The sequence below is a fragment of the Baekduia sp. genome (assembly GCF_035318805.1).
Classification (GTDB): domain Bacteria; phylum Actinomycetota; class Thermoleophilia; order Solirubrobacterales; family Solirubrobacteraceae; genus Baekduia.
In genome coordinates this window covers 1-55,635 of the sequence record NZ_DATHDY010000025.1, presented here as the reverse complement: position 1 = coordinate 55,635, position 55,635 = coordinate 1, and the positions used below count along the sequence as shown (strand labels likewise).

The following is a 55,635-nucleotide window of genomic DNA, read 5'->3' as shown; positions in this document are numbered from 1 at the left end:
TTCACCGAGGCCCTGCTGCTGTCGACCCTCGGCGGCGCGGCGGGGATCGGGTTGGGCGCGCTCGTCACCGCCGGCTACGCCGGGGCGCAGGGCTGGCGGGCGATCGTGCCGGTGTGGGCGGCCGGCGGAGGGCTCGGCGCAGCACTGGCCATCGGGGCCGTCGCCGGGCTCTACCCGGCGCTGCGCGCGACCCGCCTCTCGCCGACCGAGGCGCTGCGGGCCACGTGACGGACGGCGTCCTAAAGTCCGTCGGCGATGTTCGACCGGGCGCGGGCGCGGGCGCCCTCCGTGGGCGCCGGCGGCCGGGGGCGCGAGGCGGGCGGTCCGGGTCGAGTTGGCCTTGACACGCAAGGGAAAGGCGACCCGCACGGGATCCGTGTCGTTCTGACCCCGATATAGGGGGTCAGAACAGCACGGATCATCGTTCACGCCCGAACGACCCGGCCCCGGGCGCCCGCGGAGGACCGGCGACGCCGGCGCCCGGTGCCAACCTCCTCGTCATTGCCAACGGACCACGTCGCGCGCCGCGACCAGCGCCCGCACGGGGCGCACCGAGGCCCGCGGGAACCGCCCGCGAGCCAGGCGCCGCACGATTCCGCAGGAAAGCTTGCGCCTTGTCCTAGTCGGCATCCGCGCCGACCGGATCGGTCACCAGGCGCAGGTGCTCGAGCGCCACGTCGCGCGCCCACTCGATGTGGGCCTTCATCCGGCGCTCGGACTCGGCGCCGTCGCGGGCCTTCAGCGCCTCGACGATCCCGAGGTGGTCCTTCCACGCCTGCGTGCGGTTCTCGGCCGAGTACGTCATGTAGGACTTGTAGATCAGCGGCACCGCCGAGACCTGGCGGATCATGGCCGTCAGCCGCTCGCTGCCGGCGGCCTCGACGATGATCCCGTGGAAGGCGAAGTTCTCGTCCACGAGCTTGGGGAGGTCCTTGTCCTCCTTCTGCAGCTTGCCGTACCGCTGGCAGCTGGCCTCCAGCGCGGCGAACTGGGGCGCGCCGAGGCGCTCGGCGGCGACGCCGGCCGCATGGCCTTCCAGGAGCGCCCGCAGCGAGTGCAGCTCGTGGAGGTCGCCGGGGCTGAAGCTCCGCACGGCCGCCGGGCGGTTGGGCGGCATGTCGACCAGGCCGTCGGAATGCAGGCGCAGGAGCGCCTCGCGGATCGGCGTGCGGCTGATGCCGAGCTGGCGCGCGAGGCTCTCCTCGCCGAGCACCTGGCCGGCGGAGAGCTCACCCGAGAGAATCGCCTGGCGCAGCAGCCGGGCCGCCGCCACGCTGGTCTTCTCGCCCAGGACGGTGGACTGATCGACGCTGAAGGACACGAGCGGGATCTTAGGGAGGCGGACATCTCGGAGGGCCGGTCTTGCACACCGTATACATGTATGCAACGCTCCCGGGGCCGATGTACGACGAGAAGACGGAACACACCTACGACCGCGCGGGGTTCGGCGCGCCCGTCCGCCGCGGTCAGCGGCCGGCCATCCTGGTCGTGGACCTGAGCCGCGGCTTCACCGAGCCGCAGTGGCCCACGGGCGCCGACCTCACCGACGTCGTCGCCGCCACGGCACGGCTCGTGGAGGCCGCCCGGCGCATCGCCGCCCCCGTGATCTACACCACGATCGCCTACGACCCCGCCGAGGCCGACGGGCACGCCTACGCGTGGCTGGACAAGGCCCCGGGCCTGCGCGTGCTGCGCTCGGGATCGGAGCTCGTCGACCTCGATCCACGCCTGCCGCGCGAGGACCGCGACCCGGTGATCGTCAAGAAGGGCGCGTCGGCGTTCTTCGGCACGCACCTGGCGGCCACGCTGACGAGCCTCGGCGCCGACACCGTCGTCGTCTGCGGCGCCACGACCAGCGGCTGCGTCCGCGCCAGCGTCGTCGACGCCGTGCAGTCCGGCTTCCCGGTGCTCGTGCCGCGCGAGTGCGTCGGCGACCGCGCGCAGGGCCCCCACGACGCCAACCTCTTCGACATCGACGCCAAGTACGGCGACGTCATCGACCTCGACGACGCCGTGCAGTACCTCGGCGGGCTCGCGCCCGCGGAGGTCGCGTCGTGAAGGTCGTCCTGCTGCCGGGCGACGGCATCGGGCCGGAGGTCGTCGCCGAGGCCGCGCGCGTCCTGCAGGCCGTCGTCCCCGACATCGAGCTTGCCGAGCACGCGATCGGCGCCGACGCCATCGAGCGCTTCGGCGACCCGCTGCCCGAGGCGACCCTCGAGGCCTGCCGCGCCTCGGACGCGATCCTCATGGGGGCCGTCGGCGCCGGCGACTACGCCTGGTCGGCGCGCAATCCCGAGGACGGCATGTTCGCGCTGCGCCGCGAGCTCGACGTGTACGCCAACCTGCGCCCGTCGGTCGCCGGCGGCATCGACCTGATGATCGTGCGCGAGCTCATCGGCGGCCTCTACTTCGGGGCCCGCGGCACGCGGCCCGACGGCACGGTGTTCGACACCTGCGAGTACCACCCCAAGCAGGTCGAGCGCGTGGTGCGCAAGGGCTTCGAGCTCGCGCGCGCCCGCTCCGGCCGGCTGACCTCGGTCGACAAGGCCAACGTGCTGGCGACGTCGCGCATGTGGCGCGGGATCGCCGAGGAGATGGCCGCCGAGTACCCCGACGTCGCGCTCGACCACCTGCTCGTCGACACGGCCGCGATGCGCCTGGTCCAGGACCCGGGCCAGTTCGACGTGATCGTCACCGAGAACACGTTCGGCGACATCCTGTCCGACATCGCCGCCGCGCTGACCGGCGGCCTGGGCGAGGCCGCATCGGCCTGCCTGGGCGACCAGGCGCCCGGCCTGTTCGAGCCGGTCCACGGGACCGCGCCCGACATCGCCGGCCGCGGGATCGCCAACCCCACGGCCACGATCCGGTCGGCCGCGCTGCTGCTCGAGCACGGGCTCCGGCAGCCCGCCGACGCGCAGCGGCTCAACGACGCGCTGGATCGCGTGGCCGCGCGCGGCGGCACGCCCGACCAGGGCGGCACCTGGACGAGCACCGAGGTGGGCGACGCGCTCGTCGCCGAGCTCGGGTCCACGGAGGAGGTGGGCGGTGTCGGTGCCTAGCGTCGGCGAGGACGCGCGGGCCGACCTCGCGGGGATCGACGCGCAGAGCACGTACGTGCAGCGCGACGGCGTGCGCCTGCACGTCCTCGACTACGGCGGCGATCGCCGGCCGCTGATCGTGCTGCCCGGCATCACGAGCCCGGCCGTGACCTGGGACTTCGTCGTGCGCGAGCTGCGCGACCTCGTGCGCCCAGTCGTGCTCGACTGCCGCGGCCGCGGCCTGTCGGACACCGGTCCGTCCTACGCCGTGGCCGAGTACGCCGCCGACGTCGAGGCGACCGTCGCGGCGCTGGGCCTCGACGCCCCGCTGCTGCTCGGGCACTCGATGGGCGCGCGGATCGCCAGCTACGCCGCGGCGAGCAGCAGCGTGCCGTTCGGCGCCTCGATCATCGTCGACCCGCCGCTCAGCGGCCCGGGCCGCGGCGGGTACCCGACGCCGCGCGCGGCGTTCCTGGAGCAGCTGCACGAGGGTCAGCGCGGCACCAACGCCGACGAGGTCCAGCGCTTCTACCCGCGCTGGCCGCGCCCCGAGCTCGAGGTGCGCGCCCGCTGGGTCGCCAGCTGCGACGAGCACGCGGTGCTCGAGAGCCTGCGCCTGTTCTCCGAGGTCGAGGACTTCTTCACCTGGTGGCCGGCCGTGCCGGCGCCGACCGCACTGATCTATGGCGGCGCGAGCCCCGTGGTCACCGCCGACGGGGTCCGGGAGGCCGCCGCGGCCAACCCCGCGGCCACCGTCCACGAAGTGCGGGGAGCCGGTCACATGGTTCCCTGGGACGAGCTCGACGCCTTCATGGCGGTCGTCCGTCCCCTGCTGGCAGCACACGTCTGAACGAGCAACGAGGAGAGAGAGTCACCCATGCGCGTCCCCACCTTCGTGGAAATGTGTCGTGACGAGCTAGCGCTCTGCGGCATCGTGGAAGGCAGCACGGTGGCCGTGCTGTCCCAGGGCCACCAGCGGTCCGACTACGTCGATTCGTTCCTCGCGGCGGCCGACCAGCTCGGCGCGACGGCGCTCAACGTGAACCTCCCGCACGTCGGCGGGAGCCTCGACGGCGACGTCGGCACCTGGGAGGTCGGCGAGACCCCGCTGGCTGGCAACCGTCCCGCGATCGAGGCGCTCAAGGGCGTCGACCTCGTGGTCGACACGATCTTCCTGCTCTTCTCCAAGGAGCAGCTCGAGATCCAGGCGTCGGGCACGCGCGTGCTGCTCTGCATCGAGCCGATCGAGCACATCCGCGCGATGGCGCCGTCGCAGCGGCTGCGCGAGCGGGTCGAGGCCGGAGCGGAGCTGCTGGGCAACGCCAAGGAGCTGCGCTTCACCAACGAGGCCGGCAGCGACATCACCTACAAGCTGGGCGCCTACCCGGTCATCACGCAGTACGGCTACACCGACACGCCGGGCCGCTGGGACCACTGGCCGTCGGGCTTCCTGTTCACCGGCGGCGCCGACGACGGCGTCGACGGCAAGGTCGTGATCGCCCCGGGCGACATCATCTTCCCGTTCAAGTCCTACGTGCAGACCCCGATCGAGCTGACGATCGAGCAGGGACGCATCGAGCACATCGGCGGAACGGTCGACGCCGACCTGCTGCGCGAGTACATGGCCTCGTTCAGGGACCCCGACGCCTACGGCATCGCCCACATCGGGTGGGGGATGCTCGAGACCGCCCAGTGGTCGATCCTCGCGACCGACCGGCGCGGCATGGGCATGCACGGCCGCTCGTTCTACGGCAACGTCCTGTTCTCCACCGGCCCCAACGGCGAGCTCGGCGGCCCGAACGAGACGCTCTGCCACGTGGACGTGCCGATGCGCAACTGCACGCTCTACCTCGACGACGAGCCGATCGTCGTGGACGGCGACGTCGTCGTCGAGTCCCTGAAGGCCGACGACCTCCCGGCGCGGGTCTGACCATGAGCCCGACCGACGCGGCACGGACGTTCCCGAGCCCCCACTCCGTCGAGACGCCGCCGGGCGCCGAGGGCTGGCAGGAGCTGTACCCGTACTACACGCTGCTCAGCGACGCCACCAAGGACGAGGAGGAGCGCGAGCTCTGGTTCTTCGACGGCATGCACAACCCGTCGGCGATCTACCCGTTCGACACCATCATGACCGAGAACTGGTGGGTTGCGTGCAACCAGCTCACCACCCGCGTCTGGCAGATCCCGCCCTCGTGGGGCATCGACCACCGCATCATCAACGGGTACCTGTACATCAGCCCCCGTGGCGTCTCGGACCCCCAGCAGATCGCCGAGCGCGCCGAGCACTTCGCGCGCCGCGCCGGCCACTACTACACCAACTGGGACGAGATCTACGACAACTGGATCGCGAAGGCCGAGGACTGCATCGGCCGCCTCAAGGCGATCGAGTTCACGCCGCTGCCCGACCGCGAGAAGGAGGAGCACGTCACGAGCCACCGCGGCCTGTACAGCTCCTACGACCTCCTCACGTCGTACGACCGCCTGATCGAGAACCTCTTCGAGATGGGCGCCTACCACTTCGAGATGCTCAACCTCGGCTACGGCGCCTATCTGACGTTCAAGGAGTTCTGCCAGCAGGCGTTCCCGGGCATCACCGACCAGACGGTCGCGCGCATGGTCGCGGGCATCGACATCCTGCTGTTCCGGCCCGACGACGAGGTCCGCAAGCTCGCGCGCCTGGCCGTCGAGCTCGGGCTCGCCGACCTCGTGCGCGACACCGCCGACGCCGACGCGCTGCTGGCCGCCATCGGCGCGGCCCCGCGTGGCGACGAGTGGCTGAAGGCCCTCGAGGAGGCCAAGGACCCGTGGTTCTGGTACTCGACCGGCGCCGGCTACACGCACACCGACCGCGCCTGGATCGACGACCTGCGCCTGCCGTTCACGGCCATGCGCGGCTACATCGACAAGCTCGAGGCCGGCGAGGACATCGCCCGCCCGCTGGAGCGCGTGCTCGAGGAGCGCACGCGCATCACGGCCGAGTACCGCGACCTGCTGGCCACCGACGGCGACCGCGAGGCGTTCGACGACCTGGTGCAGCTCGCCCGGACCGTCTACCCCTACGTCGAGAACCACAACTTCTACGTGGAGCACTGGCACCACTCGATCTTCTGGTCGAAGGTGCGCGAGCTCGGCGACGTGTTCGTCGCGCACGGCTTCCTCGCCGACCGCGAGGACATCTTCCTGCTGCATCGCAACGAGATCCACTCGGCGCTGTACGACCTGATCGTGGGCTGGGCCGCCGGCACCGGCGGGCGCGGGCCGCACTACTGGCCGCCGATCGTCGAGGGCCGCAGGGCCAAGTTGGAGGCGTTGCGCGGCTGGACCCCGCCGCCCGCGCTCGGCACGCCGCCGGAGGCGATCACCGAGCCGCTGACGATCATGCTCTGGGGCATCACGACCGAGAGCGTGCAGGAGTGGCTGGGCGCGTCGGACCCCGACGCGCTGGAGCTGCGCGGCGTCGCCGCGTCGCCGGGCAAGGCCCGCGGGCCCGCCCGGGTCGTGACCGATCCCGAGCAGCTGCACGACGTGCAGCGCGGCGACATCCTCGTCTGCCGGGTCACGGCGCCCAGCTGGGCGCCGGTGTTCTCGCGGCTGGGCGCCGCGGTCTCCGACGTGGGCGGCATCATGGCCCACACCGCGATCGTCTCGCGCGAGTACGGCCTGCCGGCGGTCGTCGGCACCGGCTACGGGACGCAGACCATCAAGACCGGGCAGATGATCGAGGTCGACGGCGACACCGGCATCGTCCGCATCCTGGAGGAGGGAGCGGTATGACCACGGCGCTGCGCACGGTCGTCTGGATCGACCGGCCCGAGGGTGCCGGTGCCGAGCTGCTGGGCGGCAAGCTGGGCAGCCTCGTGGAGATGACGGAGGCCGGTTTCGACGTGCCGCCGGCGTTCGGCATCACCACCGACGCGTTCACCGTGTTCGCCGAGAGCATCGACCTGCAGCGGATCGTCAAGGAGCGCTGCGCCGGCCTCGACCTCGACGACCTCCAGGCCGTCGAGCGCGTCAGCGCCGAGCTGGCGAAGGTCATCGAGGAGGCGGAGCTGCCGCGCCGGCTGGTGGCCGACATCACCGCGGCCTACGAGCAGCTCGAGCAGAAGACCGGCACGCCCGGCCTCCCGGTCGCCGTCCGCTCCAGCGGGGTCAGCGAGGACCTCGAGGGCGCGAGCTTCGCCGGGCAGTACGACACCTACCTCTGGGTCTGCGGCATCGACGACGTGCTGGCCAACGTGCGGCGGTGCTGGTCGGGCGTGTTCGGCCCGCAGGTGCTGACCTACCGCCCGCAGGACGGCGTGCCGGTGGTCGACGGCGAGACGCTGCCGGGCATGTGCGTCGGCGTGCAGCAGATGGTCCAGGCCCGCGCGGCCGGCGTCATGTTCACGCTGGATCCGCTGAACGGCGACCGCTCGAAGATCGTGCTCGAGGGCTGCTGGGGGCTCGGGGAGGGCGTCGTCAAGGGCGACGTCACGCCCGATCGCTTCCGCGTCGACAAGGTCACGCTCGAGCTGCTGGCCAGCGAGATCGGCGTCCAGGCGCAGGAGTACGGCTTCGACGAGGCGACCCGCGAGGTCGCCCTGCTGCCGGTCGAGCCACAGCGGGGCGAGCGCCCGTGCCTGAGCGACGAGGAGGTCGTCGCGATCGCCGAGCTCGGCAAGCGCATCGAGCGCCACCGCGGCGTGCCGATGGACATGGAGTGGGCCGTCGACCAGGACGGCCGGCTGCACCTGCTGCAGGCGCGCCCCGAGACCGTCTGGGCGGGCAAGCCGGTCCGCTCGGTCACCGGTGAGGCCGGCGGCGGAGCCGTCGACCGCGTCGTGGCGAAGTTCCTGAGCTTCGGAGGCGGGACGGGCCAGTGAAGGCCGCGCCGTTCGAGTACGTCAAGCCGGCCACCGTCGACGAGGCGCTGCTGGCGCTCGACGAGCACCTGGGCATGGCGCGGGTGCTGGCCGGCGGGCAGAGCCTCGTGCCGATGCTCGGCATGCGGCTGATGCGGCCGTCGGCGCTGGTGGACATCAACGGCCTGGGCGAGGAGCTCGGGCAGATCGAGGCGCGCGGCGCCGAGACGGTCATCGGCGCGCTCGTGCGCTACGCCGACATCGAGACCTCGCCGGTCGTCTCCGAGCGCCTGCCCCTGCTGCGCCACGTCGTGCGGTTCATCGGCGACCGCCAGGTGCGCAACCGCGGCACGATCGGCGGGGCGCTGGCGCAGGCCGACCCCACCGGCGAGATGGCCCTCGCCTGCCTGGTGCTCGACGCGACGATCGTCGCCTGCACGCTGGAGGGCGAGCGCGACATCCCGGCGGCCGAGTTCTTCGCCGGGTCCTACGCGAGCGTGCTGGAGGCCGAGGAGCTGCTGGTCGCCGTCCGCTTCCCGCCGGCGCCCGACCACTGCCGCTTCTTCGAGCGCGGCCGCAAGCACAACGACTTCGCCGTCCTCAGCGTCGCGGCCGCCGGCAGCGTCGGCGAGGACGGCGCGTGGACCGGCGTGCGGCTCGCGCTCGGCGGCGTCAACGACCGCCCGATGCTGGCCGCGGCCGCCGCGGCGGCGCTCGAAGGCCGCCGCTGGGACGACGACGTCATCGACCACGCGGCCGCGCTGGCCATGGAGGTCGTCGACGCGCCCGACGACGTGCGCGCCGGCGCCGCCTACCGAGAGCACCTCGTGCCGATCCACGTCCGGCGGGTCCTGCGCGAGCTCGCCCACCGGGAGCGGCGATGAGCGAGCACCTCGACATCACCGTCACGGTCAACGGCGAGGCCGTCGAGCAGCGCGTCGAGGCGCGCATGCACGCGGCCGACTTCCTGCGCCAGACGCTCGGCCTCACCGGCACGCACGTCGGCTGCGAGCAGGGCGTGTGCGGCATGTGCACCATCTTGGTCGACGGGCAGGCGGTCAAGGGCTGCCTGATGCTCGCGCCGCAGCTGCACGGCTGCGACGTGCGGACCGTCGAGTCGCTGGCCGTCGACGACCGGCTGTCGCCGCTGCAGCAGGCGCTCAAGGACGACCACGCGCTGCAATGCGGCTTCTGCACGCCGGGCTTCCTGATGACCGCCACCGCGCTGGCCCGCCAGAACCGCCGGCTCAGCCGCGAGGAGATCCGCGAGGAGCTCGCCGGCGTGCTGTGCCGCTGCACCGGCTACGACCACATCGTGGACGCCGTCGAGCGCCACCTCGCCGAGAACGCGGAGGCGCACGTCGATGGCTGAGGCCAGCCCGAAGGAGCGCGAGGCCGCCGAGCCCGCCGTCAGGGACGGCGGCATCGGCGCGTGGGTCCCCCGCAAGGAGGACGACCGCCTGCTGCGCGGCGACGGCCGGTTCACCGACGACGTCGACCTGCCGCACACGCTGCACATGGCGGTGCTGCGCTGCCCGTTCCCGCATGCCCGCATCGGCGCCGTGGACGTCTCCGACGCCGAGCGGCTTCCGGGCGTCCGCCAGATCCTCGTGGGCGGCGACATCGCGCGGCTCACCCAGCCGATCACCGTGCTGCGCCCCGTGCCCGGCGTGCCGGACCTGCGCTTCTTCGCGCTGGCCCAGGACGTCGCGGCCTTCGAGGGCCAGCCGGTCGTCAGCGTCGTGGCGAGCAGCCGCGCCGTGGCCGAGGACGCGCTGGACCTCATCGACGTGGACTTCGACCCGCTCCCCCACGTCAGCGACGTCGTCGACGCCGTCGAGCCGGACGCGATCGTGCTGCACCCCGACGTCCTGCCGTCCAACCTCGTCGCGGTCAACCCGCAGGGCAAGGGCGACCCCGACGCGAAGCTGGCCGAGGCCGACGTCGTCGTGAGCGACCGTTTCCGCATCAACCGCGTCACCGGCCTGCCGATGGAGGGCCGGGCGATCCTGGCGCAGTGGCGCCCGGGCGCGCGCGAGCTGACCGTCCACGCCTCGACCCAGGTGCCGCACCTCGTGCGCAAGCAGCTCGCCGAGTCGCTGCGCCTCGACGAGGGCGAGATCCGCGTCATCGCCGCAGACGTCGGCGGGGCGTTCGGCCTCAAGCTCGGCGTCTACCCCGAGGACGTGCTCGCCTGCCTGCACGCGATGGCCCTGCGCCGACCGGTCAAGTGGGTCGAGGACCGCCTGGAGCACTTCCGCGCCACGACGCACGGCCGCGAGGCCGTGCACGACTTCACCATCGGCGCGATGGCCGACGGCACGATCACCGCGATGCGCGACATCTACACGACCGACCTCGGGGCCTACAACTCGCCCTTCGGCTCCGCGCAGCTGTCCAGCGTGGTCTTCACCGGCCCCTACGACGTGCCCGACGGGTTCGTCGAGCGGCGCGTCGTGCTCACCAACAAGACGCCGATCGGCGCCTACCGCGGCTACGGCCAGCCGGAGGTCAACTTCGCCCGCGAGCGGCTGATGGATCGCCTGGCCCGCCGGCTGGGCATCGACCCGCTTGCGCTGCGCCTGCAGAACATGATCGCGCCCGAGGACCTGCCCTACGCCAACGCGGGCGGCGCGATCTACGACAGCGGCGACTACCGCCAGGCGCTGCAGATGGCGGCCGACGCGATCGGCTACGAGGAGTTGCGCGCACGCGGCTCCGGACCGCGTGAGGACGGGCGCCTCGTCGGCGTCGGGCTCTCGTCGTTCGTCGAGCGCACCGGCTACGCCAGCTCCAAGTTCCTGGCCGGCCGCGGCTCGCAGTACGGCGCGCACGAGAGCGTCACCCTGCGGGCCAACCGGTCGGGCGGCATCGACCTCTACACGGGCGTGTCGACCTTCGGCCAGAGCAACGAGACGGCGTTCGCGCAGGTCTGCTGCGAAGTGCTGGGCATCGCCTTCGACGCCATCAAGGTCCACGCGGGCGACACGAGCTCCTCGCCGCTGAACACCGGCGCGTTCGCCTCGCGGACGATGATCGCCGCGGCCGGGGCGCTGGAGAAGGCGTCGCGCGAGCTCCGCGGCAAGGTCCTGCGGATCGCGGCCCACCTGCTCGAGGTGGCCGACCCCGAGGAGCTCGAGATCGCCGGCCACACGGCGCGCCACCGCCGCGACCCGGCCAGGGAGGTCCCGCTCGCGCGGGTCCACCTGGTCGCGATCACGGGGCAGGGCCTGCCGCCCGGCGAGGAGCCGGGGCTGGAGGTCACGGCGCACTTCGAGCCCGACGCCGCCGCCTACGCCTACGGCAGCGCGGCGGCCGTGGTGTCCGTCGATCCGGAGACCGGCGACTTCGACATCGAGCGCTTCGTCATGGTCCACGACTCCGGCCGCATCGTGAACCCGAAGGTCGTCGAGGGCCAGGTGCAGGGCGCGCTGGCCCAGGGGTTCGGCGCCGCGCTCACCGAGGAGCTGCGCTACGACCCCGAGACCGGCCAGCTCGTCAACGGGACGATGATGGACTACTTCGTCCCCACCGCCGCCGATCTCCCCGAGGTCGAGCTGCTGCACACGGAGGTGCTTTCGCCGGTCACCCCGTTCGGCGTCCGCGGCGTGGGCGAGAGCGGCACGATCCCGCCCGGCGCGACCGTCGCCAACGCGATCTGCGACGCCCTCGCCGACCTCGGCGTGGACCTCACGAGCCTGCCGCTCACCCCGGAGCGCGTCTGGCGCGCCGTCCATGAGGCACGCAACCCAAGGGAGACCGCATGAAGGTCCAGGAGTCCTTCGTCATCACCGCGTCGCGCGAGCGGCTCTGGGCGTTCCTCGAGCAGGTCGACCAGGTCGCCCAGTGCGTGCCGGGCGTCGACACGGTCGAGCAGATCGACGCCGACAACTCCAAGGTGCGGGTGACGCAGGCCGTCGGACCGATGACCGCGACGTTCGACATCAAGATGCGCGTCACCGAGCGCGAGCCACTGGAGCTGATGCGGTTCACGACGGTGGGCCGGGCGGTCAAGGGCGCCGTCGGCAACGTCCGCGCCACCAACACGGTGCGGCTGAGCGACGTCGCGGAGGGCACGCGCGTCGACGTCGAGGCGGACCTCGCGATGGGCGGCGTGCTGGGCTCGGTCGGCCAGAAGGTCGTGACCAAGCAGGTCGGCCAGGTCACCAGGGCCTTCGCGGCGGCGCTGGAGCGGTCGATCAAGGGCGAGGCGCCCCTGGCGGCCACCGCCGCGGTGGCGCCGGCCCGGGCGAGCCGCCGCGCGCGCAACGGCACCGCGCCGGCGCCGGAGGTCGGCGCCGCCGCTGCGCGTGCCGCCGCCGCGGCGCCCGCACCGCTCGACGGAGCCCCCGTCTCGGCCTGGCAGCGCCCGGAGATCCTCACGGCGCTGATCACCCTCCTGGCGGCCGTCCTGGGCTTCGCGGCCGGCCGCTCCACCCGACGCTGAGGCCGGGCCACGACCACTGACCTCTCGCGGCGCGCCGATCGCGCCGCCACTCCCCGACGAAGGACCCCAACATGAGCGTGAGCACCCCTCAGCGCGTGGGCCTGATCGTGCCCTCCTCCAACACGACGATCGAGACCGAGATCCCCGCCATGCTCTCGCGGGCGGGCCTGGAGCGCCCTCCGACGTTCCACTCGAGTCGCGCCGTGCTGCACAACGTCGACGCCGAGTCGCTGGAGCGCATGGTCGCCGACAGCGACCGCTGCGCGCGCGAGCTGTCGGACGCGCACGTCGACGTGCTGGTCTACGCGTGCCTGGTCGCGCTCATGGCCAGCGGGAAGCGCGCGCACGAGCGCGTCGAGGAGCACCTGGCCCGGGTGGCGGCCGAGAACGGCTCGCCCGCGCCGGTGCTGAGCAGCGCCGGCGCCCTGGTGCGCACGCTGCAGGGCCTCGGCGCCGAGCGCATCGCGATCATGACGCCGTACATGCCCGCGCTGACCGATCTCGTCGGCGCGTACCTGGCCGACTACGGCTTCGAGATCGCCGGCGCCGTGAGCCTCTCGGTGCCCAACAACCGCGACGTGGCGGCGCTCGACCCGCACGGCCTGCTCGGCCACGCCCGCACGCTCGACCTCGACGGCGTCGACGTCCTCGTCGCCTCGGCCTGCGTGCAGATGCCGTCGCTGGCGGTCCTCGACGACCTCGAGGGCGAGCTCGACCTGCCGGTGATCTCCGCCGCGACCGCCACGACCGCCGAGCTGCTCGACGTGCTCCACCTTCCCCGCGCCATCCCGGGCGCCGGCGGCCTGCTCATGACCGGCGAGTCCGGCACGGCCAACGCGGCCTGAGCGGGCGTCCGCGCGGCCGGCGCGGGCGTCGGTGGCGCTCAGCTCGGACGTGGCCGGGTGGGCGTGCGTGGATCGGGCGCAGCGCCAAGGCCGTCCGCGCCGGACGCCACGGGCGCCTGCGCCACCACGCCTCGCCGCCCCCAACGCAGAAAAGCCCCCGGCCTCGCGGCCAGGGGCCCTTCTCGCTTTCCGCGACCGGACGTCGGAGCGGCGGCGGGTGGTGCCGCCGCCGCCCCGAGCCGGCCTCAGTAGGTCGGTGGCAGGGTGGTCGTCGCCCCCGGGGTCACGGGGACCCGCCCCAGGGCCTCGGCCTCGTCGGCCTGGCGGGCGATGGCGTCGTCGTAGCCGTCGCTGCCGTAGTTGTCGACGTCCCAGAAGGTGGCGTCCAACCCGACGAGCTCCTCCTCCTCGGTGACCCGCAGCCCGGTCGTCTTCTCGAAGAACAGGCAGATCAGGAGGCACGGGATGCCGGCGATGGCCATGTCGACGGCGACGCCGGCCAGCTGCATCCACGGCGTGATCTCCGCGTGCCCGAGGGCGTAGTTGCCCTCCAGCCCGGGGTAGCCGCCGGTCTTCGTCCCCCAGGCGATGAAGCCCGTCGCGATCGCGCCGACCACTCCCGGCCCGAGGGCCAGCGGCACGACCTTCGGCTCGTCGATGCGCATCCGGCGCAGCAGCGCGGCGGTGGCCAGCGCGACGACCGGGCCGAAGAGCGACAGCAGGAGGACCTGCCAGGGCTTGCCGACGTCGAACAGCGTGCCGCAGATGACGGCGCCCGACAGCGGCCCGAGCAGCGCCCAGAGCGGCTCACGCCGGCGGTAGGCGATGATCGCGCCGCCGATGCCGCCGCCGATGAAGGCGGCGAAGATGTTCGTCAGCACGATGCCAAAGCCCGACTCGGTGAACGAGATGCCGTAGAAGCCCTGCTCGGGGATGATGAAGCCCGACGACAGCGCGATGAACGGCAGCGCGAACATGATGATCAGGACGCCGGCGGCCACGAGCCCGACGTTCTGGGCGGCGGGCGCCGTGCCGCTGGGGTGCGGATCGAAGGCGCCGAGCCGGGGCTTGAGCCGCCAGCTCAGGACCGCGACCCACGTCCCGGCGAAGATGTACAGCGGGAAGATCCCGTCGAAGTCGTGGGTGCCGTGGTTGGTCAGCGGCCCGACGGGGCCCCAGCAGAAGTACGCCACCAGCGGCGACAGCACGAGCCCGATGATCGCGGCCATCGTGTAGAGCGGCGCGGGCTTCATGCGCTCCATGGCGCCGGTGTGGATCAGCGCCAGGGTGCCCATGGAGAACGCGACGAAGAACACCAGGAAGATCTGCAGGACGTCGGCCTCCGGCAGGATCTTCGGGTCGATCTGACCGGCGAAGTGCGTCTGGAACTGGCCGCCGATCCACCAGTCCTTCAGCGCCTGCCCGAGCGGGTGTGGGATGCCGAAGGCCTGGTTGAACTGCCAATTCCAGATCCCGTATCCGACGACGAGCGTTCCACCGCCGGCGACCAGGGACGAGACCAGCTTCTGCACCCACGTGTCCAGCGTGTTCTTGCGACGTACCAGCCCGACGTCGATGAAGCCGAGGGCCAGGATGACCAGGACGACGCTGACCGCGCCGACCGAGTAGAGCAACGACAACAACAGGTTGTTGGTGGTCAGCTGCTCTTTGATGAACGGCATGAATCCTCCTCAGGAACGGACGATCCCGTCGCCGGAGGGCGACGGTGAAACTGCTTCTCCCCCTCGGCCGACCCTGTGCCGTGAGGTCTCCCGCACACCCGCATACTGTATACTTGGATGCAGGAGTCCGTCAACCGTGGCGCCTCGCGCGCCGGTGCTCTTGGGGGAGAGGAGAGAACCGCGGTGAACGTTTCAGCGAACCTCGTCGAGCTCTGCGTAATCGAGGGGCACCGCCGTTGAGCGGGCTGGTGGACGTCGAACCCGGGTGGCGCGCGCTGCCCGCGGGCCGCGAGCTCAGCCCCGAGCTCCTGCGGCTGCGCGAGGAGGCGTTCGCGTGGCTGGAGCCCTATTACGATCGCGTGCACCTCACGCGCGCGGCCGACTGGATGCTCGTCCTCGCGCCCGACGCGCCCGAGCACCTCGTGCTCGCCGCGCTGATGCACGACCTCGAGCGCTCGGTGCCCGGCGGGCCGAGCCTCGACAAGGCCAACACGTCCTGGGACGACCTCGCCTACAACACGGCCCACACGCACCGGTCGGCCGAGGTCGTCTCCGGCTGGCTGCGCGACCACGGTGCGCCGCCGTCCTTCGTGGACGGCGTGCAGCAGCCGATCCGCGAGCACGAGTTCGGCGGCTCGCCCGAGGGCGACCTCATGCAGGCGGCCGACTCGATCTCCTTCCTGGAGGCCAACGGCGACCTCGTCACCGGCTGGGCGCTGCGGGGCGAGTGCACGGTCCAGAAGTCCGAGGAGAAGCTCCGCTGGATGTACGAGCGCATCCGCCTGGAGCGCGCCCGCCGGTGGGCGCTGCCGTACATGGAGCGCTCGATCGACCAACTGCGCCGCGCCGCGGCAGGGGAGCAGCAGCGATGACCCAGATCGACGAGCCGAAGGTTCGGCACCGGCTTCGGGACCAAGACCATCAAGACGGGTCAGCTGGTGCGGGTCGACGGCAACCAGGGCACGGTCACGATCCGCGAGGACTGACCGCGGCCAGACCGTCGAGGAAGCGCAGGGCGGCGCGGGCGCTCTCCAGCCGCCAGGACAGCAGGATGCGGTCGAAGCCCTCGGCCGCGTCCATGCGCTCCTCGACGCGTCGCTCGATCGCGCCGTAGGCCTCGGCCTGCGCCGCGGCCAGCGGCGTCGCGTCGCGCCCGCGGCGGTCGAGGAACAGCAGCTTGAGCAGCAGGAGGTAGCGCGCGTCGCGCACGTGCTCGACCGGCTCGTCGAGCCACGCATCGACGCGGGCGCGCGCCGCGCCCGTGGCGCCGAAGACGGTCTTCGGCGGCCCGGTCGAGCTTCGGCGCGTGCCGAGGTCCTCGACGAGCCCGAGCTCCGTCAGGCGTCCCAGCGCGCGGTAGACCAGCGGGCGCGGGACCGACCAGACCCGGCCGACCGGGCCGTCGGGCCCCAGCGCCTGGGCGAGCCCGAAGCCGTGCGCGGGCTCCTCGTCGCAGAGGGCGAGGACCGCCCACTCACCGGGGCTCAGGTCGCCGGTCGCCCGGCTCATGCCGGGGCGGCGGCCAGCGGGCGGGCGTGGATCGTCCCGGTCGCCGCGGAGAGCCGCCCGCCGGCGCGGCCGTTGCGCAGGGCGACGAGCTCGCCCATGATCGAGATCGCCGTCTCGGCGTCGGTGGTGCCGCCCAGGTCGAGGCCCACCGGCGCGGCGATGCGGTCGATCTGCGCCTCGCTGAGCCCGCGATGGCGGAGGCGCTCGCGGCGCTCGGCGGTCGCGCCGCGGCTGCCCATCGCGCCGACGACGCCGGCGCCGGAGCGCAGCGCGAGCTCGAGCGCGACGTCGTCGATCTTGGGGTCGTGGGTGAGCGCCGCGACGGCGGTGGCGCGGTCCAGGCCCCCGAGCTCGACGACCGCCTCCTTCGGCCAGGCGACGACGATCCGCTCGGCGTCGGGGATCCGCTCGGGCGTCGCGAAGCGCGCGCGGGGATCGACGACGAACGGCCGCCAGCCCGCGACGCGCGCCAGCGCGCAGAGCGCCTGGGCGACCGGGACGGCGCCGAACAGGATGAGGCGCGGCGCGGGGGCGACGACATCGACGAACAGCCCGGCCCCGTCGTGGCTGCGCAGCTCGGAGCGCTCGTCCCACACCAGGTCCAGCGCGGCGGCGCGGGCGGCGGCGGCGAGCGCCGGCTCGTCTTCGAGGTTGCCCTCCACGGCGCCGTCGGGGAGGACGAGCAGCCGTCGGCCCTCCGCGGCGCGGGAGCGGTCCTCGTCGCTGACGACGGTCACGAGCGCGGCGCGCGCGTCGGCGCGGGCGAGCTGCGCGAAGCGCGCGGGGAGACCGGCCGGGTCGGCGTCCCAGGGGGCGACGTGCACGTCGATCAGCCCGCCGCAGGGCAGGCCCACGGCCCACGCCTCGTCGTCGGCGATGCCGAAGCGCGCGACCTGGGCGCCGGCGCCGGCGAGCACCTGCGTGGCGAGCTCGACGACCGAGCCCTCGACGCACCCGCCGGAGACCGCGCCGGCGATCTGGCCCCGCGCGTCGACCGCCATCTTGGCGCCGATGGGGCGGGGCGCGGAGCCGTGCGTGGCGATGACGGTCGCGACCGCGGCCGGGCGTGCTTGCAGCGACCATGCGTCGAGCTGGGCGAGGACGTCCTTCATACGCGGATGGTAGTCACAGTGTGACTACCGCGCAAGCCGCGCCAGGACGTTCAAGAGCGGCTGAGCGGGTCCGACGACCGGTCGCGTAGGGTCCCAGGCAGATGGCGCGTGACGACGTCCGCTCCCACCGCACGGCGGCGCGCTACGACCGCATCGGCGCGTCGTACGCGCGCACGCGCCACCCTGACCCGGCGCTGCGGGCGCTGATCGAGCGCGAGCTGGGCGACGCGCGCACGGTCGTCGACGTCGGGGCAGGGACCGGCTCCTACGAGCCCCGGGACCGCCACGTCGTCGCGATCGAGCCCAGCGACGTGATGGCCGCCCAGCGGCCGCGGGAGCTCGCGCCGGCGATCCGGGCCACCGCGGGCGACCTGCCGCTCCGCGACGGCAGCGTCGACGCGGCGCTCGCGGTGCTGACCGTCCACCACTGGGACCGCGAGCGCGAGCGCGGCGTGCGCGAGCTGCGGCGGGTGGCCCGCGGGCCGGTGGTCATCGTGACGTTCGACCCGGCGGTGAGCGCGCGCATGTGGCTGCCGGCCGACTACCTGCCGGAGGTCGCCGAGCAGGATCTGCGCGACTTCCCCTCCATGGAGCAGCTCGCCGCGTGGCTCGGGCCGGGGACGCGCGTCGAGCCGTTCCCGATCCCGCGCGCGACGCCCGACTGGACGTTCGGCTCGCTGTGGGCCCATCCCGAGCGCGTGCTCGACGAGCAGGTCATCGCCGGGACCTCCGGCTTCGCCCGGCTGCCGCCGCAGGCGCGCGACCGCGCCGTCGAGGCCGTGCGCCGCGACCTGCGCAGCGGCGCGTGGGACGAGCGCCACGGGCACCTGCGCGCCCTGGACGCCTACGACGCGGGGATGCGCGTGGTCGTCCACCACGCCGCAGCCGGCGCCGGCGGCGGCTGACCCCGGCTGACCCCGGCCGGCCTACCTCCGGCGCAGCGCCCCGTCGACCGCACGCCGCAGGAACGGCGCCAGCGTCGTCGCGAACACCGGCGTGAAGTGGTCGGCGTCCTTGAACACCAGCGCGCCGCCGACGACGGGAAGGCAGGCGCGCGCGTCGCAGAACAGCGGCGAGAAGTCCAGCAGCCGCACGCGCGGCGACCGCAGCCCGAGTGCGGCGGCGGCCTGCGCGTCGCGCTGCAGGCCGTACCGGCGGGGCACGGCGCACGCGGGCCCGGCCGGCCGGCCGGCGTCCATCGCCTCCTGCACGCACGCCTGCGTGGCGCGGCCCATCATCGGCGTGTCGCGGATCACCAGGATCCGCATGACCGTGGGAGGCAGCGCGCGCCATGCGGCGAGGTAGCCCTGCTGCTTGAGCGCGAAGGCCTTGTCGCCGCGGGCGCCCGCGACGCGTCCGCCGGCGTGGGCGGCCACCAGCACCGTGTGCACCTCGGGATGGCGGCCGAACCAGTCGACCACCTGGCGGTTCCACTGGGCGCAGTGCGAGCGCACCGGCGCGACGGCGTCGGGCGCGACCGTCGAGAACGGGCAGCCGGTGCGCGTGATCGAGAGGCCTTGCCAGCGACGCGCCTGCGCCACGACGTCCAGCGCCGGGCGCCAGTGCGACGCGTGGCTGTCGCCGAGCACCGCCACGGACGCGGCCGCGCGCGAGGGCGGCGTCCCGAACGCGCAGACCCGCAGGCGCTGGTCGCGCTCGATGACCCGGCAGGGCGCGTTGGGCAGGCCGCGCGCCTGGATCGGGGTGGGGACGACGCGCGTGCGCAGCGCCGGGTTGTCGCACGGGCGCCGCGGATCGCGCGCCGCGGCGCCGAAGCAGCGCGGGTGCTGCTGCAGCACGGCGCGGGTCGTCTGGGCGTCGCGGGCGACGCGCACGTCCACGTACGCCGAGCCGGCCAGCGTGACCCCGACCACCGCGGCGGTGGCGACTCCCGCGAGCGCGAGCGTCCGGCGCGGCGCGCGCCCCACCAGCACCGGCGTCCTGCGCACCGGATCCTCGACGAGCACCTTGGTCAGCCACGCGGCGCCGAGGGTCAGGGCCAGGATCGCCACCGCGGTCGCGTCGCCGACCGCGTGCCCGAGGGCGAACGGCGCGAGCACCAGCAGCGGCCAGTGCCACAGGTAGATCGAGTACGAGAGGTCGCCGAGCACCTGCAGCGGCCTGAGGCGCAGGAGCGGCGTCGGCGCCCACCGCGTGGCCGGCAGGCCCGCGGCCAGCACGGCCAGCGCGCCGCCGACCGGCAGCAGCGCCGCCGAGCCGGGAAACGGTGTCCGCTCCGTGAAGGCAAGCGCCGCCAGCACGACGGCGCCGATCCCGGCCCACGACAGCAGCGCCCGGAGGGCGGGTCGCGCGCCGCCGCGGCGGCCGGGCACCAGGGCGAGCAGGCCGCCGGCGCCGAACTCCCAGGCCCGCGTCGGCGTGGCGAAGTAGGCGACGGCCGGGTCGGTGGCGGTGAGCACGATGCCGCAGCCGAGGCTCAGCAGCGTGACGGCACCCAGCACGATCCCGACCGTTCGCCGCGCCGGCCGCACGCGCACCCCGCGGCGCGCCGCCACCACGCCCAGCAGCACCAGCAGCGGCCACACGACGTAGAACTGCTCCTCGGCCGACAGCGACCAGAAGTGCCGGACCGGGGACGGCCCGTCGCCGGCGGCGAAGTAGTCCACCGCCGTCGAGGCCAGATGCCAGTTCTGCACGTAGACCGTGCCGGCCCGCAGCTCGGCGAAAAACTGCGCCCACGCCGTCACCGGGACGAACGCGACGGTCGCCGCCGCGCAGGCGAGCACGACGACCAGTGCGGCCGGCAGCAGGCGCCGTGCGCGCCGTGCCCAGAACGCCGGCAGCGACACCGACCCCGAGCGCTCGGCCTCGCGCAGCAGCAGTCCGGTGATCAGGTAGCCCGAGATCACGAAGAACACGTCCACGCCGACGAACCCGCCCGGGACCGCCCCGGGCCACAGGTGGAAGAGGACGACGAGCATCACCGCCAGGGCTCGCAGCGCCTGGATCTCCTCGCGGCGGCGGTGGCGCGGCGTCGCCCGCGTCTGCGCGGGCTCAGGTGCGACCGACCGTGGCACGGCGAGCGTGGTCACGCCACCGGCGTACCCGTGCATACGCCCTACCGCACGGTGCTTGAGCCCGAGGCCGCTGCTGCCGAAGGACGTTCGTATGTGTCCTGCCGTTCGTACGTCCGTCTCGTCGCTGCTCGCAGCGCTCGTCGTCCTCGCGACGGCGGCCGGCGCCTCCGCGGCCGCGCCGTCGCGCGTCCTGGTACTCGGCGACTCGCTCGCCGTGGGCCTCGAGCCCTATCTCGGGACCATGCTGCAACCCAGCGAGGTCCTGTGGGACGCGCGTTCGGGCCGGACCACGCCGCAGGCGCTCCCGCTCCTGCGCGCGCGCCTGCGCGAGGAGACGCCGCGGACGGTCGTCCTCAGCCTCGGCACCAACGACGGCTCGGACCCGCGGCGCTTCGCCGACCGCATCCGCCGCGCGCTGGCGGCGATCCCGGCCGGCGTCTGCGTCGTGTGGGTCGACGTCAACCGCCCGCCGCGCAAGGGAAGCTACGTCGCGCTGAACCAGGTGCTGCGCGACGCCGCGCGCAAGGACCCGCGGATGGTCGTGGTCGACTGGGACCGCGCCGTGCTCACCGGACGCGTCACGCTGCCCGACGGGCTGCATCCAGATCCCGCGGGCTTCCGCCTCCGCAGCCGGCTCGTCGCCAACGCGGTCGCCCACGGCTGCCGCGCCCGGCCGTCTTAGATCAGGCCCGAACCCGGGCGCCCCGAGCGGGCGCCGCCGCGCGGGTCGCGGCGGCGCACCAGCGCTTCAGCGCAGCGCGCTGACGTACAGGTCGAGCAGCGCGCCCCAGCCGCCCGCGCCGTCGACCTGGGCGCGCATCGTCTCGCCGCCCTCGGCGTAGCGCTCGAAGCCCGAGTGCGTGAGCACCACCTCCGTGCTGTCCTCGCCCGTCGCGGTGAACCGCACCTCGACCTCGCTGGCGAGCGCCGGATCGGGCTCGAAGCCCCACTGCGGCGTGAGCAGCCACGCGAAGACCAGGCGCGACGGCGGCTCCCAGGCGAGCACGCGGCCCCAGTCGGTCTCGGTCCCGTCGTGGGCCCGCGCGTAGCAGCGGCCGTCGACGAACGGCTCGATCACGGCCTCGGCGGGCGTCGGTCCCACGTGGTGGGTGTCCTTGGGCCACCAACTCGCCATGCCGCTGGTGAAGACGTCGTAGGCGCGCGCGACGGGCGCCGCGACGGTGACGGTGCGCCGGACGACGGCGTCGGCGGTCTGCTCGGTCATGGGTGCTCCTCGGGGTGGGGGTCGTGTTCGGCGGCCTCCTTGAAGGCGGCCAGGGCCTGCGTCCAGAACCGGTCGAAGTACGCCTGCACCGCGGCGACACCGTCGGGGTCGACCGCGTAGAGGCGCCGCGTGCCGGATGCGCGATCGCGCACCAGGCCGGCGTCCTTGAGCACCCGGAGGTGCTGGGAGACGGCCGGCCGGCTGACCGGCAGCGTCGCGGCGATCTCCCCGACCGCGAGCGGCCCGTCGGCCAGCCGCTCGAAGACGGCCCGGCGGGTCGGGTCACCGAGGGCGGCGAGGGCTGCGGTTCCGTTCGGCATGGCTTACGGTAAGCGTAGCCTGACGGATCCTAGAGCGCAAGGGCCTAGCTAGGTCGCTTCGGCGACCGCGCGTCCCGCCGCGCGGCCCGAGAAGAGGCAGCCGCCCAGGAACGTCCCCTCCAGCGAGCGGTAGCCGTGCAGGCCGCCGCCGCCGAAGCCGGCGACCTCGCCTGCGGCGAAGAGGCCGGGCACCGGCTCGCCGCCGGCGCCGAGGACGCGGGAGGAAAGGTCGGTCTGCAGCCCGCCGAGGGACTTGCGCGTCAGGATCGAGAGCCGCACCGCGATCAGCGGGCCGGCCTTCGGGTCCAGCAGGCGGTGCGGCGCCGCGACGCGCGCCAGGCGGTCGGGCCAGTAGCGGCGCGCACCGCGCATCGCCGTGACCTGCAGGTCCTTGGTGTAGGGGTTGGCCATCTCACGGTCGCGCGCCAGCACCTCGCGCTCGACCTGCTCGAACGGCAGGTCGACGTCGGGCTCGAGCGCCTGCATCCGCGTCACGAGCTGCTCGAGCGAGCGCTCCACCACGAAGTCCGCGCCGTGGCGCAGGAACGCCTCGACCGGCGCGGGCGCGCCCGTGCCCAGCCGGGCCTTCAGGACCGACCTGATGGACTTGCTCGTGATGTCGGGGTTCTGCTCGGAGCCCGAGAGCGCGAACTCGCGCTCGACGATCTTCTGCGTCAGGACGAACCACGTGTGGTCGTGGCCGGTCGACATGATGTGGTCCAGCGTCCCGAGCGTGTCGAACCCTGGGAACCACGGGACGGGCAGGCGCCGCCCCCGCGCGTCGAGCCACAGCGGCGACGGGCCGGGCAGGATCCGGATGCCGTGCGCCGGCCAGATCGGATCCCAGTTGGAGATGCCCTCGACGTAGTGCCACATGCGATCGGGGTTGACGATCCGCCCGCCGGCCGCCGCGGCGACCTTCAGCATCCGGCCGTCCACGTGGGCGGGGACGCCCGAGATCATGCGCTTGGGGGCCGTCCCCAGCCGGGCCGGCCAGTTCGCGCGCACGAGGTCGTGGTCGCCGCCGATGCCGCCCGAGGTCACGATCACCGCGCCGGCGCTGAGCGCGAAGTCGCCGACGACCTCGCGCGACGACGCGGCGCCGCGCCGCACGTCGCTCGGGGCGAGGACCGAGCCGGTCACGCCGTCGATCGTGCCGCCGGTGACCGACAGCGCGTCGACCCGATGGCGGAACCGCAGCTCGACCAGCCCGCCCGCGACCGCCTCCTGCACGCGGCGCACGAAGGGGGCGAGCACGCCGGGCCCGGTCCCCCAGGTGACGTGGAAGCGGGGCACGGAGTTGCCGTGCCCGGTCGCGCCCGACCCGCCGCGCTCGGCCCAGCCCGGGTTCGGGAGGAAGCGGATGCCGCGCTCGTGCATCCACGCGCGCTTCTCGCCGGCGGCGAACTGCACGTAGGCCTCGGCCCAGCGCCGCGCCCAGTCGTCCTCGGGACGGTCGAACCCGGCCGCGCCCTGCCAGTCCTGCCAGGCGAGGTCGAACGAGTCGTGCACGCCGACGCGCCGCTGCTCGGGCGAGTCGACGAGGAAGATCCCGCCGAAGGACCAGAACGCCTGGCCGCCGAGCGAGGCGGCGGGCTCCTGGTCGAGGACGATGACCCTCCGGCCGGCGTCGAGGAGCTCGGCGGTCGCGACGAGGCCGGCCAGGCCGGCGCCGACGACGATCGCGTCAGCGGTCATTGCACGGCGGCTGCAAGAACATTGCGCCGCAAGTTAGCCGTTCGCGCGCGGCGGCGCGGCCCGCGATCAGATCTTGGCCGCCGCACGCCGGTTGACGGCCGGGATCACCTGCTCGCCGTAGCTGCCGAGCGTCGCGTCCTTGGCGTCGTGCTGGAGGTAGACGGCGAACTGGTCGACGCCGAGGTCGGCCAGCTCCTGCAGCCGCGCGACGTGGTCGGCCGGCGGTCCGACCAGGCAGAAGCGGTCGACGATGGAGTCGGGCACGAACGCCGTGTGCTCGTTGCCCGCGCGTCCGTGCGCGTTGTAGTCGTAGCCCTGGCGCTCGGCGATGTAGTCGGTCAGCGCCTTGGGGACGGCGGCGCCGTCGCCGCCGTAGCGCGCGACGATGTCGGCGACGTGGTTGCCGACCATCCCGCCGAACCAGCGGCACTGGTCGCGGCCGTGGGCCAGGCCCGCGTCGCTGCCGTCGGTGACGTAGGCGGGGGCGGCGACGCAGATCGTGATGGCGTCGGGGTCGCGGCCCGCCGCCTCGGCGGCGCGCCGGACCGCGGCGATCGACCACGCGGTGATGTCGGGGTCGGCGAGCTGCAGGATGAAGCCGTCGCCGACCTCGCCGGTCAGCGCCAGCGCCTTCGGGCCATAGGCCGCGACCCAGATCTCGAGGCGGCTGTCGGGGTTCCACGGCAGCCGCAGGGTCGTGCCCTTGTACTCCACCGCCTCGCCGTTGGCCAGCCCGCGGATCACGCCGATCGACTCGCGCAGCTCGGCGAGCTTGACCGGCTGGCCGTTGATGACGCGCACGGCCGAGTCGCCGCGCCCGATCCCGCAGACCGTGCGGTTGCCGTACATCTCGTTGAGCGTCGCGAACAGCGACGCCGTGACGGTCCAGTCGCGCGTGGCCGGGTTGGTGACCATCGGGCCGACGATCAGCTTGTGGGTCTCGGCCAGGATCCGGCTGTAGATGACGAACGGCTCTTCCCACAGCAGGTGCGAGTCGAACGTCCACGCGTGGCTGAACCCGTAGGCCTCGGCGCGCTTGGCGAGGTCGATCACCCGCGCGGCGGGCGGATCGGTCTGCAGGACGACGCCGAAGTCCATCATCGCGCCACCTCCTCGAGCTCGCCCGCGGCGACCATGGCGATGGTCTCGCCCACCGTCGCGCCGTAGGCCTCGATCGCGATGCGCAGGGCGTCCTCGGGCGAGTCCTCCACCTCGGTGTGGGAGATCGGCGGGTCGGACTGGGCGAAGAGCATGACCGTGGGGACCATGCGGCCGATCTCGGTCGCGTCGTGCAGCGGCCCGCTGGGGATCGGCGGCCCGTCGCCGCCGCCGGCGCCGGCGACGGCCGCTCGGGCGAGCTGCACCAGCCGGGGGTGAAACGGCGTCGGCGTGGCGCCGAAGACGCGCCGGAACGCGACCGTGCAGTGCAACTGCTGCGCCGCGGCCTCGCAGGCCGCCAGGCACTCGGCCAACATGGTGGCCAACGTGTCGGCGTCCAGGTGGCGCAGGTCGAGCATCATCTCCGACTCGCCGGCGATCGCCGTGATGACGGCCGGCTCGCTGCGGATGGAGCCGACGGTCGTCACGCCCTCGTGCCGGATGCCGACCTCGCGGATCTCCAGCGCGGCGGTCGCCGCGGCGGCCAGCGTGTCGCGGCGCAGGCGCATCGGCGTCGAGCCGGCGTGCGCGGACTGGCCGCTGAACTGGATGAGGTAGCGCTCGTCGCCGACCGTGCCGCTCACGGCGCTCGCGGGCCGGCCGCCGTCGAGCAGGACGGGGCCCTGCTCGATGTGCAGCTCGAGGTAGGCGCGGGCGCCGTCCAGCCGCGCGGTCGCGGCCGAGGCCGCGTCGAGGTCGATGCCGCACTCGGCCATCGCGTCCTGCAGGCGCGTTCCGCCGGCGTCGAGCAGGTCGCGCACGTCGTCGGGGTCGAGCGTCCCGGCGACCGCCGAGGAGCCGACGAGGCTGCGCCCGAAGCGCGCGCCCTCCTCGTCGGCCCAGTCGACGAGCCGCACCTCGACGGGCGGCGGCGCGCCGGCGGCGGCCAGCGTGCGGAGGACCTCCAGCGCGGTGGTGACGCCGAGGGCGCCGTCCAGCCACCCGCCCGACGGCACCGCGTCGATGTGCGAGCCGACGATCACGAAGCCGTCGCCCTCGCCGCTGCCCGGCAGCGCCGCCCAGAGGTTGCCGGCCTCGTCGCGGTCGACGACGACGCCTTGGCCGCCCAGGTCGGCCAGCTTCCCGGTCAGCCACTCGCGCGCGACCAGCCAGTCCGGCGACCACGCCAGCCGCCGCGCGCCCGCCGGCCCGCCGGTCAGCTCCGCCAGCTCGCGCAGATTGGCCAAGACTCGCTCGGCGTCGATGACCAGCGTCATGCGGTCACCGCCGCGCCGCGGGTGCCGAGCGTGCCGGTGCGGGCCACGAACCGCCCGTGCCCCGGAGCGGTGAGGATCTCCCCGCGGTCGTAGACCATCGTGCCGCGACTGAGCGTGTGGCGGACGCTGCCGCTCGCGGTCTCGCCCTCGTAGAGGTCGTAGTCGACGTTCATCAGCGACGTCGCCACGCCGTAGGGTCGCGGGGCGTTGGGGTCGAAGACCACGACGTCGGCGTCCTTGCCGGGCGCGATCGCGCCCTTGGACGTCAGCCCGAACCGGCGGGCGATCGTGGTCGACGTGCGGTCCACCAGCTCGCTCGGCGTGATCCGCCCCGCGACGACGCCCTCGTCCCACAGCTTGGCCAGGCGGTGCTGGATCGCCGGCAGGCCGTTGGGCACCAGGCTGAAGTCGTCCACTCCGCGCGCCTTCTGCTCGTCGCGGAACGGGCAGTGGTCGGTCGAGACGCTCTCGAGGATCCCGCGGCGCACGTAGTCCCAGAGCGGCTCGTGGTTGGACGCGTCGCGCAGCGGCGGCGAGCAGATGTAGCGGCAGCCCTCGACGCCCGGGCGGCGCAGGTCGTCGATCGTGTTGACGAGGTACTGCGTGCAGGTCTCGGCGCTGACGTCCACGCCGCGCTGCTGGGCGGCCTGGATCTCGGCGGCCGCGGCCGCGCAGGTGACGTGGACGACGAACAGCGACGCGCCCGTGTACTCGGCCAGGCGCGCGGCGCGCGAGGTCGCCTCGGCCTCCACGAACTCCGGCCGCGTGAGCGCGTGGTGGATCGCCGCGGTGTTGCCGGCCTGCAGCGCGCGGGTGACGAGGAGGTCGACGACGTCGCCGTTCTCGGCGTGGACCATCGTCAGCGCGCCGAGGTCCCGCGCGCGCTCCATGGTCGCCGCCATGGCGTCGTCGCGGGTCATCAGCTCGCCCTTGTAGGCCATGAACAGCTTGAAGCTGGAGACGCCGGCGTCGACGATCGCCGCCATGTCGTCGATCGTCGCCTCGTTGGCGTTGGTGATGGCCATGTGGAAGCCGTAGTCGACGTGCGCGGCGCCGGCCGCCCGGCCCTGCCAGTCCTCCAGCGCGGAGCGCAGCTGGTCGGGCTCGCGCTGGATGGCGAAGTCCACGAGGCACGTGACGCCGCCGGCGGCCGCGGCCTGCGTTCCGGTGTCGTAGTCGTCGGACGACCACATGCCCATGAACGGCATCGAGAGATGGGTGTGGTTGTCGACGAGCCCCGGCAGCAGCAGGCAGCCGGAGGCGTCGATCACCGTCGCGCCGGCCGGCGCGGCGACGCTGCCGACCGCGGCGATCTGCTCGCCGGCGATGAGCACGTCGGCGTCGTACTCGCCGTCGGCGCTGACGACTCGGCCCCCCTGCAGGAGCGTGGCGTGGTCTTCGGTCATGGGTGGGTCCTCCTGGTGGTGAGGTGCCGTGCGGTCCCAACGGCCGCACCCTGGATCCTCTGCCTCCGGGGTGTCCAGCGCAACTGCCGGGGTCGACACTCGTCCGGCGCCGGCGCCGTGCGAAGCCGCCGGAGCCCTAGGGCCAATACATCCTGCGCTCGTAGTCCTGCAGCATGCGCGTCGCCGAGAACCGCGGCGCGAGCGTCCGCAGCGACGCGCGCACGCGGCGCGTCCAGGCATCGCCGGCGTCGTAGAACTCGGGCACGATCTCCTGCTCGAGCAGGTGGTACAACATCGCCGCGTCGCGGGAGTCCTGGGCCTGGTGGTCGGCGTCGACGTCGCCGGGCAGCGCCCAGCCGTTGAAGCCGTCGTAGGCCTCCGCCCACCAGCCGTCGAGCACGCTGAGCTGCAGGCCGCCGTTGAGGACCGACTTCATGCCGCTCGTGCCGCTGGCCTCCAGCGGCGGGCGTGGCAGGTTGACCCAGACGTCGCAGCCCTGTACGAGGCGGGCGCCGAGGGCGAGGTCGTAGTCGGCGAGGAACACGACGCGCGACTGCGTGCCCTCGGCGCCGCGGAGGTCCAGCAGCTGCTGGATGAGCTGCTTGCCCGGCTCGTCCTTGGGGTGCGCCTTGCCGGCGACGACGAGTTGTACGGGTCGATCGCTGCGCAGGAGCGCCAGCGCCCTCTGCGCGTCGTGCACCATCAGCGCCAGGCGCTTGTAGGTGGCCACGCGGCGGGCGAAGCCGATCGTCAGCACGTCGGGGTCGAAGGCCTCGGCGCCGGCCTCGACGTAGTCCCGCTCCTCGCCGCGGCCGAGGCGATCGCGCGGGATCCGATCGCGGATCAGGTCCACCAGGGCCGAACGCTGCTCGCGGCGGACGGCGCGCAGCTCGTCGTCGCCGATGGCGTCGATGCCCGCCCAGGCCTCCGGATCGGCCGCGCGATCCTGCCAACCGGCGTCCAGGTGGCGGTCCAGCAGCCCGCGCATCGGCGCGCCGAGCCACGTCGGGACGTGCACGCCGTTGGTGACGTGGGTGATCGGCCCCTCGTCGACGGGGCGGTCGGGCCAGAGCTCGTGCCACATCTCGCGGGCGACCTCGCCGTGGCGGCGGCTCACCGCGTTGGTCGCGCGCGCGGTGCGCAGCGCCAGCTGGGTGATGCCGAACGGCTCGTGCTCGTCCTCGGGATGCGTGCGGCCGAGGGCCAGCACGGCGTCGAGGTCGAACCCGCGCGCTTCGACGAGCGGGCGCAGCAGCGCCGCGACCTGCGCTCCCGGGTACGCGTCGTTGCCGGCGGGCACCGGCGTGTGGGTGGTGAAGACCGTGCGCCGGCGCGCGTGCTCGACCGCCTCCTGGAGCGTGGCGCCGGGCGCGTCGAGCGCCGAGAACGCGGCGTGGCCCTCGTTGAGGTGGACGATCTCGGGGTCGACGTCCAGCGCCTCGAGCAGCCGGATGCCGCCGATCCCGAGCAGGGCGTACTGGTTGAGCCGCACCTCCGGCGCGCCGACGTAGAGCTGCGACGTCGTCCAGCGGGCGAACGCCGAGTTCTCCGGGCGCTCGGCGTCGAGCAGGAACAGCGGCACCCGACCGACGTCGACGCGCCAGACCTGGGCGACGATCGTCTCCTCGTGCGCAGGGACTGCGACGGTGACCGGCTCGCCGTCGTCGCCACGGACGAGCACGGCGGGGAGGCGCTCGGGATCGGTCTCCAGCCAGTACTCGCGCTGCCACCCCGACAGGTCGATGCGCTGGCGGAAGTAGCCCTGGCGGTAGAGCAGCCCGACGGCGACGAACGGCAGCGCGCGGTCCGACGCCTCCTTGACGAGGTCGCCGGCCAGCGCCCCGAGGCCGCCGGAGTAGACCGGCAGCGAGACGTGGATGCCGTATTCGGCGCAGAAGTAGGCGACCGGTCCGCCGTCGCGCGACGGCGGCGCCTCGCGGTGCTCGCGCAGGCGCTCCAGGACGGCGGCGGCGCGCCGGAGCAGGTCGGCGTCCTGCGCCGCGCGCTCCAGGCGCTCGTACGGCGACTCCTGCAGCAGCCGCACCGGGTTGGCGCCGCACGCCGTCCAGCGCTCGCGGTCGACGGCCTCGAAGACCGCCGGGCCGTCGGGATCCCAGCACCACGCGTAGTTGTAGGCGATGCGTGCGAGCACCTCCAGCTCGCCGGGCAGCCGGGCGGCCAACCCGGCGATCGCCCGCTCGATGTCGCGTGCTCCGGCGTCGTTCATGGTGGCCCCCTACCCAAGCACAGCAAGAGCACACATGCGGGGGATTCCGGCTCATCGCGTCGGCAGCGGCGAGTACGGCTCCAGCCGCATCGCGGCGCGGCCGGCGGCGCGGGCGTCGATCTCCACCGCGACCTCGACGTCGCCGGTGCGCACGGGGTCGTGGCGCCGCCGGCCCTCCTGCGCCGCCAGCCACGGCGACAGGTAGCGCCCGTCGATCTTGCGCGGCACGGACCAGAGCCGGAGCTCGGGAGGGGCGCCCGCGCCGTCGCCGCCGTGGATCGGATGCTCGAGGTACTGCGCGCCGGTCCCGGTGAGCAGGCGCCCGCGGAGCACGGGGCGAAACGGCTTCGGCGCGATCGGCGCGCCCGCGGCGGCCGCCAGGTGCTCGGCGATGGCGTCGGCCTGCTGGCAGGCGATGCCGCCCTGCTTGACCGGGAAGGTCGTGCCGTCACCCGCCGCGTAGACGTCCTCGACCCCGGTGACGCGTAGCTCGTCGTCGATCGGGATGAACCCGCAGCGGTCGGCCGGCAGCCCGGCGATCCAGGGACCGGCGATCGTCGGCAGCGCGACGATCCGCTCGGTGTCGATCGGCTCGCCGCCGGGCAGCAGCACGAGGCGGCCGTCGTCGCCGGCGCGGGCGTAGGTCTCGCCGCGGAAGTCGATGCCGGCCGTGGCCAGCAGCTCGGCGACCGCCGCGGACGGCTCGGGGCCGAAGAGCGCCAGCGGCGCCGTCTCGGGGGAGACGATCTGCAGCCGGACGCCGTCCATGCCCATGGAGCGCGCTTCGCGCGCGGTCATCAGCGCCAGCTCGTAGAGCGGCAGCGTCCACGTCGTGCCGGGCGGCACGACGAAGCTCACGGCGTGCGTCCAGCCCTCGTCGATGTCGGCGAGCAGGCCGTTGAACGAGACCGTGGACGTGTCGCCGGTGAACGTCAGCGCACGGCTGTAGGCCACCTTGTGCTGCGCGCCGACCGCGACGACGAGGGCGTCGTAGGCGACCGTGCCGCCACCGGCCAGCAGCAGGCTGCGGCGGTCGGGGTCGACGCGCTCGACCGCGTCGGCGACGAGCTCGGCGCCGACCTCGTCGGCGAGGGCGGCGAGCGAGTGGCGGCGGACGTGGTCGGCGGCGAACGGCTCGGCGGTGCGCAGCGGGCGCAACTCGAAGTCGGCGTTCGGCGCGACGATCGTGAGGCGGACGCGCCCGCCGGCCAGCGCGTGGAGCGCCAGCGCCAGCTCGACGCCGGCGACGCCGCCTCCGGCGATCACGACGTGGGTGCGGGCGGTGGGAAAGCGCATGGCCCCAAGCTACGGGCGGTCCGGCGCGCCGCCATCCGCCCACCGCCGCGCCTCGCTGCGGGGAACTACGCACGTCGCGGCGGTCTATGAACGTCTTTCAGAAAGAGCACGGTCTGAGCGGGGCGCCTCGCGGCGCCGCAGTCCCTGGCCGCGGATCGCCGGGCCACCAGCACGACTCACCGCGGCCAGGGCCTGCGGCATCCGCGAATGCGCGCCGCTCAGCCCGCACGCTGATTCTGAAAGACGTTCTATGCTCGCCACGCGACGCACGGGGCGTCACGCACATGGACGACGCGACCCTCACCCGCCTCATCGACGTCGGCCGGGGACTGCTCTCCGAGCTGGACCTCGACACGCTGCTGGCCCGCGTCCTGGACGTCGCCCGCGAGCTGACCGGGGCGCGCTACGCGGCGGTCGGCATCCTCGATCCCCAGCGCTCGGGCCTCGAGCGCTTCCTCACGAGCGGCATCGGCGCGCAGGAGCGCGCCACGATCGGCGACCTGCCACGCGGCCACGGCGTGCTCGGCGTGCTGATCGAGGACCCGCGACCGCTGCGCCTCGACGACGTCGGCTCGCATCCGCGCTCCTACGGCTTCCCGCTCAACCATCCGCCGATGGGCGGCTTCCTGGGCGTGCCGATCCTCATCCGCGGCGAGAGCTGGGGCAACCTCTACCTCACCGAGAAGGGCGACGGCGCCTTCACCGACGAGGACGAGGAGGCGATGATCGTGCTCGCCGACTGGGCGGCCATCGCGGTGACCAACGCGCGGCTCTACCAGGCGGCCACGGGCCGGCGCGACGAGCTGGAGCGGACGGTCCGGGCGCTGGAGACGACGACCGAGATCTCGAGCGCGATCGGCGGCGAGATCGAGCTGGAGCGCATCCTCGAGCTGCTGGTCAAGCGCGGGCGCGCGCTGGTCGCGGCGGGCACGCTGGTCGTCACGCTCGTCGTGGGCGACGAGCTGGAGGTCGTCGCGGCCGCGGGCGTCGTCGGCGACGCGCTGGTCGGCAGCCGCGTGGGCATCGGCGCCTCGGCGCTCGGCTTGGTGCTTCAGTCGCGGCGGCCCGAGCGCCTCACCGAGCTCAGCCGCGGCTCCGGCCGCCTGCTCGCCGCCGACGTGCACGCCGAGGCCGGGCTCATGGTCCCGCTGCTGCATCGCGGACGGGCGCTCGGCGTGCTCGCCGCGTTCGACCGCGTGCAGGAGGGCCCCGGGTTCTCGGCCGACGACGAACGGTTGCTGCAGGCCTTTGCCGCCAGCGCCGCCACCGCGGTCGCGACCGCGCAGACCGTCCAGTCGCATTCGACCGAGCGCTCGATCCGTGCGTCGGAGGCCGAGCGCACGCGGTGGGCGCGCGAGCTGCACGACGAGACGCTGCAGGAGCTCGGCGGCCTGCGGGTGCTGCTGTCGGCCGCGCGCCGCAGCGACGATCCGGGGCGCGTGGACGAGGCGCTGGAGCAGGCCGTGGGCCTCGTCACGCACGGGATCGCCACGCTGCGGGCGCTGATCACCGACCTGCGGCCGGCGGCCCTCGACGAGATCGGCACGCTCGGGGCGCTCACCGCGCTCGTCGACCGCGTGCGCGCCGCCAGCGGCCTGGTCGTCGAGCTGGAGGCCGATCTGGACTTCGAGTCCGGACGCACCGGGCAGCGGCACGTCCCCGAGCTGGAGGAGGCCGTCTACCGGCTCGTCCAGGAGGCGCTGACCAACGCGGTCAAGCACGCGGGCGCGACGCGCGTGGACGTCGTGGTGCGCGAGTCCGGCCAGGCGCTGCACATCACCGTGCGCGACGACGGCGGCGGCTTCGACCCCGACGGGCAGTCGCCGGGGTTCGGGCTCGTGGGCATGCGCGAGCGGATCGCCCTGGCCCAAGGCACGCTCGAGGTCCGCTCGGCACCGGGCGAAGGCACGGCCGTAGAGATCGAGCTGCCGATGCGCCGGCGGACGCCGGCGGCCGCGGCGTCGTCCTAGAGGGCGCCTGAAGGGTCTGCCGTCAGACCTACCGTGGTTGGGCCGGGGTGATGGTCGGTGGCGTGCTCGGGTCCGGTTCGAGCTGTTCGGCGTGGGCAGGCATGAGCGCTGCGCCGACGATGACGAGGCAGAACGCGGCGAAGCGCCCGCCGATCTGGAGCGGGCCGGAGCCGATCGGTTCGTGGAAGACGAGGATGCCGCCGATGATCGCGGCGAGGTTCGCAGCCACGGAGGTGAGGGCGATGACCTCGACGCCCGGCCCGAGCTGGAGGCTGCGCGCGGAGGCGTAGAACGCGATCGCTCCCGCGACGAGCGCGGTGCCCGCCCACGGGCTCAGCAGCCCATGCAGCGGGCCTTCGGCATGGGTGAGGTACTTGATGGCGACGTCGGAGACGCCGAACAGCGCGCCGGCGGCCAGACCCAGCAGCAGTCCTTCGGCGCGGTGCAGGACGCTGCGGTGCGCGGAGATCGCCAGGAGCGCGGCGCCGATCGCGAAGATCGCGCCCTCGACGGCGATGAGCGCCGCCAGGGAGGAGCGCTGCGGTCGCGCGGCCCCACCGCCGGTGAGTCCGATGACCGCCAGGCCCGCGGCGGTGATCACCACGCCGAACCACTGCCATCGCCCGAGGCGGAAGTCGAAGAAGCGCTCGGCGAGAACGGCGAGGAAGACCAGACCGCCGGACAGGACCGCCTGCACGACCGAGAGCGGCGCGAGCCCCAGCGCGCCGACATGCAGGATCCACGCCAGGATCGCGACCAGCCACCCGACCGCGAACCAGCGTGAGCGGAAGAGCGCGGCGGCGCTGCGCAGCGGGTGCCGGGCCTCGATGGGGTCGACGAGGACCGCGCCCCGGTACTTGAACAGGAAGGCCAAGTTGGTGGCCAGGGCGGAGGCGAGGGCGAGGAGCAGTCCCAGGATCATGAGAGCGCGCGGCCGGTCGGGATAAGCGCATATAGGGGTACGACGTTCCCCGCTAGGCGATGCGGGCGGCGAGCAGGCAGAGATCGTCGGTCAGCGTCCCGTAGGCGAACTCGGCGACGCGTGCGCGCAGGATGGCGATCGCCTCCTTCGGCGAGGGGCAGTGAAGGCCGCTGAGCGCGGAGCTGACGGCGTGCAGTCCGAACATCTCACCGTCGTGCCGTGCTTCGGTCAGCCCGTCGGTGTAGAGCAGCAGTCCCGCGCCGGCCGTCGACCGCCGCGAACCCTCGACGCATCCGGGGTCGGCGCGAACCCCGAGCGGCGTTCCGTGGCGGGGCGCGATCAGCTCTTGGCCGTCATCCAGCCACAGCGCCGGGGGATGTCCGGCGTAGGCCCAGCGCAGGCGCTCCTCGTGCGGGAGATACGTCACGCAGGCGGCGGTGACGAACTCGCTGCCGGTGCCGGCGCGCTCGATCAACGCAGTGTTCGCCCAGCTCAGCAGGCGGCAGGGATCGTCGGAGAAGGGTGCGGTCGCCGCGAACGCCGTCCGCACGAACGCGGCACGCCGCCCCGCCCGCAGCCCGTGGCCGACGACGTCGCCGACGACCAGCACCGTGGAGTTCTGCGGCCCCTCGGCCACCAGATAGAAGTCGCCGCTGACCTGCTCGGCGGCCGCGGGCAGGAAGGTCGCCGCAAGCTCCAACCCGGGACGCTGGGGCAACTCGGGCGGCGTGAGCGCATCCCGGATCGCACGCAGATCCTCCAGCTCGTGCTCCGCCGCCTCAAGGCGCCCACGCAGCGCACCGAGGTCTCCTTCGCGCACCGCGGCCTCCTCGCGAAGGCGCGCGATCAGCGTCTCCTGGCGCTGCTCCCGCGCACCCATGTCGCGGATATCGCGCTCGCGGGCATCAGCGTCGGAGTGCAACCTCCGCAGCTCTGCGTCGTCCTCGTCGGGCTCCTGGCTCATGACGCTCATGGCACGCTCAGACGAACGCCGCCGCGTGCCGCTCGCACATCCTCTCGCACCACGCGCCCGCCTGCCGTGCCGGTCTACGGATCGTCGAGCAGGCCGTGGTCCAGCGCGTAGCGGACGAGCTCGGCGCGGCTCGTGCGGCGTAGCTTCTGCTGGATGTGGGCGCGGTGCGACTCGACCGTGCGGACCGAGAGGTAGAGCTGCGCGCCGATGTCGCCGTTGGTGTGGCCGAGGGCGATGAGCCGCAGGACCTCGACCTCGCGCTCGGTGAGGTCGTCGGGCGGGCCGGCGGGCTCGGGCGGCGCCGCGGCGATCTGCGCCCCGAGGCGCGGGTTGAGGTACGCCTCGCCGGCGGCCGCGCGGCGGATCGCCTCGACCAGCTCGGTGTCGGCCGCCTCCTTGAGGACGTAGGCGGCGGCGCCGGCCGCCAGCGCGGCGCGCGCGAACTGGGGATCGTCCTGCATGGTGAGGATCACCACGCGGGTGTCCGGCGCGGCGGCGGCCAGCTCGGGAAGGGCGTCCAGGCTCGACGGCAGGGAGCCGGGCATGTTGAGGTCCAGGACGAGCACCGCCGGGCGATGGGCCGCGGTCTTGCGCACGGCGTCGTCGATCGTGCCCGCCTCCGCGACCACGTGCAGGTCGTCCTCGGCGTCGAGCACGAACCGCAGCCCGCTGCGGACGACCGCGTGGTCGTCGGCGAGGACGATGGTGATCGCGGCGGGCGCCATGCCGGTCGCATCCTACGGGCCGCACTGCGGACAACTACGCAGCACGTCGGCGGATCGCACCGGACGTGCGGAGCGCCGCTGAGCGGGAGGGTGCTGGTCAGAGGTCGCCGCCCGGCGACCGCGCCCCCCCGTCTCGTGACCTTCGGAGGTCCACCACGATGTCCCTGCCTCGCCCCTTCGCCATCGCCGGCGTCCTCGCCAGCATCGTCCTGATCGTCCTGGGGGCCGGCGCGATCGTCATCGGCGCCTCCGGCCATCGCGAGGTCGGGACCGACCTCAAGCGCGAGCAGATCGTCGGGTCGCCGGACATGACGCCGACCAAGATCCGCGCCGCGATCGCGGACGCCGGCCTCAAGGACATCCAGGGCGTTCCGACCTGCTCGGTCGCCGATCAGCCGATCGACAGCGGCTCGCGCGCCAAGTGCTTCGCGTCCTACATGCGCATCCATGCGCTCGAGGCCACCGGCGGCCAGACCTACGCCCAGATGGCGCAGTACCTCGACGCCTCCGGCAAGCCCACCGCGGAGAAGGCCGCCGCTGCGAAGGACCCGAAGACCGGCGCACCCGTCGCCAACGGCGCCCGCGCCGTGTGGGTCACCGAGACCGGCCTCAGCACCGCGTTGAACACGTCCTTCTTCGCGCAGCAGGTCGCGCTGTTCTCCATCGTCATGGGCCTCGCCCTCCTGCTCACCGGCATCGGGTTCCTGGTGCTGACCGGCACGCTGCTGCGCCGCACGGGCACCGCGGCGGTGGCCGAGCAGGCGCGCGTCGGGGACCTCGCGACCGTCTGAGTGGCGACCGTGCCGCAGCGCCCGCGAGGCGCTGCGGCGCCCCGCCGACACGCTCCGCTGACCGCGCTGCGATCATGAGGCAGGCTCATGGGCGCGATGCGCTGCCTCATCGACTCGAACGTCTTCGACGCGATCGCGGCCGAGCCCGACCTGCTCGAGCTCGTCGATCGCCTCACGTCGGCCCGCTGGCTGGAGCTGCTGGCCGCGACCGTGAGCGTCGAGCAGGTCGCGGCGACGCCCGACGAGTGGCATCGCCGCGACCTGCAGCGCGTGCGCGTGCTCGTGGTCCCGCCGGTCGACGAGCACGACCGGGCCGTCGCCGCGCTGCTGGCGGCCCTGCGGCGCATCAGCGGGATCGACGATGCGCTGATCGCCGCGGCCGCCGCCGCGCAGCGCGTCCCGCTGGTCACCGAGGACCGCCGCCTGCGCGAGGCCGCAGCCGCGCATCTGCCCGGCCTCGTCCTCTGGAGCTGGGCGGCGGACCTGCGTCCGCGCGTCGTCGCGCTCGGGCGCGAGCACCCGCCGCCGCCGTACCGCCGCCGCCACATGGCGCCCCGCCCGGCCGCCCATCGCCCGGCCCATTAGGTTGGGGGCGATGGCGCCCCAGGTCGAGCTCAGCGGCACCGGACTCACCGCCGACGACGTGGTGGCGGTCGCCCGCGACGGCGTGCCGGTGGTGCTCGGCGACGCGGCGCGGGAGGCGATGGAGGCCTCGGCCGCGGTGGTCGCGCGGCTGGTCGACTCGGCCGAGCCGGTCTACGGCGTGTCGACCGGGTTCGGGTCGCTGGCCAACGTCGCGATCCCCGCGCAGCGCCGCGAGGAGCTTCAGCGGGCGCTGGTGCGGTCGCACGCCGCCGGCCTGGGCCCCGCCGTGGAGCGCGAGGTCGTGCGCGCGATGATGCTGCTGCGCGCCCGGACGCTGGCGATGGGCCGCTCCGGCCCGCGCCCCGTCGTCGCCGAGACGATGCTGGCCTTGCTCAACGCCGGGATCACGCCGGTCGTGCGCGAGCACGGATCGTTGGGCGCCAGCGGCGACCTGGCGCCGCTCGCGCACTGCGCGCTCGCGCTGCTGGGCGAGGGGACGGTCGTGGACGCCGAGGGCGTCGAGGGTCCCGCCGCCGAGGCGCTGGCCGCGGCCGGGATCGCGCCGCTGACCCTGATCGCCAAGGAGGGGCTGGCGCTGATCAACGGCACCGACGGGATGTTGGGGATGTTGGTGATGGCCATGGACGACCTCGCGCGGCTGCTGAAGGTCGCCGACATCACCACGGCGATGTCGGTCGAGGGGCTGATGGGCACCGACCGTGCCTTCGCCGCCGACCTCGTCGCGCTGCGCCCGCAGCCCGGCCAGGCCGAGAGCGCGGCGAACCTCCGCGCGCTGCTGGCCGGCTCGCCGATCGTCGCCAGCCACCGCTTCGGCGACGATCGCGTGCAGGACGCCTACTCGCTGCGCTGCGCGCCGCAGGTCGCCGGGGCGGCACGCGACACGCTGGCCCACGCGCGCCGCGTCGCGGAGGCCGAGCTGCACTCGGCGATCGACAACCCCATGGTGCTGCCCGACGGCCGCGTCGAGTCGTGCGGCAACTTCCACGGGGCCCCGGTCGGGTACGCGTGCGACTTCCTCGCGATCGCCTCCGCGGACGTCGGCGCGATCGCCGAGCGGCGCACGGACCGCCTGCTCGATCCGGCGCGGTCGCACGGCCTGCCGCCGTTCCTGACGCCGGACGCCGGCGTCAACTCAGGGTTGATGATCGCTCAGTACACGCAGGCCGCGATGGTCGCCGAGAACCGCCGCCTGGCCGTGCCGGCCTCGGCCGACTCGCTGCCGTCGAGCGCGATGCAGGAGGACCACGTCTCGATGGGCTGGAGCGCGGCGCGCAAGCTGCGCGCCTCGGTCGCCAACCTCGGCCGGATCCTGGCGATCGAGCTCGTGTGCGCCGCCCACGCCCTCGACCTCCGCGCGCCGCTGGCGCCCGCCGCGGGCACCGCCGCGGCCCTGCGCGCGCTGCGCGAGCTCGTCGCCGGCCCGGGGCCCGACCGCTGGCTGTCGCCCGACCTCGTCGCCGCTGAGCAGCTGGTCTTCGACGGGACCTTGGTGGCGGCAGTGGAGGCAGAGGTCGGGCCACTGCGTTAGCGTCGCTCCATGGTCCTGTCGACGGAGAGCGACACGCTGGCCGCCTACGCGGGGTTCGAGGATCTGACGCAGTTCGATGCGGCGGCGCTGGCCGCCTACCGCGCGGCCCTGGTGGAGCGGACGGCAGAACAGTCAGCGTTCCTGCGACCCCGGCTCGGTCAGGGGTCGTCGGTGCTCGAAGTCGGCAGCGGCAACGGCCGGCTGCTGGTGGACCTGGCACGCGACGGGACTCTGCGATTCGGGCTGGGCGTGGAGATCTCCGAGTCGCGTACGGCGTTCGCGCAGGCGTGGGCGGAGGACGAGGGCATCGCGGGGCGGCTGGAGCTCGTCGCCGGCGACGCCCGCACGGTCGCGTGCCCGACGGTCGACGCGGCGCTCTGCATCACCGGAGCGTTCGCCTACTTCGACGCGATCGAGCCCGACGGCGGGGCGCGGCTGCTGGACAAGCTCGCTGCGACGCTGCGTCCGGGCGGGACGATCGTCCTGGAGCTGTACCCGCACCCGTCCTGGCAGCGGCTGCTGGCAGCGAGCGACGGCGAGCTGCGGCTGTGGCACGAGCTGCCGGCGGCGGATCCGTGGCGCTTCTACCTCAGCCACCTCGTGCTCGACCCGGAGTCCGGCGTGCTCTCGCACCACAAGACGTTCGTGCATCGCGAGACCGGCGAGGTCGACGGCTCGCGCCGGGAGCACCTACGGCTCTACGACGGCCCGGCGCTGAGGCACGCGTTGGAGGCGGCGGGCTTCTGCCACCTCGCGCTCTTCGGCGACTGGGCCGGGCACGCCTACGACCCCGGCGACGAGCTGCTGATCGCCGTCGCGCGTGCTCGGGCCTAGGGGAACACTGGCCCAGAGGGCCAGGTTCCCTTGCGGGTGTTCGCCCAGGGGGCGAAACCCGCGGTCCAGGAGGGACGCGGGCCTAGGAGAACGCGAGCTGCACCGGGCTCGGCACGAGCGCGCTGCCCCGAGCGCCTCTCCAAACGCATCGGGCGCCTCACCGCCCGGACACGCCAGGCGGCCAGCTGCCGGCCAGCTCGGTGCGCGATCGCACGCCGAGCTTGTCGTAGATGCGCGTGAGGTTCGCCTCCACGGTCTTCTCCGACAGGAAGAGCGTCGCGGCGACCTCCTTGTTGGAGCGCCCGGCGGCCACCAGCTCGGCGACCGACTGCTCGCGCTCGGTGAGCCCGTTGCGGCGCGACGAGTCGGCGGCCCGGCGCGCCTCGGAGGAGATCCGGACGCCGGCACGGCGCAGCTCGCGGCCGGCGGCGTCGCGGTCGGCGCCGGCGCCGAAGCGCCCGGCGTCGGTGGCCGCGCGCTGCAGCTCGCCCATCGCCGCGTCGCGATCGCCGCCGGCCAGCAGCGCGCGGCCGGCGAGCAGGCGCGCCGCAACCTCCTCCTGCCGCAGCCCGAGCCGCTCGGCATCGCTCACCGCCGACGCCGCCAGCCGCGCCGCAGCCCGTGCGCTGTCGCGGGCCAGCAGCACCTCGGCGCGCGCCCGGACGCCGCGCACCGCGCTCGCTGGCAGCTGCGGGCCGCCGGCGATCCGGATCGTCAGCTCGGCCCAGCGCTCGGCCTCGTCGAGGCGCCCGAGCGCGACCGCCGCCCGGGTCGCGATCAGCAGCAGGCCGGCGACCGCGGTGGGGTTGATCTGCTCCAGGCGGGGACCGCCGATGGCGGTCAGCTCGGCCAGCAGCCGCTCGGGATCGGGCCCGAAGCGGATGGCCGCGTTGTGGGCGAGGCCCGTGCGCGTCGTGCGGAAGTGCTGGCGCGTGCGATACAGCTCGTCGCTCTCGGTCGCCGCGCGCTCGGCCTCGGCGGGCTCGCCCCGCACCGCGAGCACCCGAGCGCGCTGGCACAGCGCGAAGGCGAGGTCGTGCCCCAGCCCCTGGAGCCGCGCCGCCTCCTCGGCCGCCTCGGCGTGATCGAGCGCGGCGTCGAGCTGCAGCAGCGGCAGCTCGAACATCGCGAGGAGCGTGTGGAAGTGCAGGAACAGGTGGTCCTGGCGGTCGGCGCGGGCGACGCGCACGCCGCGCTGGAGCACCTCGATGGCCTCGGCGTAGCGCTCGATCTGGCCGAGGTTGCCGCCGACCGACCAGGCCGCGTCGACCTGCTGCGCCAGCGCCGCGTCGTCGGCGGCCGCCAGGCGCTCGGCGGAGCGGCGCATCAGCTCGGCGGCGGGCCGCCCGCTCAGCGCGAGGCCGAGCGCCTCCATCGCCTCGATCGAGGCCCACGCGACCGGATCGTCGACGCCCTCGAGCTCCTCCGCCGCCCGGCGTGACCACGTCGCCACCGCCTCCACGTCGCCGCGGAAGAAGGCCGTCGACGCGCGGTAGAGCGTCAGCCGCGGACGGATCGACGGCGGCGCGTCCTGCAGCGCCTGGAGCAGCCGCGCGTCGGCGGCGGCGAACTCGCCGAGCAGCACGTCGACGAGCGCCGCGCCGGCCGCGAGCGTGCCGCGCTCCTCGGTGGCGGGCGGCAGGAGCGCCAGGCACTCGTCGACGGCCGCGCGGCTCTCCTCGAGTCGACCGGCGGAGGTCAGCGCGTGGGCCATCGGCGCCAGCAGGGCGGCGCGCTGCGCGCCGGCGTCGTGGGGCAGCAGGCGCAGCGCGGCGGCGTACCAGTGCGCGGCAGCGGCGGGCGACGTGTCGGTCGCGGCCTGCGCGGCCTCGGTGAGCAGCGCGACGGCGGCGTCGTCGCCGGGGCGCGCGAACTGCTCGACGTGGTAGGCCCGGATCGCCGGGTCAGCGCCGATCGCCAGCAGCGCGTAGGCCGCGCGCTCGTGCGCGAGCAGCCGCCAGCCCGGCGGCGCCGCGTCGGCGATCGCGCGGTGCACGAGCGGGTGGCGGAACCGGAACGTGCGGCGGTGCTCGGCGGGTCGCACGAGGTCGACGGCCACGACGGCGTCGAGGGCCGCCGCGGCGTCGGCGCGTCCGATCCCGGCGGCGGCCGCCGCGACGTCGAGGTCGAACGGGTCGCCCGCGACCGCCGCGCCGTCCAGGAGCGCGCGCGCGTCCGGCGGGAGCTGCTCGAGCTCCTGGCCGACGACCGCGGCCAGCGTGGTGGGCAGCGCGCCTCCAGCGCCGGCCGTCCGGCGCCCGAGCTCGCGTAGGAACAGCGGGTTGCCGCCGGCGTCGGCCAGCATCCGGTCGCGGTCCGCCGTCGCGAGGTCGGCGGGCAACAGCGCCAGCGCGGCGTCGCGCTCGAGGGGCGCGAGCGCCAGCTCCTCCCAGTCGGCCGACCGGCGTCCGGCGTCCAGCAGCCGCGCCGCGGCCGGCGAGGGGCGCGCCGCCAGCACGAGCAGGAACCGGACGCGCGGCGGGCGGCGCAGCAGGTGCAGGACCAGCTCGACCGACGCGTCGTCGGCCCAGTGCACGTCGTCGAGCAGCAGCGCGACGGGGCGCTCGCGGCCGAGCAGCTCCAGCAGCGCCCGCAGAGCGCGGTGGTAGCGGAAGCGCTCGGCGGGGCCGCCGACGCCGGAGGGATCGTGGCCGTCGGACGCCGCCGGCAGCACCGCGCCGAGCTCGAGTCCGGCCGCGGCGACGCGCGTCGGGTCGAGTGTCGCGACGTGGTCGTCGAGCGCGTCGACGACCAGCCCGAACGGCACCTCGCGCTCGTGCTCGGCGGCGCGTCCGTCGAGCACGAGCAGCCCCGCGGTGCGCGCGTTCACGGCGGCCGCGTCCACCAGCGCGCTCTTGCCGATCCCGGCCTCGCCGACGAGGCCGATCGTCCGCCGCCCCCCGCCGCGCACGTGCGCGCACGCGTCCGCCAGCGCGGTCAGTTCCGGATCGCGACCGAGCAGGGACACGGCGCGAAGCCTAGGCGAGCCACCGGCGAGGGATGGGGCAGGGAACCCCCCGGCCGCCATCTCGACGACCGAGCCTCGATCGGCCACGGATCGCGCATGCGCGTGAAGAACCTGCGCAGCACCCGTGCCGCTTCACGCACATCGCGGCCCGTCGCGCCGCGGCGCCCCGACGATGCTCGGCATGCACCACCACCGCCTCGTCCTCAACGGTCCGACCCGGTCGCTGCCGCCCCTCGTGGACGAGCTGCGGCGGGCGGGAGCGACGGTGCTCGACGCCGACGGTCCCCCGCGGCTCGTGTGGTCGACGAGCGACCCGCGCCTGGTCGAGCGCCTCGCGCGGCGGCACGCGGAGGTGGCGGTGGGCGTCGAGCGCTTCGAGGCGCTGGGCACCGAGATGGTGCGGTTGGTCGTCCACGGCGCCGACACGACGATCCTGGATCGCCGGCGCGTGCTGCCGCATCCCGACGACGATCTCGAGGGCTGGGGAGGCTGCGACGACGAAGGCGTCCAGCTCGACCCCGAGCTGCTGCGGCGCGCGGCCCGGCGGGTGCAGGAACGGGTGGGCCGCGACGCGGTGACCCGGGTGGCGGTGCCCGCCGGCCGCGATGCGGATCCAGACGGCGAGGCCGGGCACGAGGGGCCGCCGCCACCGGGTCCGCCGCTCGCGGCCCTCGGCGCGGCGCTTGCGCTGGGCACCGCGTTCGGCGCCGTGTGCGCGGCGGCGCCCGAGCCGGCGGTGGCCGGGGGGCCGGATCCCCGCTGCCTCGACGCGATCGCGGACCTCGCGGCGACGGCGCTGACCGCGGGCGCCGCGCTCTGCGCCCCCACGCCGGCGCCCGCCGAGGCCGTCCTGGAGCGCGCCTGGGCGCTGACGCGCGCGCTCGCGCGGGCCGGCGACGAGCCGCTGTGGGAGGGACCGGGCACCGCCTCCTGGCCGGAGTGGCTCGGCTACCTCGCGGCGGCGACCGCCGATGCGCTGCTCGCGTGCGTGGAGGGTGGCGACGCCGTCGGCACGGCGATCGCCTCGGTCCACCGCGAGCACTGCGCGACGCCCGCCGAGCACCGTGCGATCGCGGCCGGCGCCCTGGTCGCCACCGGGCTCCAGATGCTGGCGCTCTTCGACGCAGAGATCCGATGACGCCGCGGGCTAGCCGGTGGGCCCGAAGCGCTCCGCGTGGATCGTGGCCTGGTCGTAGCCGAGGCCGACCAGAGCGTCGGCGACGTGCTCCACGAACGGGGTCGGGCCGCACACGAAGGTGCGTGGCCGCGCGCTGGGTGGCGGCGCGATCGCCCTCAGCATCTCGGCGTCGACGCGGCGCGCGAAGCCGGTCCACCCCGCGGGCTGCTCCCGGGTCAAGGTGTAGGAGATCTCGAGCCCCACGGTCCCCGCCAGGCCGGCGAGCTCGTCGCGGTACAGCACGTCGTCCAAGCCACGGCTGGAGACCAGCAGGTGCGCGTCGACGACGCTGCGCTGCGCGGCGCGGTGGCGCAGCATCGCCATGAGCGGCACGAGGCCCGAGCCGCCCGCGAGCAGGAGCAGCGGACCGGCGTCGGCGACCCGCCACGTGAAGGGCCCGCCGATCGGCCCGCGCAGCTCCAGCGGATCGCCGACCACGAGATCCTCGGACAGGTACGGCGACACCTCGCCGTCTTCGATGCGCTCGACGGTCAGCGCGAGCTGCGCGGCCTCGGGCGCCGAGGCGATCGAGTACGAGCGCTGTGCCTGGTAGCCGTCCTCGGCGGTGAGGCGCACGTCGACGTGCTGGCCGGCCACATGGCCGGGCCAGCCGGGGACGTCGAGCACGAGCGTGCGGGCGTGCGTGCTCTCGTCGACCAGGCCGCTGACCGTCGCGGTGCGCCAGACGATCGGGACGCGGCCGGCGCTCAGTCGCTCCAATACCGCTGCTCCTTGAACGGATCGCCGTGGTTGTGGTAGCCGGCCGCCTCCCAGAAGCCGGGCTCGTCGTCGAGCGTGAGCGTGAGGCCGCGCACCCACTTCGCGCTCTTCCAGAAGTACAGGTGCGGCACGAGCAGCCGCGCCGGGCCACCGTGCTCGGGCTCCAGCGGCTCGCCCTCGAAGGTGTGGACGACCCACGCCTTGCCGTCGGTGACGTCCTCGAGCGTCAAGTTGGTGGTGTAGTCGCCGTCCGACCATGCGGTGACGAACTCGGCCTCGGTCACGACGTCCTCCAGGAGGGTGTCGACCGACACGCCGGTCCACGTCGTTCCGAGCTTGGACCACTTCGTCACGCAGTGGATGTCGGTGGTGAACGTCTCCTGGGGGAGCGCGTTGAGCTCCTCCCAGGACCATGCCGCGCCCGACTCGGCGGCGCCGCCGATGGCGAACGTCCAGCTGTCGGTCGGCGTGCGTTGCGTGGGGCCGGCCGACAGGACCGGGAAGTCGTCGACCACGTACTGCCCGGGCGGGACCCGGTCCGGGTCGGCCTCGCGCCGGCGTCCATGGAAGCCACGGGAGATGGGGGCCATGGGCACGATCGTAGACCCGGTGATACCCCAAGGGGGTGTCGACGGGGTGCGGGTATCCCTACTGGAGTCGTCGGGCCGGCATGCGAGGGTGGGTGGAAGATGACGACGAACGCAATCGAAGCGCACGGCCTCGTGAAGCGCTACGGAGACAAGCGCGCCCTGGACGGCGTGGACCTCGACGTCGCGCGCGGAGCCGTCTGCGCGCTGCTCGGTCCCAACGGCGCGGGCAAGACGACGGCGGTCCGCGTGCTCACGACGCTGACCGCACCGGACGCCGGGACCGCGACGGTCGCCGGCCACGACATCGCGCGCGACCCAGTGTCGGTGCGGCGCAGCCTCGGCCTCGCCGCGCAGGACGCGACCGTCGACGGACTCCTCACCGGTCACGAGAACCTCACCATGATCGGCGAGCTGCACCACCTCGGCCGCAAGGTCTCCCGCGCCCGCGCGACCGAGCTGCTGGAGGAGTTCGCGCTGACCGACGCCCGCGACAAGCTCGCGCGCGACTTCTCGGGCGGCATGCGCCGGCGCCTCGACCTGGCCGCGACGCTGGTCGCCCGGCCCGAGGTGCTGTTCCTCGACGAGCCCACCACGGGCCTCGACCCCCGGGCGCGCAACGACCTCTGGGACATCCTCGACCGCCTCGTCGAGGCCGGCTCCACGATCCTGCTGACGACCCAGTACCTCGAGGAGGCCGACCGCCTGGCCGACGACATCGTCGTGGTCGACCACGGCCGTGTGATCGCGCGCGGCGACTCGCGGGCGCTCAAGCGCCAGGTGGGCGGCGACCAGCTCCACGTCGTGGTGGCCGACCGCGCCGACCTCGACGCGGTCGCCGAGATCGTGGCGCGCATCGCCGGCGTCCGGCCGACCGTGGACGCCGGCAGCCGCTCGGCGAGCGCGCCCGCGGAGGGCGGCGTGGCCGCCATCGCCGAGCTGGCCCAGGCGCTGGCCGAGGCGCAGATCGCCGTCGAGGACCTCGGGCTCAGCCAGCCGACGCTCGACGACGCCTTCCTGACCCTGACGGGCACGCCCTCGCCCGCCGACGGCGCCGGACTCGAAGACGCCGGACCCGAAGAACCCGAACCCGAAGCCGAGACCGTGGAGCAGACCCGATGAGCAGCACCTTCGTCAGCGACAGCTGGGTCATCGCCCGGCGTGGCCTCAAGCACATGCGCCGCCAGCCCGAGGCGCTGTCGGACGCGACGATCCAGCCGGTCATGTTCGTGCTCCTGTTCGCGTTCGTCTTCGGCGGCGCGATCGCCGTGCCGGGCGGCGGCAGCTACAAGGAGTTCCTGATGGGCGGCATCTTCGCCCAGACGATCGTCTTCGGCGCGTTCGGCGTGGCGATGTCCCTGTCCAACGACCGCAACAACGGGGCGATCGACCGCTTCCACTCGCTCCCGATCCCGCGGGCGAGCGTGCTCGCCGGCCACTCCGTCGCCAACCTCATCCGCGCGCTGCTGCCGATCGCCTTCATGTCGGTCACCGGCTTCGTCGTCGGCTGGCGGATCCACACGGGGATCCTGGAAATCCTCGGCGCCTACGGCCTCATGCTCGCGTTCTCGTTCGCGGTCATCTGGATCGGCGTGCTGCTCGGGAGCCTGGTCCCGACGCCCGAGGCGGTCCAGGGCGTGGCGTTCGTCGCCATCTTCCCGATCACGTTCATCGCCTCGACGTTCGTGCCGACGAGCACGCTGCCCGGCGTCCTGAAGACGATCGCCGAGTGGAACCCCACGTCGTCGCTGGCCAACGCGCTGCGCCACCTCTTCGGCAACCCGGGAGGCGTCGCACCGGCCGATGCGGTCTGGCCGCTGGCCCATCCGATCGCCTACACCCTGATCTGGGCGATCGCGATCGTCGTGATCTGCGCGCCGCTGGCCGTCATGCAGTACCAGCGCTCGATCCGGTCCTGAGCCGGCGCGCGCCGGCCGGCTCCACCCGCCGGCCGGCGCGCCGACCGAACGCCGGAAGGCGGTCGCGGCCGGCGATGCGCGAAAATCGTGGTGATGTCTGACGCCTCCGCTCCCCGCCCTGCCACCGACGAGCCCCCGCGCGCGGTCATCGTCGGCGCCGGCCCGTCCGGGTTCTACGCCGCCGATCAGCTGCTGGCCGGCGGCTTCGAGGTCGACCTGCTCGACGCGCTGCCGACGCCGTTCGGCCTCGTGCGCGCGGGTGTCGCACCCGACCATCCGAAGATCAAGGCGGTCACGCGGGTCTACGAGAAGACGGCCAAGAAGCCCGGCTTCCGGTTCTTCGGCGGCGTGCGGCTGGGCCAGGACGTCAGCCGGGCCGAGCTGCTGGACCGCTACCACGTGGTGCTCTACGCGCTCGGCACGTCGGACGACAACCGCCTCGGCATCCCGGGCGAGGATCGTCCCGGCTCGCACGCGGCGACCCACTTCGTGGCCTGGTACAACGGCCACCCCGACGCCGCCGACCACGAGTACGACCTGTCGGTCAGGCGCGCGGTGGTCATCGGCAACGGCAACGTCGCCATCGACGTCGCGCGCATGCTGGTGCTGCATCCCGAGGAGCTCGCGCCGACCGACACCGCCGACCACGCGATCGAGGTGCTGTCGGCCGCGCAGGTGCAGGAGGTCGTGCTCCTCGGCCGCCGCGGCCCCGCGCAGGCCGCGTTCACCAACCCGGAGCTGCGCGAGCTGGCCGATCTCCAGCGCGCCGGCGTCGAGGTCGACGCCACCGACATGGAGCTCGACGAGCACAGCGCGCGCTGGCTGGAGGAGGAGGGCGACATCACCGCGCGCAAGAACGTCGAGATCCTGCGCGCCTACGCGGAGTCGGGGCCCAAGGACGCCAGCCACCGGGTGATCCTGCGGTTCCTGCGCTCACCGGTGGAGATCCTCGGCGAGGGCGATGACGGCCCGGTCACCGGCGTGCGCATCGTCAAGAACCGCATCGAGCCGACCGAGGGCGGCGGACTGCGTGCCGTGTCCACCGGTGAGGAGGAGGTCATCGAGTGCGGCCTGGTCCTGCGCTCGATCGGCTACCGTGGCCGCCCGGTCGACGACGTGCCGTTCGACGAGCGCCGCGGCCTGATCCGCAACGAGGGCGGTCGCGTCTGCGGCGAGGCGGGCGACCAGCACCGCGGCGAGTACGTCGTCGGTTGGATCAAGCGCGGTCCGTCGGGCGTCATCGGCACCAACAAGAAGGACGCCGCCGACACCGTGTCCAAGATTCTCGCCGACCGCGACGCCGACGTCCTCAACGTCCCGCCCCTGCCGGATCCCGAGGCGATCGCGACGTTCTACGCCGAGCGCGCGCCGGACGCCGTCACGTGGGCCGGCTGGGAGGCGATCGACGCGCACGAGAAGACGACCGGCGAGCCCCACGGCCGTCCGCGCGTCAAGCTCGTCCGCCTCGCCGACCTGCTCGGCGTCTCGCGGACGACCACCGGCGGTTAGAGGCCACGGGCGCCGCCGCCGTCCGGTCCTCAGCGCGGCAGCGGGACGGCGACGCGCACCCTCGCGCCGCCGACCACGACGTCCATCGGCAGCGTCGTCACGTGGCCCTTGCGCAGCACGCGCGAGGTCGCGCGCAGCCAGCGCGGCGTCTGGACCTGAGCGCGGTAGACCCCGCCGGTCTGCGTCGCCTTCAGGCGCCCGTGCACCGTCGGCAGCGCGGTCGCGGTGCGCGCCAGCAGCCAGCGGACGAAGGCCCTGCGCGTCGGCCGGCGGGCCGCGGCGGCCCGCGCGCCGTGGCTCTTGGCCTGCGTCGTCGTCGGCGGCTTCTTGGACGCGGCGCCGTCCAGCGGCGTCGAGACGCCGTGGATGCTGGCCAGCGTCGCCGCCAGCTGCTGGAGCGTCGCGTCCGGCGGCGGCGTGATCGGGGAACGCACGCGCGGATCCTAGGCACGCTCGTGCCGGTTATCGAGACCGGTGGACGGTCGTTCGGCGACGGCATCCAAGGTACGGTTCGCAGACCCGTTCCCGGCCTGGATCCCCATCGAAGCGCACCGCGCCGCCTGTGGCGACGGTCGCCCCGTGCGCCGGGGTCGTTCCCGGTCCGGCGCGTCGCAGTGCTCGCCGCGCTGCAGCTGGCGATCGTCGCCGGCCTGCTCGTGTGGCGCGCCGGCGACGACGGCGCTGCGCGGCCCCAGCGCGTGGCCAGCCCGAGCGCCCGCGCCGCGCGGGACGCGCCCGCGCCGACCGCCCACCGCTTCGATCGCGCGCGGGCGATGCGGCTCGTCCGCCTTCAGCTCGCGGCGGGCCAGCGGCCGGCGGGCTCGCCCCAGCTGCGGGCCGTCGCCGAGCGCCTGCGCGCGCTGCTGCCCGCCGGCCGCTTCGAGGACGTCCCGGACCACCCTGGCCTGCGCAACGTCGTCGGCGAGATCCCCGGCACGGCGCCGGCGGTCGTCCTCGGCGCCCACTACGACACCGAGTACCACCCGCCCGGCTTCGTCGGCGCCAACGACGCAGCCGCCGCGGTGGCCACGGTGATCGAGGTCTCACGTACGCTGCGGCGGACCGCGCGTCCGGCCGGCGCACCGGCGATCCGGTTCGTGCTCTTCGACGGGGAGGAGGAGCCGAAGCCGACCGACGACTTCTACCGGGACGCGCTGCGCGGCTCCAAGGCCTACGTCACCGCCCATCCCGGCGAGACCCGCGCGATGGTCCTGCTGGACTACATCGGCAACCGCGGGGTGCAGCTGCCACGCGAGGGCAGCTCGGATCCGGGCGTGTGGAGGCGGGTGCGCGCGGCGGCGGCGCAGGTCGGCGTCGCCCCGGTGTTCCCCGACGGCGACGAGGTCAGCATCACCGACGACCACGCGCCATTCCTGCGCGCCGGGGTGCCCGCGGTCGACCTCATCGACTGGAGCTACCGCTACAAGGACACGGTGAACGACACCTACAACAAGCTCGCACCCGCCAGCGTCGACGCCGTCGGCGAGACGGTCGTCGAGCTGCTGCGCACCTGGCGCTGAGCGCGCGGAGGGTCGCGGGGGCGTCGAGGGACGACTGAACCGCCGTATGCGCGGTTGAGTCGTCCCTCGACGGCTGGTGGCGCCCGGCGCCGGCGCTCGGGTGCCGCACACGCTGGGGAGGGCAGTGACGCCAGAGGTTCGCGCGGGCGCCCGCGCCCCTCGCGCTCTCGGTCGTCATCGCCCGCCGAGCCATGTGATAAGAATGGGTCTCATTCCTACCTGGAGACCCAATCCCATGCGTTCCCTGATCCCCTCGCGGCGCCGGCTGCCTGCCCTGGCCGCGCCCGCGCTTGCCGCCGCCGCGCTCGTCGCGGGCTGCGGCTCGAGCTCGAGCTCGGGCTCCGACGACGGCGGCGGCTCGCCGGCCACCACGGCCTCCGCTCGCGCCACGCCCATCGACGTCGTCGCCACGACGACGCAGCTCGGCGACGTTGTGCGCTCGATCGGCGGCGCGGCGGTCGACGTCCACCAGATCCTCAAGCCCAACTCCGACCCGCACGACTACGAGCCGCGCCCCGACGACATCCAGCAGACCGCCGGCGCCAAGCTCGTAGTCACCAGCGGCGACCACCTCGACCAATGGATCGGCCAGGTCGTCGACAACGCCGGTGGCAATCCGGCACAGCTGGACGCCGGTGCCGGCCGGCCGGTCGCGCTGCCGGGCGACCCGTCGGGCGCGGAGGCCTCGCGCTTCGATCCGCATTGGTGGCACGACCCCCGCAACGTGCGGTACGCCGTCGACCGGATCCGCGCTGCGCTGATCGCCGCCGATCCGTCCGCAAAGGCCGCGATCGACCGCGGAGCCGACGCCTACCTGGCCAAGCTCGACACGCTCGACGCCGGCATCCAGGCCTGCATCGGTCGCGTCCCCGCGGCGCGGCGCAGGCTCGTCACCGACCACGACGCGTTCGCCTACTTCGCCCACCGCTACGGCATCGACGTCGTCGGCGCCGTCATCCCGTCGCAGACCACGCAGGCCCAGCCCTCGGCCGGCGACCTGGCCAAGCTCAGCGAGGTCATCGGACGCGAGCACGTCAGCGCCGTGTTCCCCGAGTCCTCGATCAACCCGAAGCTCGCCCGGGCGATCGCGCGCCAGACCGGCGCATCGGCCGACCACACGCTCTACGGAGACACGCTCGGCCCCGCCGGGTCGCCCGGTGGCACCTACCTCGGCATGGAGCAGGCCAACGCCGACGCGATGGTCCGCGGCTTCACCGGTGGCAAGGAGGGGTGCACGATCGCGGGCCTGTGACGCCTCCCCGGGGCGCCGGGCGCTACGGTCGACATCATGATGGCCTTGATCGTGGCGTCCGGCACCACCCAGATCCTGCTCGCCACGGGCGCGGGGGCCTTCGCGATCGTCATCGGGGCCATCGCGGTGTTCTTCACGCTCGGCACCGAGGATCGCGGCAAGCTCGGCACGCTGCTGCGCCACCCGGTGCGCACGATCTTCACCGAGGACGAGCCCGACCCCGACGACTGGGACTGACGCGCGCGCCCCGATCCTCGGCGATGTCTCAGACTCGCGGAAGGGTCCTCTCAGCCGGCCCGTCCAGGGTGGGGACATGACGTCCCGGATCAGACGTGGAGCGCAGCCGCCGGCGGCGACGCGGCGCACCAGCGAGCGCCGCGCGTGCGCGACCCAGGAGCTCGAGCTGGCCGTGCTGGCCGAGGTCGACGGGCTGCTCAGCGAGGCGCGGGTCTACCTCGCGGGGCGCGACGCCGACGACGCGTGGATCGACGTCGTCGCGGGTCACGGCGGGGGCCCGGTGCGCCTCGCGGTGGACGCGCCGGACTGGGGCCGGCGCGGCGACGGCGCCCTACGCCTGGCCGTCGCGCTCCTGCACGACGTGCTGGGCCGGCCCGTGGAGCTCGGGCTCGCCCTCGCGTTCGCCGACGACGTCCTGCGCGCGCTGCCGGCCGCCGGCTTCGCGCTGTCGGCGGTCGAGGTCCGCGGCTGGGTGATCTTCCAGGCCGCCCTCGAGGTGCCCGAGCGCTGGCGCTGAGCGCGGCCGTGCCTACGCCGGCGGCAGCCGCGGCGGCGCGGTGCGGTAGGTCGGCGGCGTCGCCGACAGCCCGATCGGGTTGCGCGTCACCGCCACGGGCGAGCCGTCCTCGCGCGGCAGCTCCACGATCGGGTCGAGCCCCAGCGAGGCGGCGAGCGCGAACGCGGCGCCGACGTCGTTGACGACGCCGGCCGGCACGCGCGCCGCCGTGAGCTCCGCCGCCCACGCCGGCGCGCTGCGGTGCGCCAACCGCGCCTCGAGCTCGGCCCGCAGCGGCGCGCGGTGCGCGACGCGGTCGGCGTTGGTGGCGAACCGCGGGTCGGCCGCCAGCTCGGGGTCCTCGACCACGTGGCACAGCGCCGCGAACTGGCGGTCGTTGCCGACCGCCAGCACCAGCTCGCCGTCGCCGGTCGCCAGCAGCTCGTAGGGCGCGATGCTCGGGTGCGCGTTGCCCATGCGCTGCGGCACCACGCCACCCGCGGTGAACGCCGAGCCCTGGTTGACCAGGGCGGCGAGCAGCGACGACAGCAGGTTGACCTCGACGAGCTGGCCCTCGCCGGTGCGCTCGCGGTGGTGCAGCGCGGCGAGGATGCCGACGCCGGCGAACAGCCCGGCCAGCACGTCGACCAGGGCCACCCCGACCTTCTGCGGCTCGCCGCCGGCCGCGCCGGTGATGCTCATGAGGCCGCCGAGCGCCTGGATCAGCAGGTCGTAGCCGGGCAGCGCGGCCCCGTCGCCGGAGCCGAAGCCGGTGATCGAGCAGTAAATGAGCGCGGGGCGCTCGGCGCACAGCTGCGGTCCGGAGAGCCCGAGGCCCTCCATGACGCCCGGGCGGAAGTTCTCGACGACGACGTCGGCTCCGGCGGCGAGCGCCCGCGCCCGCGCCAGGTCGTCGGGGACGCCGAGGTCCAGGACGACGGAGTCCTTGTTGCGGTTGACCGCGTCGAAGTAGGTCGCCACGCCGTCGGCGTCGTGGGGCGGGCCCCATGCGCGGGTGTCGTCGCCGACGCCCGGCCGCTCCACCTTCGTCACCGTCGCGCCGAGGTCGGCCAGCAGCATCGTGGCGAACGGCCCGGCGAGGACGCGGGAGAAGTCGAGGATCTTGAGGTTGTCGAGGGCGGCGGTCACGTGCAAAGATCCTAGATATTCGAAAATCCCGGGTCAACCAGGAGCACCCATGACCGCCGCAGCGACCACGCAGGACGCCATCCGCCCCAAGGACTTCCTCGGGCTCGACCAGCTCCTCGGCGACGAGGAGCGCGACATCCGCGACACGGTGCGCGCCTTCGTCGCCGACCGGATCGTGCCGCACGTGGGCGACTGGTTCGAGGCGGCGGAGGTCCCGGTCGCCGAGCTGGCGCCCGCGCTGGGCAAGCTCGGCGTGCTCGGCATGCACCTCGAGGGCTACGGCTGCGCGGGGGCGAGCGCGACCGCCTACGGCCTCGCGTGCCTGGAGCTCGAGGCGGGCGACAGCGGCATCCGCAGCCTCGTCAGCGTCCAGGGCTCGCTGGCGATGTACGCCATCCACCGCTGGGGCTCGGAGGAGCAGAAGCAGCGGTGGCTGCCGGCGATGGCCGCCGGCGAGGCGATCGGCTGCTTCGGCCTGACCGAGCCCGACGCCGGCTCGGACCCGGGCGCGATGCGCACCCGGGCACGGCGCGACGGCGACGACTGGATCCTCCACGGCCAGAAGATGTGGATCACCAACGGCTCGATCGCCGACGTCGCGGTCGTGTGGGCGGCCACCGATGACGGCGTTCGGGGGTTCCTGGTGCCCAAGGGCACCAAGGGCTTCACGACGCAGGACATCCACAAGAAGCTGTCGCTGCGCGCCTCGGTCACCTCCGAGCTGCTCCTCGACGACGTGCGCCTGCCCGCCGGCGCGCTGCTGCCCGAGGCGACCTCGCTGCGCGGCCCGCTGTCGTGCCTCAACGAGGCGCGCTTCGGGATCGTCTTCGGCGCCGCCGGCGCCGCCCGCGCCTGCTTCGAGGCGGCGCTCGACTACAGCAAGGAGCGCATCGCGTTCGGCAGGCCGATCGCCGCGACCCAGCTCCAGCAGCTCAAGCTCGCGACGATGGCCACCGACGTCAACCGCTCGGTCCTGCTCGCCCTGCACCTCGGCCGCATGAAGGACCAGGGCACGCTGCGCCCCGAGCAGGTCAGCATGGGCAAGCTGGCCAACGTCAACGCCGCGCTCGAGGTCGCCCGCACCGCGCGCCAGGTGCTCGGCGCCAACGGCGTCACGCTCGAGTACCCCGTCATCCGGCACATGAACAACCTCGAGTCGGTCGTCACCTACGAGGGCACGGCCGACGTGCACGCGCTGGTCGTCGGCGGCGCGCTCACCGGGATGCAGGCCCTCCGATGAGCACCGCCGCCACGGGCCCCGGGACCACGCAGCAGCACGCGCTCGACGGCCTGCGGCGGGCCATCGTCGCCGGGGAGCTGCGCCCGGGGCAGCGCGTGGCGCAGGAGGAGGTCGCCCAGGGCCTCGGCGTGAGCATCGCGCCGGTGCGCGAGGCCCTGCGCGTCCTGGAGCAGGAGGGGCAGGTCACCTACTTCCCGCGGCGCGGCTACTTCGTGACCGAGCTGCGGATTGCGGACCTCACCGAGATCTACGAGCTGCGCGACGTCCTGGAGGAGCGCGCCGCGCGCCGGGCGCTGCCGACGCTCGACGAGGACGCGCTGCAGCGCATCGAGCTGGCGGCACGCGACTGCGTGAGCGCTGCCGAGGCGGGCGACGTCGCCGCGGAGCTGCAGGCCAACCGCCGCTTTCACTTCGCGATCCTGAAGTCGCCCGAGCAGGTCCACGCGATGCGCGTGATCCGGCTGCTGTGGGACTCGACCGAGGCCTATCGCGCCATGTACTACAACTCACCCGAGGAGCGGCGCGCGACGGTCGATGCGCACGAGCGCATCGTCGCGGCGATCCACCGTCGCGACGCCGACGCGCTGGTCGCCGAGCTGCGCGCGCACCGCGATCGCGCGCTCGAGGTGCTCGACGGCATCCTCGCGACCGACTGAGCCGGCCGGCCGCCCCAGCACTCGTGCGCGGGCGCGGTCGTTGATCAGTACACGCCGTACACTGTACAACGATAGTTGCACAGTGCTCGTCGGATGAGTACGGTACGGCGCCGTTGACTCAGACCAGCCCAACCCCTTGGAGAAGGAGACGCGAGCAACGGATGACGACCACGAAGAAGCAGCAGCAGGAGCGCCGCGCGACGCTGAGACCGCACCCGGCGCGCGAGCAGATCATCGACGTGATGCGCAGCTACGGGAGGCCGATCAGCCCGACGCGCCTCAGCAGGGTCACGGGTGCGACGCTGGGCTCGGTGGCCTATCACGTGCGCACGCTGGTGGCCGCCGGCGTGGTCGAGCTGGCCGACGAGGGACGCGTCCGCGGGGCCGTCGAGCACTTCTACGCGCTCGTCCCCAACGAGGAGGAGACCCAGCTCGTCGATCCGGTGGGGGCGCTGCTCGGTCTGTGCGGCGCGCTGACCGTCCCCTCGGCCGACGGCGGCTACCCGCGGCCGACCGAGCTCGACGAGCACGCCCGCGGCGAGCTGCGGTCGGTCCTGGAGCGGCTGCGGCCGCAGGTGCAGTTGATCGTGGCGGGTGCGACGCGGCGTGGCGCGGGCTGAGGGGGTTCAGTCGTGGTTGTCGGGTGGGGGTTTTGGGGTGGGGGTGTCGCGGCGGACGAGGGCGGCGAGGGTGCGTTCGACGGCTTCGAGGCGTTCGGTGAGGGAGGGGTCTTCGTCTTCGCGTTGGACGGCGCGGCCGAGGTCGGTGATGGTGAACCAGGCGTAGGGGAGGTT

At 74.1% G+C, this 55,635-nt stretch carries 52 protein-coding genes (1 of these 52 only partly in view); 31 read left to right on the top strand and 21 right to left on the bottom strand.

The genetic code is table 11. The features are described from left to right. Positions 1-228 carry the end of an ABC transporter permease gene (locus VK501_RS06350; protein ID WP_324335774.1) on the top strand. It extends 951 nt beyond the left edge of the window, so the window shows 228 of its 1,179 coding nt (coding positions 952-1,179); its start codon lies off the left edge, out of view; the stop codon is at positions 226-228. A gap of 391 nt (positions 229-619) precedes the next feature. Here the strand turns inward: VK501_RS06350 and VK501_RS06345 are convergent, their stop codons facing one another. Beyond that, complete coding sequence (locus VK501_RS06345; protein ID WP_324335772.1) at positions 620-1,321, bottom strand: GntR family transcriptional regulator; 702 nt, start codon at positions 1,319-1,321, stop codon at positions 620-622. Between the two features lie 80 nt (positions 1,322-1,401). On the opposite strand from VK501_RS06345, the gene VK501_RS06340 reads away from it, so the two are divergent. The 11 genes from VK501_RS06340 to VK501_RS06290 all read left to right on the top strand — a co-directional run bounded on the left by VK501_RS06340 (position 1,402) and on the right by VK501_RS06290 (position 13,174). Beyond that, the gene (locus tag VK501_RS06340) at positions 1,402-2,058 is read left to right on the top strand and encodes an isochorismatase family protein (protein ID WP_324335770.1); all 657 of its coding nucleotides are present in this window, start codon (positions 1,402-1,404) and stop codon (positions 2,056-2,058) included. Then, positions 2,055-3,062 (top strand): 3-isopropylmalate dehydrogenase, encoded by a 1,008-nt coding sequence (gene leuB / locus VK501_RS06335; protein ID WP_324335768.1) that lies wholly within the window; start codon positions 2,055-2,057, stop codon positions 3,060-3,062. The genes VK501_RS06340 and leuB overlap by 4 nt, the downstream gene beginning before the upstream one ends. Then, a complete protein-coding gene (locus VK501_RS06330; protein WP_324335766.1) occupies positions 3,049-3,891 on the top strand; it encodes an alpha/beta hydrolase in 843 nt (280 codons plus the stop codon). The genes leuB and VK501_RS06330 overlap by 14 nt, the downstream gene beginning before the upstream one ends. 27 nt (positions 3,892-3,918) lie before the next feature. Then, the gene (locus VK501_RS06325; RefSeq protein ID WP_324335764.1) at positions 3,919-4,971 is read left to right on the top strand and encodes a 2,5-dihydroxypyridine 5,6-dioxygenase; all 1,053 of its coding nucleotides are present in this window, start codon (positions 3,919-3,921) and stop codon (positions 4,969-4,971) included. Between the two features lie 2 nt (positions 4,972-4,973). Continuing rightward, on the top strand, positions 4,974-6,815 hold the full coding sequence (locus VK501_RS06320) for a PEP-utilizing enzyme (protein ID WP_324335763.1): 1,842 nt from the start codon (positions 4,974-4,976) through the stop codon (positions 6,813-6,815). Further along, positions 6,812-7,903, top strand: coding sequence for a PEP/pyruvate-binding domain-containing protein (locus tag VK501_RS06315; RefSeq protein ID WP_324335762.1), 1,092 nt, complete (start codon positions 6,812-6,814; stop codon positions 7,901-7,903). Before VK501_RS06320 ends, VK501_RS06315 begins: the two co-directional genes overlap by 4 nt. Beyond that, entirely contained in the window at positions 7,900-8,766 is an 867-nt protein-coding gene (locus VK501_RS06310) for a xanthine dehydrogenase family protein subunit M (RefSeq protein ID WP_324335760.1), read from the top strand. The genes VK501_RS06315 and VK501_RS06310 overlap by 4 nt, the downstream gene beginning before the upstream one ends. Next, positions 8,763-9,254 carry a (2Fe-2S)-binding protein gene (locus tag VK501_RS06305; protein WP_324335758.1) on the top strand — a complete coding sequence of 164 codons (492 nt, stop codon included), beginning with the start codon at positions 8,763-8,765 and terminating at the stop codon, positions 9,252-9,254. The genes VK501_RS06310 and VK501_RS06305 overlap by 4 nt, the downstream gene beginning before the upstream one ends. Further along, the gene (locus VK501_RS06300; RefSeq protein WP_324335756.1) at positions 9,247-11,649 is read left to right on the top strand and encodes a xanthine dehydrogenase family protein molybdopterin-binding subunit; all 2,403 of its coding nucleotides are present in this window, start codon (positions 9,247-9,249) and stop codon (positions 11,647-11,649) included. Before VK501_RS06305 ends, VK501_RS06300 begins: the two co-directional genes overlap by 8 nt. After that, positions 11,646-12,329 carry a CoxG family protein gene (locus VK501_RS06295; RefSeq protein WP_324335754.1) on the top strand — a complete coding sequence of 228 codons (684 nt, stop codon included), beginning with the start codon at positions 11,646-11,648 and terminating at the stop codon, positions 12,327-12,329. The genes VK501_RS06300 and VK501_RS06295 overlap by 4 nt, the downstream gene beginning before the upstream one ends. A 71-nt stretch (positions 12,330-12,400) precedes the next feature. After that, positions 12,401-13,174 carry a hypothetical protein gene (locus VK501_RS06290; RefSeq protein WP_324335752.1) on the top strand — a complete coding sequence of 258 codons (774 nt, stop codon included), beginning with the start codon at positions 12,401-12,403 and terminating at the stop codon, positions 13,172-13,174. A gap of 245 nt (positions 13,175-13,419) precedes the next feature. Here the strand turns inward: VK501_RS06290 and VK501_RS06285 are convergent, their stop codons facing one another. Beyond that, on the bottom strand, positions 13,420-14,856 hold the full coding sequence (locus tag VK501_RS06285) for a hypothetical protein (protein ID WP_324335750.1): 1,437 nt from the start codon (positions 14,854-14,856) through the stop codon (positions 13,420-13,422). Positions 14,857-15,104: 248 nt separating this feature from the next. Here VK501_RS06285 and VK501_RS06280 point away from each other — a divergent pair, with 248 nt between their 5' ends. Continuing rightward, the gene (locus tag VK501_RS06280) at positions 15,105-15,728 is read left to right on the top strand and encodes a hypothetical protein (RefSeq protein WP_324335747.1); all 624 of its coding nucleotides are present in this window, start codon (positions 15,105-15,107) and stop codon (positions 15,726-15,728) included. A gap of 94 nt (positions 15,729-15,822) precedes the next feature. On the opposite strand, the gene VK501_RS06275 is transcribed toward VK501_RS06280, so the two are convergent. Together VK501_RS06275 and VK501_RS06270 are read right to left on the bottom strand one after the other, a co-directional pair. Beyond that, on the bottom strand, positions 15,823-16,365 hold the full coding sequence (locus VK501_RS06275) for a PadR family transcriptional regulator (protein WP_324335745.1): 543 nt from the start codon (positions 16,363-16,365) through the stop codon (positions 15,823-15,825). Continuing rightward, positions 16,362-17,477 (bottom strand): XdhC family protein, encoded by a 1,116-nt coding sequence (locus tag VK501_RS06270; RefSeq protein ID WP_324335743.1) that lies wholly within the window; start codon positions 17,475-17,477, stop codon positions 16,362-16,364. Before VK501_RS06270 ends, VK501_RS06275 begins: the two co-directional genes overlap by 4 nt. Positions 17,478-17,578: 101 nt before the next feature. On the opposite strand from VK501_RS06270, the gene VK501_RS06265 reads away from it, so the two are divergent. Further along, entirely contained in the window at positions 17,579-18,382 is an 804-nt protein-coding gene (locus VK501_RS06265) for a class I SAM-dependent methyltransferase (RefSeq protein ID WP_324335741.1), read from the top strand. 21 nt (positions 18,383-18,403) lie between these two features. Here the strand turns inward: VK501_RS06265 and VK501_RS06260 are convergent, their stop codons facing one another. Next, complete coding sequence (locus VK501_RS06260; protein ID WP_324335739.1) at positions 18,404-20,551, bottom strand: acyltransferase family protein; 2,148 nt, start codon at positions 20,549-20,551, stop codon at positions 18,404-18,406. Between the two features lie 55 nt (positions 20,552-20,606). Between VK501_RS06260 and VK501_RS06255 the strand changes: the two genes are divergently transcribed. After that, positions 20,607-21,197 (top strand): GDSL-type esterase/lipase family protein, encoded by a 591-nt coding sequence (locus tag VK501_RS06255; protein WP_324335737.1) that lies wholly within the window; start codon positions 20,607-20,609, stop codon positions 21,195-21,197. 66 nt (positions 21,198-21,263) lie between these two features. On the opposite strand, the gene VK501_RS06250 is transcribed toward VK501_RS06255, so the two are convergent. The 8 genes from VK501_RS06250 to VK501_RS06215 form a co-directional block, all read right to left on the bottom strand. Next, positions 21,264-21,740 carry an SRPBCC family protein gene (locus VK501_RS06250; RefSeq protein ID WP_324335735.1) on the bottom strand — a complete coding sequence of 159 codons (477 nt, stop codon included), beginning with the start codon at positions 21,738-21,740 and terminating at the stop codon, positions 21,264-21,266. After that, positions 21,737-22,060, bottom strand: a complete 324-nt coding sequence (locus VK501_RS06245; protein ID WP_324335733.1) for a metalloregulator ArsR/SmtB family transcription factor — start codon at positions 22,058-22,060, stop codon at positions 21,737-21,739. Before VK501_RS06245 ends, VK501_RS06250 begins: the two co-directional genes overlap by 4 nt. A 48-nt stretch (positions 22,061-22,108) precedes the next feature. Next, the gene (locus tag VK501_RS06240) at positions 22,109-23,758 is read right to left on the bottom strand and encodes an FAD-binding dehydrogenase (protein ID WP_324335731.1); all 1,650 of its coding nucleotides are present in this window, start codon (positions 23,756-23,758) and stop codon (positions 22,109-22,111) included. Between the two features lie 66 nt (positions 23,759-23,824). Continuing rightward, the gene (locus tag VK501_RS06235; protein ID WP_349260981.1) at positions 23,825-24,856 is read right to left on the bottom strand and encodes a TIGR03842 family LLM class F420-dependent oxidoreductase; all 1,032 of its coding nucleotides are present in this window, start codon (positions 24,854-24,856) and stop codon (positions 23,825-23,827) included. Continuing rightward, positions 24,856-26,133: a hydantoinase/carbamoylase family amidase gene (locus VK501_RS06230; protein ID WP_324335727.1), complete on the bottom strand. Its 1,278-nt coding sequence runs from the start codon at positions 26,131-26,133 to the stop codon at positions 24,856-24,858. The genes VK501_RS06235 and VK501_RS06230 overlap by 1 nt, the downstream gene beginning before the upstream one ends. Further along, positions 26,130-27,539, bottom strand: coding sequence for a dihydropyrimidinase (gene hydA, locus VK501_RS06225; protein WP_324335725.1), 1,410 nt, complete (start codon positions 27,537-27,539; stop codon positions 26,130-26,132). Before hydA ends, VK501_RS06230 begins: the two co-directional genes overlap by 4 nt. A gap of 136 nt (positions 27,540-27,675) precedes the next feature. Continuing rightward, complete coding sequence (glgP, locus tag VK501_RS06220; protein ID WP_324335723.1) at positions 27,676-29,766, bottom strand: alpha-glucan family phosphorylase; 2,091 nt, start codon at positions 29,764-29,766, stop codon at positions 27,676-27,678. Between the two features lie 51 nt (positions 29,767-29,817). After that, positions 29,818-31,062: an FAD-dependent oxidoreductase gene (locus VK501_RS06215; protein ID WP_324335721.1), complete on the bottom strand. Its 1,245-nt coding sequence runs from the start codon at positions 31,060-31,062 to the stop codon at positions 29,818-29,820. Positions 31,063-31,346: 284 nt separating this feature from the next. Here VK501_RS06215 and VK501_RS06210 point away from each other — a divergent pair, with 284 nt between their 5' ends. Continuing rightward, entirely contained in the window at positions 31,347-33,032 is a 1,686-nt protein-coding gene (locus VK501_RS06210; RefSeq protein WP_324335719.1) for a GAF domain-containing sensor histidine kinase, read from the top strand. Positions 33,033-33,060: 28 nt separating this feature from the next. Here VK501_RS06210 and VK501_RS06205 read toward each other — a convergent pair whose 3' ends face one another. The 3 genes from VK501_RS06205 to VK501_RS06195 form a co-directional block, all read right to left on the bottom strand. Then, a complete protein-coding gene (locus VK501_RS06205) occupies positions 33,061-33,954 on the bottom strand; it encodes a hypothetical protein (RefSeq protein WP_324335717.1) in 894 nt (297 codons plus the stop codon). A 52-nt stretch (positions 33,955-34,006) separates the two neighbouring features. Next, positions 34,007-34,918: a PP2C family protein-serine/threonine phosphatase gene (locus VK501_RS06200; RefSeq protein ID WP_324335715.1), complete on the bottom strand. Its 912-nt coding sequence runs from the start codon at positions 34,916-34,918 to the stop codon at positions 34,007-34,009. 83 nt (positions 34,919-35,001) lie between these two features. Further along, positions 35,002-35,652 carry a response regulator transcription factor gene (locus tag VK501_RS06195; RefSeq protein ID WP_324335713.1) on the bottom strand — a complete coding sequence of 217 codons (651 nt, stop codon included), beginning with the start codon at positions 35,650-35,652 and terminating at the stop codon, positions 35,002-35,004. Between the two features lie 158 nt (positions 35,653-35,810). Here VK501_RS06195 and VK501_RS06190 point away from each other — a divergent pair, with 158 nt between their 5' ends. From VK501_RS06190 to VK501_RS06175, 4 genes are all read left to right on the top strand, one after another. After that, entirely contained in the window at positions 35,811-36,443 is a 633-nt protein-coding gene (locus VK501_RS06190; protein WP_324335711.1) for a hypothetical protein, read from the top strand. Between the two features lie 96 nt (positions 36,444-36,539). After that, positions 36,540-37,028, top strand: coding sequence for a PIN domain-containing protein (locus tag VK501_RS06185; RefSeq protein WP_324335709.1), 489 nt, complete (start codon positions 36,540-36,542; stop codon positions 37,026-37,028). Between the two features lie 10 nt (positions 37,029-37,038). Beyond that, positions 37,039-38,577, top strand: a complete 1,539-nt coding sequence (gene hutH / locus VK501_RS06180; RefSeq protein WP_324335707.1) for a histidine ammonia-lyase — start codon at positions 37,039-37,041, stop codon at positions 38,575-38,577. Positions 38,578-38,586: 9 nt separating this feature from the next. Further along, positions 38,587-39,411 (top strand): class I SAM-dependent methyltransferase, encoded by an 825-nt coding sequence (locus VK501_RS06175; RefSeq protein ID WP_324335706.1) that lies wholly within the window; start codon positions 38,587-38,589, stop codon positions 39,409-39,411. Between the two features lie 157 nt (positions 39,412-39,568). Here the strand turns inward: VK501_RS06175 and VK501_RS06170 are convergent, their stop codons facing one another. Next, on the bottom strand, positions 39,569-42,379 hold the full coding sequence (locus VK501_RS06170; protein ID WP_324335704.1) for an ATP-binding protein: 2,811 nt from the start codon (positions 42,377-42,379) through the stop codon (positions 39,569-39,571). Positions 42,380-42,503: 124 nt separating this feature from the next. On the opposite strand from VK501_RS06170, the gene VK501_RS06165 reads away from it, so the two are divergent. Continuing rightward, positions 42,504-43,517 carry a hypothetical protein gene (locus VK501_RS06165; protein WP_324335702.1) on the top strand — a complete coding sequence of 338 codons (1,014 nt, stop codon included), beginning with the start codon at positions 42,504-42,506 and terminating at the stop codon, positions 43,515-43,517. Between the two features lie 9 nt (positions 43,518-43,526). On the opposite strand, the gene VK501_RS06160 is transcribed toward VK501_RS06165, so the two are convergent. Together VK501_RS06160 and VK501_RS06155 are read right to left on the bottom strand one after the other, a co-directional pair. Beyond that, on the bottom strand, positions 43,527-44,276 hold the full coding sequence (locus tag VK501_RS06160) for a ferredoxin reductase (protein ID WP_324335700.1): 750 nt from the start codon (positions 44,274-44,276) through the stop codon (positions 43,527-43,529). Next, positions 44,264-44,866, bottom strand: coding sequence for a molybdopterin-dependent oxidoreductase (locus VK501_RS06155; RefSeq protein WP_324335698.1), 603 nt, complete (start codon positions 44,864-44,866; stop codon positions 44,264-44,266). The genes VK501_RS06160 and VK501_RS06155 overlap by 13 nt, the downstream gene beginning before the upstream one ends. A gap of 99 nt (positions 44,867-44,965) precedes the next feature. Here VK501_RS06155 and VK501_RS06150 point away from each other — a divergent pair, with 99 nt between their 5' ends. The 3 genes from VK501_RS06150 (at position 44,966) to VK501_RS06140 (ending at position 48,291) form a co-directional block, all read left to right on the top strand. After that, positions 44,966-45,985, top strand: coding sequence for an ATP-binding cassette domain-containing protein (locus VK501_RS06150; protein ID WP_324335697.1), 1,020 nt, complete (start codon positions 44,966-44,968; stop codon positions 45,983-45,985). Beyond that, entirely contained in the window at positions 45,982-46,782 is an 801-nt protein-coding gene (locus VK501_RS06145; RefSeq protein ID WP_324335695.1) for an ABC transporter permease, read from the top strand. The genes VK501_RS06150 and VK501_RS06145 overlap by 4 nt, the downstream gene beginning before the upstream one ends. A 93-nt stretch (positions 46,783-46,875) precedes the next feature. Then, positions 46,876-48,291, top strand: a complete 1,416-nt coding sequence (locus VK501_RS06140) for an FAD-dependent oxidoreductase (RefSeq protein WP_324335693.1) — start codon at positions 46,876-46,878, stop codon at positions 48,289-48,291. A gap of 29 nt (positions 48,292-48,320) precedes the next feature. Here the strand turns inward: VK501_RS06140 and VK501_RS06135 are convergent, their stop codons facing one another. Beyond that, entirely contained in the window at positions 48,321-48,725 is a 405-nt protein-coding gene (locus VK501_RS06135; RefSeq protein WP_324335691.1) for a hypothetical protein, read from the bottom strand. 180 nt (positions 48,726-48,905) lie between these two features. On the opposite strand from VK501_RS06135, the gene VK501_RS06130 reads away from it, so the two are divergent. The 4 genes from VK501_RS06130 (at position 48,906) to VK501_RS06115 (ending at position 51,817) form a co-directional block, all read left to right on the top strand. Further along, positions 48,906-49,811: a M28 family peptidase gene (locus tag VK501_RS06130; RefSeq protein ID WP_324335689.1), complete on the top strand. Its 906-nt coding sequence runs from the start codon at positions 48,906-48,908 to the stop codon at positions 49,809-49,811. Positions 49,812-50,046: 235 nt separating this feature from the next. Further along, positions 50,047-51,063 carry a metal ABC transporter substrate-binding protein gene (locus VK501_RS06125; protein WP_324335687.1) on the top strand — a complete coding sequence of 339 codons (1,017 nt, stop codon included), beginning with the start codon at positions 50,047-50,049 and terminating at the stop codon, positions 51,061-51,063. Between the two features lie 36 nt (positions 51,064-51,099). Beyond that, entirely contained in the window at positions 51,100-51,300 is a 201-nt protein-coding gene (locus VK501_RS06120; RefSeq protein ID WP_324335685.1) for a hypothetical protein, read from the top strand. A 76-nt stretch (positions 51,301-51,376) separates the two neighbouring features. Further along, positions 51,377-51,817 (top strand): DUF6166 domain-containing protein, encoded by a 441-nt coding sequence (locus tag VK501_RS06115; RefSeq protein ID WP_324335683.1) that lies wholly within the window; start codon positions 51,377-51,379, stop codon positions 51,815-51,817. Positions 51,818-51,829: 12 nt separating this feature from the next. Here VK501_RS06115 and VK501_RS06110 read toward each other — a convergent pair whose 3' ends face one another. Next, positions 51,830-52,945 (bottom strand): CoA transferase, encoded by a 1,116-nt coding sequence (locus VK501_RS06110; RefSeq protein WP_324335681.1) that lies wholly within the window; start codon positions 52,943-52,945, stop codon positions 51,830-51,832. A 49-nt stretch (positions 52,946-52,994) separates the two neighbouring features. Here VK501_RS06110 and VK501_RS06105 point away from each other — a divergent pair, with 49 nt between their 5' ends. From VK501_RS06105 to VK501_RS06095, 3 genes are all read left to right on the top strand, one after another. Next, positions 52,995-54,185, top strand: a complete 1,191-nt coding sequence (locus VK501_RS06105; RefSeq protein WP_324335679.1) for an acyl-CoA dehydrogenase family protein — start codon at positions 52,995-52,997, stop codon at positions 54,183-54,185. Further along, on the top strand, positions 54,182-54,841 hold the full coding sequence (locus VK501_RS06100) for a GntR family transcriptional regulator (protein ID WP_324335678.1): 660 nt from the start codon (positions 54,182-54,184) through the stop codon (positions 54,839-54,841). Before VK501_RS06105 ends, VK501_RS06100 begins: the two co-directional genes overlap by 4 nt. Before the next feature lie 161 nt (positions 54,842-55,002). Beyond that, positions 55,003-55,461 (top strand): hypothetical protein, encoded by a 459-nt coding sequence (locus VK501_RS06095; RefSeq protein WP_324335676.1) that lies wholly within the window; start codon positions 55,003-55,005, stop codon positions 55,459-55,461. Positions 55,462-55,635: the final 174 nt, after the last annotated feature.

Coding starts and splice junctions, on each gene's coding strand:
- VK501_RS06340 (WP_324335770.1), top strand. CDS start 1,402: ATGTACGACGAGAAGACGGAACACACCTACGACCGCGCGGGGTTCGGC.
- VK501_RS06325 (WP_324335764.1), top strand. CDS start 3,919: ATGCGCGTCCCCACCTTCGTGGAAATGTGTCGTGACGAGCTAGCGCTC.
- VK501_RS06320 (WP_324335763.1), top strand. CDS start 4,974: ATGAGCCCGACCGACGCGGCACGGACGTTCCCGAGCCCCCACTCCGTC.
- VK501_RS06315 (WP_324335762.1), top strand. CDS start 6,812: ATGACCACGGCGCTGCGCACGGTCGTCTGGATCGACCGGCCCGAGGGT.
- VK501_RS06305 (WP_324335758.1), top strand. CDS start 8,763: ATGAGCGAGCACCTCGACATCACCGTCACGGTCAACGGCGAGGCCGTC.
- VK501_RS06300 (WP_324335756.1), top strand. CDS start 9,247: ATGGCTGAGGCCAGCCCGAAGGAGCGCGAGGCCGCCGAGCCCGCCGTC.
- VK501_RS06295 (WP_324335754.1), top strand. CDS start 11,646: ATGAAGGTCCAGGAGTCCTTCGTCATCACCGCGTCGCGCGAGCGGCTC.
- VK501_RS06290 (WP_324335752.1), top strand. CDS start 12,401: ATGAGCGTGAGCACCCCTCAGCGCGTGGGCCTGATCGTGCCCTCCTCC.
- VK501_RS06285 (WP_324335750.1), bottom strand. CDS start 14,856: ATGCCGTTCATCAAAGAGCAGCTGACCACCAACAACCTGTTGTTGTCG.
- VK501_RS06275 (WP_324335745.1), bottom strand. CDS start 16,365: ATGAGCCGGGCGACCGGCGACCTGAGCCCCGGTGAGTGGGCGGTCCTC.
- VK501_RS06270 (WP_324335743.1), bottom strand. CDS start 17,477: ATGAAGGACGTCCTCGCCCAGCTCGACGCATGGTCGCTGCAAGCACGC.
- VK501_RS06265 (WP_324335741.1), top strand. CDS start 17,579: ATGGCGCGTGACGACGTCCGCTCCCACCGCACGGCGGCGCGCTACGAC.
- VK501_RS06260 (WP_324335739.1), bottom strand. CDS start 20,551: ATGCACGGGTACGCCGGTGGCGTGACCACGCTCGCCGTGCCACGGTCG.
- VK501_RS06255 (WP_324335737.1), top strand. CDS start 20,607: ATGTGTCCTGCCGTTCGTACGTCCGTCTCGTCGCTGCTCGCAGCGCTC.
- VK501_RS06250 (WP_324335735.1), bottom strand. CDS start 21,740: ATGACCGAGCAGACCGCCGACGCCGTCGTCCGGCGCACCGTCACCGTC.
- VK501_RS06245 (WP_324335733.1), bottom strand. CDS start 22,060: ATGCCGAACGGAACCGCAGCCCTCGCCGCCCTCGGTGACCCGACCCGC.
- VK501_RS06240 (WP_324335731.1), bottom strand. CDS start 23,758: ATGACCGCTGACGCGATCGTCGTCGGCGCCGGCCTGGCCGGCCTCGTC.
- VK501_RS06235 (WP_349260981.1), bottom strand. CDS start 24,856: ATGGACTTCGGCGTCGTCCTGCAGACCGATCCGCCCGCCGCGCGGGTG.
- VK501_RS06230 (WP_324335727.1), bottom strand. CDS start 26,133: ATGACGCTGGTCATCGACGCCGAGCGAGTCTTGGCCAATCTGCGCGAG.
- hydA (WP_324335725.1), bottom strand. CDS start 27,539: ATGACCGAAGACCACGCCACGCTCCTGCAGGGGGGCCGAGTCGTCAGC.
- glgP (WP_324335723.1), bottom strand. CDS start 29,766: ATGAACGACGCCGGAGCACGCGACATCGAGCGGGCGATCGCCGGGTTG.
- VK501_RS06215 (WP_324335721.1), bottom strand. CDS start 31,062: ATGCGCTTTCCCACCGCCCGCACCCACGTCGTGATCGCCGGAGGCGGC.
- VK501_RS06210 (WP_324335719.1), top strand. CDS start 31,347: ATGGACGACGCGACCCTCACCCGCCTCATCGACGTCGGCCGGGGACTG.
- VK501_RS06205 (WP_324335717.1), bottom strand. CDS start 33,954: ATGATCCTGGGACTGCTCCTCGCCCTCGCCTCCGCCCTGGCCACCAAC.
- VK501_RS06200 (WP_324335715.1), bottom strand. CDS start 34,918: ATGAGCCAGGAGCCCGACGAGGACGACGCAGAGCTGCGGAGGTTGCAC.
- VK501_RS06195 (WP_324335713.1), bottom strand. CDS start 35,652: ATGGCGCCCGCCGCGATCACCATCGTCCTCGCCGACGACCACGCGGTC.
- VK501_RS06190 (WP_324335711.1), top strand. CDS start 35,811: ATGTCCCTGCCTCGCCCCTTCGCCATCGCCGGCGTCCTCGCCAGCATC.
- VK501_RS06185 (WP_324335709.1), top strand. CDS start 36,540: ATGCGCTGCCTCATCGACTCGAACGTCTTCGACGCGATCGCGGCCGAG.
- hutH (WP_324335707.1), top strand. CDS start 37,039: ATGGCGCCCCAGGTCGAGCTCAGCGGCACCGGACTCACCGCCGACGAC.
- VK501_RS06175 (WP_324335706.1), top strand. CDS start 38,587: ATGGTCCTGTCGACGGAGAGCGACACGCTGGCCGCCTACGCGGGGTTC.
- VK501_RS06155 (WP_324335698.1), bottom strand. CDS start 44,866: ATGGCCCCCATCTCCCGTGGCTTCCATGGACGCCGGCGCGAGGCCGAC.
- VK501_RS06150 (WP_324335697.1), top strand. CDS start 44,966: ATGACGACGAACGCAATCGAAGCGCACGGCCTCGTGAAGCGCTACGGA.
- VK501_RS06145 (WP_324335695.1), top strand. CDS start 45,982: ATGAGCAGCACCTTCGTCAGCGACAGCTGGGTCATCGCCCGGCGTGGC.
- VK501_RS06140 (WP_324335693.1), top strand. CDS start 46,876: ATGTCTGACGCCTCCGCTCCCCGCCCTGCCACCGACGAGCCCCCGCGC.
- VK501_RS06125 (WP_324335687.1), top strand. CDS start 50,047: ATGCGTTCCCTGATCCCCTCGCGGCGCCGGCTGCCTGCCCTGGCCGCG.
- VK501_RS06120 (WP_324335685.1), top strand. CDS start 51,100: ATGATGGCCTTGATCGTGGCGTCCGGCACCACCCAGATCCTGCTCGCC.
- VK501_RS06115 (WP_324335683.1), top strand. CDS start 51,377: ATGACGTCCCGGATCAGACGTGGAGCGCAGCCGCCGGCGGCGACGCGG.
- VK501_RS06105 (WP_324335679.1), top strand. CDS start 52,995: ATGACCGCCGCAGCGACCACGCAGGACGCCATCCGCCCCAAGGACTTC.
- VK501_RS06100 (WP_324335678.1), top strand. CDS start 54,182: ATGAGCACCGCCGCCACGGGCCCCGGGACCACGCAGCAGCACGCGCTC.
- VK501_RS06095 (WP_324335676.1), top strand. CDS start 55,003: ATGACGACCACGAAGAAGCAGCAGCAGGAGCGCCGCGCGACGCTGAGA.